Annotated in this window: 62 protein-coding genes, 1 tRNA gene and 2 pseudogenes; 29 read left to right on the forward strand and 36 right to left on the reverse strand. The window is 37.5% G+C overall.

The window, feature by feature from the left end; translation table 11 throughout:
- The 8 genes from HDT10_RS00575 to flgH all read right to left on the reverse strand — a co-directional run.
- Positions 1-719 (reverse strand): methylenetetrahydrofolate reductase (locus HDT10_RS00575; protein ID WP_290878850.1); only part of this gene is annotated, 719 nt, incomplete at its 3' end.
- A 124-nt stretch (positions 720-843) separates the two neighbouring features.
- Complete coding sequence (locus tag HDT10_RS00580; protein WP_290878852.1) at positions 844-1,689, reverse strand: RluA family pseudouridine synthase; 846 nt, start codon at positions 1,687-1,689, stop codon at positions 844-846.
- 11 nt (positions 1,690-1,700) lie between these two features.
- Positions 1,701-2,954, reverse strand: coding sequence for a lipid IV(A) 3-deoxy-D-manno-octulosonic acid transferase (gene waaA / locus HDT10_RS00585; protein WP_290878854.1), 1,254 nt, complete (start codon positions 2,952-2,954; stop codon positions 1,701-1,703).
- Positions 2,955-2,960: 6 nt separating this feature from the next.
- Complete coding sequence (locus HDT10_RS00590) at positions 2,961-3,674, reverse strand: zinc ribbon domain-containing protein (RefSeq protein ID WP_290878856.1); 714 nt, start codon at positions 3,672-3,674, stop codon at positions 2,961-2,963.
- Between the two features lie 24 nt (positions 3,675-3,698).
- Positions 3,699-4,481, reverse strand: a complete 783-nt coding sequence (locus HDT10_RS00595; RefSeq protein ID WP_290878858.1) for a Nif3-like dinuclear metal center hexameric protein — start codon at positions 4,479-4,481, stop codon at positions 3,699-3,701.
- Complete coding sequence (glyQ, locus tag HDT10_RS00600; protein WP_290878861.1) at positions 4,462-5,346, reverse strand: glycine--tRNA ligase subunit alpha; 885 nt, start codon at positions 5,344-5,346, stop codon at positions 4,462-4,464. Before glyQ ends, HDT10_RS00595 begins: the two co-directional genes overlap by 20 nt.
- A gap of 9 nt (positions 5,347-5,355) precedes the next feature.
- On the reverse strand, positions 5,356-6,825 hold the full coding sequence (gene thrC / locus HDT10_RS00605; RefSeq protein ID WP_290878864.1) for a threonine synthase: 1,470 nt from the start codon (positions 6,823-6,825) through the stop codon (positions 5,356-5,358).
- A gap of 55 nt (positions 6,826-6,880) precedes the next feature.
- Positions 6,881-7,618 carry a flagellar basal body L-ring protein FlgH gene (flgH, locus tag HDT10_RS00610; RefSeq protein ID WP_290878867.1) on the reverse strand — a complete coding sequence of 246 codons (738 nt, stop codon included), beginning with the start codon at positions 7,616-7,618 and terminating at the stop codon, positions 6,881-6,883.
- Between the two features lie 82 nt (positions 7,619-7,700).
- Here flgH and HDT10_RS00615 point away from each other — a divergent pair, with 82 nt between their 5' ends.
- The 3 genes from HDT10_RS00615 to HDT10_RS00625 all read left to right on the forward strand — a co-directional run bounded on the left by HDT10_RS00615 (position 7,701) and on the right by HDT10_RS00625 (position 10,670).
- Entirely contained in the window at positions 7,701-8,150 is a 450-nt protein-coding gene (locus HDT10_RS00615) for a GatB/YqeY domain-containing protein (RefSeq protein WP_290878869.1), read from the forward strand.
- Positions 8,151-8,341: 191 nt separating this feature from the next.
- A complete protein-coding gene (locus HDT10_RS00620; protein WP_290878871.1) occupies positions 8,342-9,931 on the forward strand; it encodes an inorganic phosphate transporter in 1,590 nt (529 codons plus the stop codon).
- A gap of 16 nt (positions 9,932-9,947) precedes the next feature.
- Positions 9,948-10,670 (forward strand): metallophosphoesterase family protein, encoded by a 723-nt coding sequence (locus tag HDT10_RS00625; protein ID WP_290878873.1) that lies wholly within the window; start codon positions 9,948-9,950, stop codon positions 10,668-10,670.
- Positions 10,671-10,698: 28 nt separating this feature from the next.
- On the opposite strand, the gene HDT10_RS00630 is transcribed toward HDT10_RS00625, so the two are convergent.
- Entirely contained in the window at positions 10,699-11,205 is a 507-nt protein-coding gene (locus tag HDT10_RS00630) for an ankyrin repeat domain-containing protein (protein ID WP_290878876.1), read from the reverse strand.
- A gap of 275 nt (positions 11,206-11,480) precedes the next feature.
- Between HDT10_RS00630 and napA the strand changes: the two genes are divergently transcribed.
- From napA to HDT10_RS00675, 9 genes are all read left to right on the forward strand, one after another.
- Entirely contained in the window at positions 11,481-14,297 is a 2,817-nt protein-coding gene (gene napA / locus HDT10_RS00635; protein ID WP_290878984.1) for a nitrate reductase catalytic subunit NapA, read from the forward strand.
- 1 nt (position 14,298) lies between these two features.
- A complete protein-coding gene (napG, locus tag HDT10_RS00640) occupies positions 14,299-15,072 on the forward strand; it encodes a ferredoxin-type protein NapG (RefSeq protein WP_290878879.1) in 774 nt (257 codons plus the stop codon).
- Positions 15,072-15,878 (forward strand): quinol dehydrogenase ferredoxin subunit NapH, encoded by an 807-nt coding sequence (gene napH / locus HDT10_RS00645; protein WP_290878881.1) that lies wholly within the window; start codon positions 15,072-15,074, stop codon positions 15,876-15,878. The genes napG and napH overlap by 1 nt, the downstream gene beginning before the upstream one ends.
- Positions 15,875-16,399, forward strand: coding sequence for a nitrate reductase cytochrome c-type subunit (locus HDT10_RS00650; RefSeq protein ID WP_290878883.1), 525 nt, complete (start codon positions 15,875-15,877; stop codon positions 16,397-16,399). Before napH ends, HDT10_RS00650 begins: the two co-directional genes overlap by 4 nt.
- Positions 16,399-16,953, forward strand: coding sequence for a 4Fe-4S binding protein (locus HDT10_RS00655; RefSeq protein WP_290878886.1), 555 nt, complete (start codon positions 16,399-16,401; stop codon positions 16,951-16,953). Before HDT10_RS00650 ends, HDT10_RS00655 begins: the two co-directional genes overlap by 1 nt.
- A 9-nt stretch (positions 16,954-16,962) precedes the next feature.
- A complete protein-coding gene (locus HDT10_RS00660) occupies positions 16,963-17,970 on the forward strand; it encodes a nitrate reductase (RefSeq protein WP_290878888.1) in 1,008 nt (335 codons plus the stop codon).
- A gap of 2 nt (positions 17,971-17,972) precedes the next feature.
- Entirely contained in the window at positions 17,973-18,365 is a 393-nt protein-coding gene (locus HDT10_RS00665) for a chaperone NapD (RefSeq protein ID WP_290878891.1), read from the forward strand.
- A gap of 163 nt (positions 18,366-18,528) precedes the next feature.
- Positions 18,529-18,615, forward strand: a tRNA-Leu gene (locus HDT10_RS00670).
- Between the two features lie 76 nt (positions 18,616-18,691).
- A complete protein-coding gene (locus HDT10_RS00675; RefSeq protein WP_290878893.1) occupies positions 18,692-19,132 on the forward strand; it encodes a GNAT family N-acetyltransferase in 441 nt (146 codons plus the stop codon).
- A 42-nt stretch (positions 19,133-19,174) separates the two neighbouring features.
- Here the strand turns inward: HDT10_RS00675 and lnt are convergent, their stop codons facing one another.
- Both lnt and HDT10_RS00685 read right to left on the reverse strand, forming a co-directional pair.
- Positions 19,175-20,443 carry an apolipoprotein N-acyltransferase gene (gene lnt / locus HDT10_RS00680; protein WP_290878895.1) on the reverse strand — a complete coding sequence of 423 codons (1,269 nt, stop codon included), beginning with the start codon at positions 20,441-20,443 and terminating at the stop codon, positions 19,175-19,177.
- Positions 20,440-20,943, reverse strand: a complete 504-nt coding sequence (locus tag HDT10_RS00685; RefSeq protein WP_290878897.1) for a YajQ family cyclic di-GMP-binding protein — start codon at positions 20,941-20,943, stop codon at positions 20,440-20,442. The genes lnt and HDT10_RS00685 overlap by 4 nt, the downstream gene beginning before the upstream one ends.
- 123 nt (positions 20,944-21,066) lie before the next feature.
- Here HDT10_RS00685 and HDT10_RS00690 point away from each other — a divergent pair, with 123 nt between their 5' ends.
- The 5 genes from HDT10_RS00690 to HDT10_RS00710 are packed head-to-tail and all read left to right on the forward strand — an operon-like array spanning position 21,067 to position 25,751.
- The gene (locus tag HDT10_RS00690) at positions 21,067-21,603 is read left to right on the forward strand and encodes a CvpA family protein (RefSeq protein ID WP_290878899.1); all 537 of its coding nucleotides are present in this window, start codon (positions 21,067-21,069) and stop codon (positions 21,601-21,603) included.
- 14 nt (positions 21,604-21,617) lie between these two features.
- Entirely contained in the window at positions 21,618-23,126 is a 1,509-nt protein-coding gene (gene lysS / locus HDT10_RS00695; RefSeq protein ID WP_290878901.1) for a lysine--tRNA ligase, read from the forward strand.
- Complete coding sequence (locus tag HDT10_RS00700; RefSeq protein ID WP_290878903.1) at positions 23,123-24,373, forward strand: serine hydroxymethyltransferase; 1,251 nt, start codon at positions 23,123-23,125, stop codon at positions 24,371-24,373. Before lysS ends, HDT10_RS00700 begins: the two co-directional genes overlap by 4 nt.
- 24 nt (positions 24,374-24,397) lie before the next feature.
- Positions 24,398-24,943, forward strand: a complete 546-nt coding sequence (locus HDT10_RS00705) for a DUF1882 domain-containing protein (protein ID WP_290878905.1) — start codon at positions 24,398-24,400, stop codon at positions 24,941-24,943.
- A 10-nt stretch (positions 24,944-24,953) separates the two neighbouring features.
- Positions 24,954-25,751 (forward strand): SPOR domain-containing protein, encoded by a 798-nt coding sequence (locus HDT10_RS00710; RefSeq protein WP_290878909.1) that lies wholly within the window; start codon positions 24,954-24,956, stop codon positions 25,749-25,751.
- Positions 25,752-25,866: 115 nt separating this feature from the next.
- On the opposite strand, the gene HDT10_RS00715 is transcribed toward HDT10_RS00710, so the two are convergent.
- Both HDT10_RS00715 and HDT10_RS00720 read right to left on the reverse strand, forming a co-directional pair.
- Complete coding sequence (locus HDT10_RS00715) at positions 25,867-26,151, reverse strand: 4Fe-4S binding protein (protein WP_290878912.1); 285 nt, start codon at positions 26,149-26,151, stop codon at positions 25,867-25,869.
- 125 nt (positions 26,152-26,276) lie between these two features.
- Positions 26,277-26,931: pseudogene (locus HDT10_RS00720) on the reverse strand (hypothetical protein).
- Between the two features lie 283 nt (positions 26,932-27,214).
- On the opposite strand from HDT10_RS00720, the gene HDT10_RS00725 reads away from it, so the two are divergent.
- Genes HDT10_RS00725 through HDT10_RS00735 form a run of 3 tightly spaced genes read left to right on the forward strand, consistent with a single transcriptional unit; the run spans position 27,215 to position 27,808 of the window.
- Positions 27,215-27,466 (forward strand): hypothetical protein, encoded by a 252-nt coding sequence (locus HDT10_RS00725; RefSeq protein ID WP_290878915.1) that lies wholly within the window; start codon positions 27,215-27,217, stop codon positions 27,464-27,466.
- 17 nt (positions 27,467-27,483) lie between these two features.
- Positions 27,484-27,660, forward strand: coding sequence for a hypothetical protein (locus HDT10_RS00730; RefSeq protein WP_290878916.1), 177 nt, complete (start codon positions 27,484-27,486; stop codon positions 27,658-27,660).
- On the forward strand, positions 27,653-27,808 hold the full coding sequence (locus HDT10_RS00735) for a hypothetical protein (RefSeq protein WP_290878919.1): 156 nt from the start codon (positions 27,653-27,655) through the stop codon (positions 27,806-27,808). The genes HDT10_RS00730 and HDT10_RS00735 overlap by 8 nt, the downstream gene beginning before the upstream one ends.
- A gap of 70 nt (positions 27,809-27,878) precedes the next feature.
- Here HDT10_RS00735 and HDT10_RS00740 read toward each other — a convergent pair whose 3' ends face one another.
- Genes HDT10_RS00740 through HDT10_RS00755 form a run of 4 tightly spaced genes read right to left on the reverse strand, consistent with a single transcriptional unit; the run spans position 27,879 to position 30,229 of the window.
- Positions 27,879-28,424: a hypothetical protein gene (locus HDT10_RS00740; protein ID WP_290878921.1), complete on the reverse strand. Its 546-nt coding sequence runs from the start codon at positions 28,422-28,424 to the stop codon at positions 27,879-27,881.
- On the reverse strand, positions 28,418-29,005 hold the full coding sequence (locus HDT10_RS00745; protein ID WP_290878922.1) for a hypothetical protein: 588 nt from the start codon (positions 29,003-29,005) through the stop codon (positions 28,418-28,420). Before HDT10_RS00745 ends, HDT10_RS00740 begins: the two co-directional genes overlap by 7 nt.
- A complete protein-coding gene (locus HDT10_RS00750; RefSeq protein ID WP_290878923.1) occupies positions 29,002-29,811 on the reverse strand; it encodes a hypothetical protein in 810 nt (269 codons plus the stop codon). Before HDT10_RS00750 ends, HDT10_RS00745 begins: the two co-directional genes overlap by 4 nt.
- A complete protein-coding gene (locus tag HDT10_RS00755; RefSeq protein WP_290878926.1) occupies positions 29,801-30,229 on the reverse strand; it encodes a hypothetical protein in 429 nt (142 codons plus the stop codon). The genes HDT10_RS00750 and HDT10_RS00755 overlap by 11 nt, the downstream gene beginning before the upstream one ends.
- Positions 30,230-30,326: 97 nt before the next feature.
- Between HDT10_RS00755 and HDT10_RS00760 the strand changes: the two genes are divergently transcribed.
- The gene (locus HDT10_RS00760; RefSeq protein WP_290878929.1) at positions 30,327-30,653 is read left to right on the forward strand and encodes a hypothetical protein; all 327 of its coding nucleotides are present in this window, start codon (positions 30,327-30,329) and stop codon (positions 30,651-30,653) included.
- Between the two features lie 165 nt (positions 30,654-30,818).
- On the opposite strand, the gene HDT10_RS00765 is transcribed toward HDT10_RS00760, so the two are convergent.
- The 5 genes from HDT10_RS00765 to HDT10_RS00785 form a co-directional block, all read right to left on the reverse strand.
- Complete coding sequence (locus tag HDT10_RS00765; protein ID WP_290878930.1) at positions 30,819-31,085, reverse strand: type II toxin-antitoxin system YafQ family toxin; 267 nt, start codon at positions 31,083-31,085, stop codon at positions 30,819-30,821.
- Positions 31,079-31,306: a hypothetical protein gene (locus HDT10_RS00770; RefSeq protein ID WP_290878932.1), complete on the reverse strand. Its 228-nt coding sequence runs from the start codon at positions 31,304-31,306 to the stop codon at positions 31,079-31,081. The genes HDT10_RS00765 and HDT10_RS00770 overlap by 7 nt, the downstream gene beginning before the upstream one ends.
- Before the next feature lie 104 nt (positions 31,307-31,410).
- Positions 31,411-31,905: a hypothetical protein gene (locus HDT10_RS00775; protein ID WP_290878935.1), complete on the reverse strand. Its 495-nt coding sequence runs from the start codon at positions 31,903-31,905 to the stop codon at positions 31,411-31,413.
- Between the two features lie 3 nt (positions 31,906-31,908).
- Positions 31,909-32,331, reverse strand: coding sequence for a YopX family protein (locus HDT10_RS00780; protein ID WP_290878939.1), 423 nt, complete (start codon positions 32,329-32,331; stop codon positions 31,909-31,911).
- A gap of 79 nt (positions 32,332-32,410) precedes the next feature.
- Positions 32,411-32,557 (reverse strand): hypothetical protein, encoded by a 147-nt coding sequence (locus HDT10_RS00785; protein ID WP_290878941.1) that lies wholly within the window; start codon positions 32,555-32,557, stop codon positions 32,411-32,413.
- Between the two features lie 600 nt (positions 32,558-33,157).
- On the opposite strand from HDT10_RS00785, the gene HDT10_RS00790 reads away from it, so the two are divergent.
- The 3 genes from HDT10_RS00790 to HDT10_RS00800 are packed head-to-tail and all read left to right on the forward strand — an operon-like array spanning position 33,158 to position 38,054.
- Positions 33,158-33,748, forward strand: coding sequence for a bacteriohemerythrin (locus tag HDT10_RS00790; RefSeq protein ID WP_290878944.1), 591 nt, complete (start codon positions 33,158-33,160; stop codon positions 33,746-33,748).
- Positions 33,749-33,757: 9 nt separating this feature from the next.
- A complete protein-coding gene (gene tkt / locus HDT10_RS00795; RefSeq protein WP_290878946.1) occupies positions 33,758-35,704 on the forward strand; it encodes a transketolase in 1,947 nt (648 codons plus the stop codon).
- A gap of 1 nt (position 35,705) precedes the next feature.
- Complete coding sequence (locus tag HDT10_RS00800) at positions 35,706-38,054, forward strand: PD-(D/E)XK nuclease family protein (RefSeq protein ID WP_290878948.1); 2,349 nt, start codon at positions 35,706-35,708, stop codon at positions 38,052-38,054.
- Here the strand turns inward: HDT10_RS00800 and HDT10_RS00805 are convergent.
- A complete protein-coding gene (locus HDT10_RS00805) occupies positions 38,029-38,532 on the reverse strand; it encodes a DUF4149 domain-containing protein (RefSeq protein ID WP_290878950.1) in 504 nt (167 codons plus the stop codon). The two genes, HDT10_RS00800 and HDT10_RS00805, sit on opposite strands and share 26 nt — an antisense overlap.
- A gap of 54 nt (positions 38,533-38,586) precedes the next feature.
- Positions 38,587-40,209 carry a phosphoethanolamine transferase gene (locus tag HDT10_RS00810; protein ID WP_367159053.1) on the reverse strand — a complete coding sequence of 541 codons (1,623 nt, stop codon included), beginning with the start codon at positions 40,207-40,209 and terminating at the stop codon, positions 38,587-38,589.
- 160 nt (positions 40,210-40,369) lie between these two features.
- On the opposite strand from HDT10_RS00810, the gene HDT10_RS00815 reads away from it, so the two are divergent.
- On the forward strand, positions 40,370-41,629 hold the full coding sequence (locus HDT10_RS00815) for a DUF2130 domain-containing protein (RefSeq protein ID WP_290878952.1): 1,260 nt from the start codon (positions 40,370-40,372) through the stop codon (positions 41,627-41,629).
- A gap of 4 nt (positions 41,630-41,633) precedes the next feature.
- Here HDT10_RS00815 and ung read toward each other — a convergent pair whose 3' ends face one another.
- From ung to HDT10_RS00850, 7 genes are read right to left on the reverse strand one after another with little or no spacing between them, the layout of a single operon-like run.
- Positions 41,634-42,329, reverse strand: a complete 696-nt coding sequence (ung, locus tag HDT10_RS00820) for a uracil-DNA glycosylase (RefSeq protein ID WP_290878987.1) — start codon at positions 42,327-42,329, stop codon at positions 41,634-41,636.
- Positions 42,330-42,334: 5 nt separating this feature from the next.
- Positions 42,335-43,315: a hypothetical protein gene (locus HDT10_RS00825; protein WP_290878953.1), complete on the reverse strand. Its 981-nt coding sequence runs from the start codon at positions 43,313-43,315 to the stop codon at positions 42,335-42,337.
- Positions 43,316-43,324: 9 nt separating this feature from the next.
- A complete protein-coding gene (folP, locus tag HDT10_RS00830) occupies positions 43,325-44,485 on the reverse strand; it encodes a dihydropteroate synthase (RefSeq protein WP_290878955.1) in 1,161 nt (386 codons plus the stop codon).
- A gap of 2 nt (positions 44,486-44,487) precedes the next feature.
- On the reverse strand, positions 44,488-45,177 hold the full coding sequence (locus tag HDT10_RS00835; RefSeq protein ID WP_290878958.1) for a DNA polymerase III subunit delta': 690 nt from the start codon (positions 45,175-45,177) through the stop codon (positions 44,488-44,490).
- A 6-nt stretch (positions 45,178-45,183) separates the two neighbouring features.
- Positions 45,184-45,729 (reverse strand): HobA family DNA replication regulator, encoded by a 546-nt coding sequence (locus tag HDT10_RS00840; protein ID WP_290878961.1) that lies wholly within the window; start codon positions 45,727-45,729, stop codon positions 45,184-45,186.
- Positions 45,730-45,734: 5 nt separating this feature from the next.
- Positions 45,735-46,943, reverse strand: coding sequence for an aspartate kinase (locus HDT10_RS00845; RefSeq protein WP_290878964.1), 1,209 nt, complete (start codon positions 46,941-46,943; stop codon positions 45,735-45,737).
- Positions 46,943-47,416 carry an RNA pyrophosphohydrolase gene (locus HDT10_RS00850; RefSeq protein ID WP_290878966.1) on the reverse strand — a complete coding sequence of 158 codons (474 nt, stop codon included), beginning with the start codon at positions 47,414-47,416 and terminating at the stop codon, positions 46,943-46,945. Before HDT10_RS00850 ends, HDT10_RS00845 begins: the two co-directional genes overlap by 1 nt.
- A 307-nt stretch (positions 47,417-47,723) precedes the next feature.
- Between HDT10_RS00850 and gatC the strand changes: the two genes are divergently transcribed.
- From gatC to HDT10_RS00865, 3 genes are read left to right on the forward strand one after another with little or no spacing between them, the layout of a single operon-like run.
- A complete protein-coding gene (gene gatC, locus HDT10_RS00855) occupies positions 47,724-48,014 on the forward strand; it encodes an Asp-tRNA(Asn)/Glu-tRNA(Gln) amidotransferase subunit GatC (protein WP_290878968.1) in 291 nt (96 codons plus the stop codon).
- Between the two features lie 23 nt (positions 48,015-48,037).
- On the forward strand, positions 48,038-48,493 hold the full coding sequence (locus HDT10_RS00860; protein ID WP_290878970.1) for an ankyrin repeat domain-containing protein: 456 nt from the start codon (positions 48,038-48,040) through the stop codon (positions 48,491-48,493).
- Positions 48,456-48,983 carry an ankyrin repeat domain-containing protein gene (locus HDT10_RS00865; protein WP_290878973.1) on the forward strand — a complete coding sequence of 176 codons (528 nt, stop codon included), beginning with the start codon at positions 48,456-48,458 and terminating at the stop codon, positions 48,981-48,983. Before HDT10_RS00860 ends, HDT10_RS00865 begins: the two co-directional genes overlap by 38 nt.
- A gap of 15 nt (positions 48,984-48,998) precedes the next feature.
- Here the strand turns inward: HDT10_RS00865 and HDT10_RS00870 are convergent, their stop codons facing one another.
- From HDT10_RS00870 to rplI, 5 genes are read right to left on the reverse strand one after another with little or no spacing between them, the layout of a single operon-like run.
- Positions 48,999-49,973 (reverse strand): L,D-transpeptidase family protein, encoded by a 975-nt coding sequence (locus tag HDT10_RS00870; protein ID WP_290878975.1) that lies wholly within the window; start codon positions 49,971-49,973, stop codon positions 48,999-49,001.
- A 22-nt stretch (positions 49,974-49,995) separates the two neighbouring features.
- Entirely contained in the window at positions 49,996-50,877 is an 882-nt protein-coding gene (era, locus tag HDT10_RS00875; protein WP_290878989.1) for a GTPase Era, read from the reverse strand.
- 59 nt (positions 50,878-50,936) lie between these two features.
- Complete coding sequence (hslU, locus tag HDT10_RS00880) at positions 50,937-52,259, reverse strand: HslU--HslV peptidase ATPase subunit (protein WP_290878992.1); 1,323 nt, start codon at positions 52,257-52,259, stop codon at positions 50,937-50,939.
- Positions 52,260-52,285: 26 nt separating this feature from the next.
- Entirely contained in the window at positions 52,286-52,819 is a 534-nt protein-coding gene (gene hslV / locus HDT10_RS00885; RefSeq protein WP_290878978.1) for an ATP-dependent protease subunit HslV, read from the reverse strand.
- Positions 52,819-53,265: a 50S ribosomal protein L9 gene (rplI, locus tag HDT10_RS00890; protein WP_290878981.1), complete on the reverse strand. Its 447-nt coding sequence runs from the start codon at positions 53,263-53,265 to the stop codon at positions 52,819-52,821. Before rplI ends, hslV begins: the two co-directional genes overlap by 1 nt.
- 680 nt (positions 53,266-53,945) lie before the next feature.
- Here rplI and HDT10_RS00895 point away from each other — a divergent pair.
- Positions 53,946-54,723, forward strand: a pseudogene (locus HDT10_RS00895) (hypothetical protein); the annotation flags it as partial.

Consider the following 54,723-nt stretch of genomic DNA (forward strand, 5'->3'; position numbering starts at 1 on the left):
AAGATGAGCACGCATTTTGTTTGGCATTGTGCATTGATTTGTTCGCACCATTCTAGCAACTCTTGCGCAATCTTTAAATCATAGATTGGTTGTGTGAAAAGAGCTTGCGCGCCATTTTGTATTTTTTCTTGCATTTTGTTATAGAGATTTTCTTTTTTGTTTGCATAAGAATTTAAGACGCAAAAGGGATAAATGGGCTTAGAATTTCCTTTGAGGATTTCACCATTGATGTCTTTTTGCTGGTTAAGTGCATAAATAATCTTAAGTAGCAAGAGACTATTTCCTTCAAAAACCCCTTTGGCTTGTGGCTGATTTCCGTGCCTTAAAGGGTCTCCCGTTAATGCCAAGACTAAACGCAAATCAAGACTATTCATTCCAAGAAGTTCGCTTTGCAAGGCAAGCGTATTTTTGTCTCGCATAGAAATTGTTGTAATGCTTGGGATTCCAAAGGTATTTTGGAGTTTTAAACTTGCTAGAATCGCACTATGCTTGAGCTTACCTAGAGGGGAATCCGTGCAGACAAATGCGTCTAGTTTGTCAAGTAAATGTCCTCTTTGGAGTTTGTCAAAGAAAGGTTCAAGGTCAAAACTATTAGGGGCAGAAAATTCATAAGTAAAGCAGGGATTCCCTGTTGCGAGTTTGTTGATGAATGCTTCTATTTGTGTGCTTTGTAGAGAACGATTCGTGCGTCCATTTTCTGATGTTTTGGGTGTTTCCATAAAGATTTCCATTGATAATAGTTGATAAATTTCAGAAAGGATTTTATCAAAAATTCATAAATACAAGTTGAATTTATAATTTATTTCATTTGGGAGATTCCAACTTATTCATTGCAATGAGAATTTATAGATTATCCTTAAAAATAAATTCTTTTGGTGGAGGACACATTAAATCGTATCCCAAAAGCGCAATGGATTGGGCGTGTAGCAAAATCCTAGAGCTTGGTTTCGCCCCATAGAGTGTATCGCCTACAATAGGGTGCTTAATGTGTGCTAAATGCACACGAATTTGATGTGTTTTGCCTGTTTTAATTTCTACTTCTAATTTTGTTTTTTTGCCTGAAATCTCTAGGGGACGGAGATGTGTAATAGCCGTTTGCCCCTCGCCATTTTTGCCAATGGTAACTTTAGCGAATCTGCCCTTTTTGATGAGCAGGGGCGCAGTGATTTCCTGTTCCTCTTCTATGATACCCTCTACAATGGCAACGTAATGCTTCTTGACTTGCATTTGCCTAAAAGCCTCTTTTGCTTTGAGATGAAATGCACTTTGGTCTTTTACTAATAATAAGATTCCGCTTGTTTCTTTATCTAACCTGTGAAGTAAAACCCATTCGGGATAAGATTTTGCAATTTCTTCACTTGTGAGAAATGCAGGTTTTGCAAGGGCTAAAATTTGCGAATCTCTGAAGATTTCAGTAATGCGACTTGGGGTTTGAATATGGAATTTTGTTTGCGGAGACAGAAGCGCGCGTGCGATTTGTAGTTTTTTGCCATTAATGCTAACTAATCCCCTATCAATAAGGCTTTTAGCTTCATTATGGGAGAGATTTTCTTGCAGGCTTAAGAGTTTATAGGCTTTTTGTGCGTTTTTTGGAATCCTAGATACTTCGTTTGTGTCATTGGAGGATTTGTTAGTATCAAAACGATGTTTGATTTTTTGGGATTTTTTTGGTGATGTTTGATGTTTCATTAAACCAATCCTTAATTTACGCGAATTGCTTGAATGATTTGTTCAAGATTTAGCTTTTTGGTAATTTTTGCATTTTTTAGAATCTCACGTTTTTGCAAGACTTGTGGCAGGTTTTGAATCTTGCATAAAGTATAGTTTTGTATGCTTGCAAAAAGTGCTTTTTGATTGAAAATATCCTCTCCGCTAATGAGTTTAGTGCGGAAAAATGCAGGCTCTATTGGATTGTGCCCCCCAATGTCCTTTAAGAAGCTCCCGCCCAAGATGACACCTTGCGCAATTTTGTAGAGATTATTAAGCTCTCCCAAAGAATCCAATAAAATAAAAGGTGCATTCAGGGCATTTTGCACTCCGACTTCGGAAGTTTTGACTAAACAAGGGAGGAAGTGAGAGGCTAAGATTTGATTTAATTGAGTTTCCACTTCTAAAAAACGTTCGGGGTGGCGAGGGGCAAATAAAAAACGTGGCATTAATTGCAAAGCCTCTTGCATAGAATCGTAATCCTCTAAAAACGCTTTTATAATGGCTTCTAAAATCAAGACTTCTTCGCTTTTGTGGTGTTTGTAGTGTGTGCTAGCAACCACCCACAAAGATTGCTTTGGACTAGTATAATGGGCATTAGTTTGTGGAATTTCAGCTAATTTGAGATTCCCTAGAATGCTAATGTTTTGAGCTCCTAATGCTGCAAGTCGTGCGGCATCAGAAGAAGTTTGACAGAAAATTTGCTCTATCAAGCTAAAAAGTCTGCAATAAAAGAAGCGAAATCTTTTATAACGTGGGAAGGAGTGTTGAGAGATTCTCGCATTAATGAGCAGAGTCTTAGCCCCTTTACTCTTGGCGCAAACTAAAGGCATAAGCCAAAGTTCGGCTTCCACTAATGTAAGGCTTGCAAGGGAGTGATTGTGTAGCCAAAAAGGAAGCAGGGTTTCAAAAGGCAAATAACGCACAATGCAATTTGGGTAAAGCTTGCAAGCAAGCTCGAAACCCGTTTGCGTTGTCGTTGTAAGTAAAATTCTCTCCTCATTGGAGAGCTGTTGCGCAAGAGAATCTATGACGCTTTGTAGGGATTTGACTTCTCCAAAGGAACAAGCGTGTAGCCAATGGAGTTTGAATCCCATAGCTTCTTGAGGCAGGGAGTTAGGGATAAAGAAACGTTTTTTGAGGGAGAAACGATATTTTGATTTGAAACTTAAAAAATAGAGAAAAGGCATAGCGCAAAAATGCGCCACCCAAAGCACAAGATAATAAATGCCGACAAAACATTTCATTCTAAACTATGAATTTTCTTCTTGGAAATAAAGGATTCTACCGCAGTGCGGGCATGTAATAATATCATCAGAGCGGATAACATCAGAGTAAATTTTGTCATTAATGCGAATAAAGCAACCCCCACAAGCTTGACGCGTAACAGGCACAACGCTTGTATTTTTTGCCCATTTGCGAATTTTTTCATAAAAGGAGATGATTTTTTGGTCCATTTTGCTCACAAGCTCTTCTTTTTGGGTAAAGACAACTTTTTGTTCTTCTTTGACTTTTTGGACTTCTACTTCTACTTTTTGTGCGACTTCTTTTTTCTCATCTTGCAAGGCATTAATTTTTTCTTTCAAGGAGTTAATGGAATCTTTTTTAGAATCTATCAGTGCGTTTAAGCGAGCAATTTCTTCATTAGCAAAAGTAATTTGCTCTTTGGCGAGTTCTTCTTCTAGGCTCAATGCTTTGCTTTCTTTTTCTGTTCTGATGAGTTTTGTTTTGTTGGAAATTTCTTCTAATTTTAACGATAAATCCTCCAAGTGATTTTCATTTTTTTGGATAGAAAGCGAAATGTCTCGCGCAGCACCCTCAAGCTCTTCTACTTCACGATTGAGAGAATCCTCTTCCTCTTCAATCCGATTGAGTTCCTTTTTGACTTCCTTGATACGAGGCTCAAAAGAATCAATTTCTTTATCAAGATTTGCAATTTCAATTAATTGGCTTAAATGCTTATTCATACATAGCTCCAAAGATTAAGATATTTAGACAAAATTAAAGGGATTTTGTGAATCTAAAATTATAGCTTTATAGCCTTGATTTGTCAAAAAAGGCAAGAGAATCTCACCGAAGTAATGTTCTAATTCGTAATGTCCGCAGTCAATGATATGGAGATTGCGCGCTATGGCTTCCATTGCTTCGTGATACTTCACATCACCTGTAATTAGGCAATCTACATTTTCAAGATGACGCACAAACCCCCCACCGCTTCCGGTAATGAGTGCAATGTTTTGACAATGTTGGTTAGGAGATGGAGTAATTTTGAGCTGCTTTAGGGCAAAACTTTCTTTAATATGCGCACAAAGGGATTCTAAAGTACCATTCCATTGGAAATGGACAACAAAATCGTTTTGTTCAAAGTCTGCAATTTTTAGAATCCTCTGCGCGACATATTTGCCCAAATGGGTTTTGTCAAAGTTCGTGTGCATAGCAATTAATTGGATATTTTTTGCCATTGCTATTTGCAGCAATTTCGCGGGATAATGTTCAAAAATTAGTGTTTTGAGCGGGCTAAAAATCAAAGGGTGGTGTGTAATGAGCAAGGAATCTTTCTCCATTTTCTCTAGGATTTTGCAAGTTACTTCTAGGCTTAGATAAATTGTTTTGAAATAGTGATTAGGTGAGCCTAGAAGCAAGCCTGAATTATCCCACGATTCTTGCAATTCAAAGGGGCTTAGAGTGTCTAAAAAGCTTAGAATCGTAGCAACTTTATGGTTTTGCGATTCCATATTAGAATCTTGTGAGGGTTTAGAGATTTTGTTTTGCATACTCTAATCGCTCTTGACGCATAGGTTCTTGCTCTTTATATAAGGTAGCGCAAGCTTTGGAGAGTTCGCGGATTTTTAAAATGTAATTTTGACGCTCCGTTGCGGAGATAGCTTTTCTAGCGTCTAGCACATTAAATAAATGGCTTGCAAGCATTGCGCAATCATAAGCTGGTAGAGGTAAGCCTGCCTTTAAGGCTTGGTGTCCTTCAGTTTGCATTTTGGCAAAAAATTCAAACAGCATTGCGGTATCGGCAACTTCAAAATTGTATTTTGAAAATTCATATTCTCCCTCTAAATGCACATCTGCATAGGTGTAATGCTCATTCCATTGGATAGCGAAAACATTTTCTACGCCTTGTAAATACATTGCCAATCTTTCTGTTCCATAAGTGATTTCAACTGCCACAGGGTCGCAAGGAATCCCTCCAACTTGTTGGAAATAAGTGAATTGCGTTACTTCCATACCATCTAGCCAAACTTCCCAACCCAAGCCCCAAGCCCCAAGTGTTGGAGATTCCCAATTATCTTCAACGAATCGGACATCGTGTTCTTTTAGATTTAGTCCCAAGTATTCTAAACTCTTTAAGTATAACTCTTGAATATTGCTTGGGCTAGGTTTAATTAAGACTTGAAATTGATAATAACTCCCTAAACGATTCGGATTTTCTCCATAGCGTCCGTCTGTTGGGCGGCGAGAAGGTGCAACATAAGCCACACTCCAGGGCTTGGAATCCAAACTTCTAAGCATTGTAGCGGGGTGAAAAGTGCCCGCACCCGCTGGAATATCATAAGGCTGGATAATGAGACAATTCTGCTCACGCCAAAATTGTTGCAGTTTTAAAAGTAAATCAGAAAAATACAGCATAAAGATTCCTTATAACCACTCTAAAATTTTTTGACCTAAATCTTCTTTATCAAAGACTTGATTATGAATTTCTGGCTGATTAAAGAGTGAGAAAATTTGCTTTGGAATCACGGTTTTGTAGGTTTTAGAGATTTGCTCTAACGCTTCTTTGTCTCCTAAATCTCCTAAACCAAGTGCTTTAGCCAAAGTAGGAGCAAATTTCGTCCATTCCGCAGTGGAGCAAAGCACGCAAGGGGTGTTAGGGAATTTGGCTTTGATTTCCTCAAAGGCTTTGAATCCGCAAGCCGTATGCGGGTCTAGGATATATCCTTTTTGTGCATAAGATTTGATGATATTAAGACAATAATCGTCATCGCAACTTGTCGCACTAAAATACATTTGAACCCAAGCAAGCTCTTCTTTGGTTAGGCTATATTGCTTTGTTTGTTCAAGGGATTCCATTAGCTCTCTTGTACGTTGTGCGTCAAACAAAGAAAATAGCACGCGCTCAATATTGGAGCTCTTTAAAATATCCATTGCGGGCGAGTAGGTTTTTTGCAAGGTTTTTTCGGAAATATCATAGACGCCTGTATTGATAAATTCTGTCAAAACATTGTTGGCATTAGAAGCAATCCAAATGCGCTCAATGGGGAATCCCATAAGTTTAGCATAAAATGCTCCTAAGGCATTACCGAAATTGCCACTTGGCACGATGATATGGATTTTGCGATGATGATTGATTTTAAAGATTTTCAAACTTGCGTAAGCGTGGTAGAGAATCTGGAATGCGATTCTACCGAAATTCACACTATTTGCCGCACTTAAGCAAATGTTTTTGGATTTTAAAATCGCATTGAATTTTGGGTCTTTCAAGAGGCTTTTTAGTAAGGCTTGCGCATCGTCAAAATCTCCCTTAATGCCAAAGACTTCAATATTATTCGCATTCATCGTTGTCATTTGCAGACGTTGGACATCACTTGTGCCACCTTCTGGATAAATACAAACGACTTTGATATGGGGTTTATTGGCAAAGCTTTGAAGTGTTGCAGGTCCTGTATCACCGCTTGTAGCGACTAAAATCAGATAATCTGTTTCTTTTTTGGATTCTCTTAAAAATCCACTAAACAAAGTGCCAAAAGGTTGTAATGCCATATCTTTAAAGGCACGCGTAGGTCCGCAATAAAGCTTTTGCACATTAAGATAAGGGTGGATAGAATAAAGAGGTGCGGGAGTTGTCGGGTCGTCAAAATTTTGGTAGAGTTTTAATGCTTCTTCTAATAGCTCTTTATGCACATTTAAACCCCACTGATGAAAAATCTCTTGGGCTAATTCCACATAATCTAGTTGGCTAAACTCTTTGATGGTATCATCATCAAATTTTGGCAGTTTTTTCGCTGCCCAAAGCCCCCCGAATGCTGCATTGGGATTTAAAACCACATCTTTAAAGGTTAAAGCAGTGTCCTGTCCCCCACGAGTGCCGATAAAATGTTGTGTATGCACGCAAATCCTTTCTAAATAAATTTGCGTATTTTATCAAAAGGAAGCCAAATTTTATTTAAAAGGGCCAAACAGATTCAATAAGTTTTGTTCCCCAACCTTTTTCTGTGCTTCTTTTTAATTCTCCTTGTGTGTCATACATAATTTTAGCGTCCGCAATATATTGGGATTCTATGGTGTTATTGCGCGCAATATCTGTGGGGCGCACGACACCGCTTAGATGAATGATTTGTTTTTCACCATTAATGAGCACTTCGCGACTTCCTTCAATGAAGTAATTTCCATTTTGCATTACTTTAATAATACGCGCTGCAATCGTTGTAGAGAAAGTTTCTTGACGATTCTGTGAGCCATTGCCTTGATAGGTTGAGGTGTTATTGCCACTCGTGATTCCAAATGCTGTAAGATTGCTTAATTTGCCTGTGAGTTTCGCAATGCTTTCGCTAGGACCTCCAAAGGTAATTCCCGGACCTGTGAGATTAGAGTTTGAAGTCTCGTTAAGATTCTTGTTTGCAGTAGAGCTTGCCTGCGCTGTTTGGTTAATAATGACGGTTACTAAATCATTGAGTTGCATTGCACGGCGGTCAGAAAAGAGCAGATTATCTCCTTGCCCAAAAATACTTCCGGGGTTGCCGAAGTTATCCTCATCTTCTTTGGGAGGTAGTTCTTCTACATAGGCTGGTGGGCGAAAAGAAATCTGTGGGTCTGTTGTCGCACAACCACTGAAATAAATCCCTAGTGCAAGAGGGGATACAAGGGCTAGCGTGGATTTTAGAAAGACACTTTTAAGTTTCATAGCATTTCCTTATGTCAATTTTAGGTATAATCCTAAATTTTTATAGAGCTAAGCAAAGCTCATTCCAAAATAAAGGATTATGATGTCAAGTGCTATCAAAGAGAGAATCTTAAATGATATTAAGAGTGCGATGAAAGAGAATCACAAGGAAAAGCGGGACGCGTTAAGAATGTTGAGCAGTGCGTTAAAGCAAATTGAAGTAGATGAACGCAAAGTGTTAGAAGATGAAGATGTTATTGCGATTCTTAAAAAAGCCTATAAACAACGTTCTGAAGCGGCAGAAGCCTACAAAAAAGCTGGACGAGAAGACCTCTATCAAAAAGAAGATTTTGAAATGCAAGTGATTATGGAATATTTGCCAAAACAATTAAATGACGAAGATTTAAAGAGCGCGCTAGAAAAAATCTTGAGCGAATTAGGGACAAAATCCAAAAAGGATATGGGGAAAATTATGGGAGTAGCAAGTAAAGCATTGGGAGATGTCGCAAATGGCAAACGTATCAGTGAGGCACTTAAAAATATGTTGGAATAGAATCGCAAGATAAAAATCATTTATTAGGAAGTGAGCAATTTGTATTCTTTATAGAATCTTAAATTGACACTAAATCATTAATGCGATTCCAACGCGGCATAAAATTAAAGTTTAGAAATTGAATGTAAAGTTGATTTTTCTAGTTTTTTTGATAAAATATAAATAAATCTTAAAAAAAGAGGGAGAGATTGATGGAGAATTTGTTGCAACCCGATAGAGGGTTTAAGATAAACAAAGAGAATTTACAAAAAGCAAGCGTTATCTTTTTGTTCGTGCTTGTGATTATTATAATGGTTGCTTTTGCAGAAAGTGTTACAAATCCGATTTTATTAGGCTTTGCAGCAATCGTTGGTGGCTATATGGCACTGAATATTGGTGCAAATGATGTGGCAAACAATATGGGTCCTGCCGTGGGTTCTAAAGCCTTGACGATGACGGGGGCAATCATTATTGCAGCAGTATGTGAGATTTTAGGGGCATTGGTTGCTGGAGGGGAAGTTGTGAGCACTGTGAGTTCAGGGATTATTTCTGTTGATGCGATTGGAGACCCCAAGCAGTTTGTTACTTTAATGCTTGCCGCCTTAGTTTCTGGTGCAATTTGGCTCAATATTGCAACCGTGATTGGTGCGCCTGTTTCTACAACGCACGCAATTGTAGGTGGGATTTTAGGTTCTGGAATCGCAGCGGGTGGATTTGGAGTAGCAAATTGGAGTGAATTAGGTGGAATCGTTGGAAGTTGGGTAATTTCGCCTGTTATGGGTGGAATCATTGCTGCGATTTTGTTATTTTTCATCAAGCATACTATTACTTATAAGAAGAACAAAAAAATATCAGCAGAAAACATCGTGCCTTACTTGATTGCTTTTATGACTTGGGCATTTAGTTTGTATTTGATTAACAAGGGCTTAAGACACATTATCACACTAGATAGCAAAATCGCATTTGGGCTTAGTTTAGCGATTGCGATTGTCGTGCTATTTGTTGTCAAGCCTATCATCAAAAAGGCTTTAGAAAAACTAGAAAACAAAAAAGAAGAAATCAATAAGCTCTTTACGATTCCATTGATTTTTGCGGTGGCACTTTTGAGTTTTGCACACGGTGCAAATGATGTGGCAAATGCTGTGGGACCTTTAGCAGCAATCAATAATTCCTTGAAAGTCGCTTTTGAATTTGGCAATATGAATGTGCCCTTTTGGATTATGCTCATTGGTGGGCTTGGAATCTCTATCGGGCTTGCGCTTTTTGGGCCAAGATTGATTCGCACAGTAGGGGGTGAGATTACAGAATTAGACCAAATGCGCGCTTATTGTATCGCAATGAGTGCTGCTCTAACGGTGCTTATCGCAAGCGAATTAGGAATGCCTGTAAGCTCTACGCACATTGCGATTGGTGCAATTTTTGGTGTGGGATTTTTGCGCGAGCATTTGAAGAGACAATACAAAGAAATGGAATTAAAGATTTTAGAATCTCGCAAGGGAGAGGATAGCGAAAAAGTCAAGGAGTTTTTGGATAAATTTCGTAATGCGTCTATCCGAAGAAAACGAGCGATTCTAAAAAGCATTGACAATAAAAAGGCAAAAAAGAAATCTAAAGTGCAGAAAAATATCAATATTCCAGAATTGAAAAAGAAAGAGCAAGAAGGGCTTAAAAAAGCCTATCAAGAGGAGCTTGTCAAACGTTCTGCAATTAATAAAATTATCGCTGCGTGGGTTATTACCGTGCCTGTATCTGCAATTTTTAGTGCGATTTGTTATTTTATTCTTTCTGCGATTGGATTTTAATTCATAGTTTGCAGAGATGGGAAGTTTGAGAGTAGGGGCAAAGGAGATTGATAGTTCGCAGCCTGTCTATGTGATTGGTGATGTGCATGGTTGCTTTGATACTTTATGTTTATTGATTGAGAAATTGCCGCAGAAATGGGAATCGCAAGTTATTTTGACGGGGGATTTGATTGATAGGGGGGATAAAAGTTGTGAAGTGATTGATTTAGCAATCTCAAAGGGCTTTGCTTGTGTGCTTGGGAATCACGAAGAGATAATGTTGGAATACTATCATAGGATTCCAAGCAGTGGTAGGGGAAGCGTGTGGATTAGCAATGGCGGCTATGAAACAATGGAGAGCTATCGGAGATATGGTGGTTTGCACAAGATTCACGAGCATTTAGAATGGCTTGCAGAGCTGCCGCGATTCTTGGAAGTTGATTTGTGCGATGAACACGGAAACCGCTTATTTGTTACGCACGGGTTTGGATTACCTTATTATAAAACGCGCAAGAAAGATTCCCAAGCAATCACTTGGAGCAGGCTTAGAATGCACAACATACAAAAAGAGGCAAAAAAGCAATATGGAGTCTTCAATGTTTTTGGACACGATGTGCAAAAAGAAGTCTTGATTGCAGAGAATTTTGCTGCAATTGACACAGGTTGTGTTTATCATAAAAGCAAGCCAAACGCAAGATTGAGTGCGTTTGAATGGCCCAGCAAACGCGTGTTTGAACAAGTTTTTGTTTCTAGCCATTGAGACAAGTTTCTGTGTAGAGCGCAAGCCTTTAGAATCTTGCGTAATGGTGAGGTAATTTAAAATGCAAATTTCCTTTCATTAAATACAAAATCATCAATGAGATTCTCTTAGATAAACTAGTATCAGAGTATTTTAGCAGCAGTTCTACAATCTGCCATTTTCCAGATAGAATCGCAAGTGTATAAAAAGCAATGCCTAAATCATTATGAATATTGGGATTCGCACCATAATCTAGTAGAAGTTTTACCATTTTCGGATTGCCTGTGTAATAAGCTTGCATTAGAGGTGTTATTCCTTTGGTATCGCACATATCTACGAATGCTCCTTTTTGTAAAAGCATTCTTGCGCAAGCCAAAGAATTGTGAAGCACAGCTAACATTAAAAGAGTCTGTCCCTCATATGTTTTGAAATTCACATTGAGCCCAGATTGGAGCATTGTTTTGAGATTTTTGCATTCATCTTTTTTTATAAAGTGAAGTGCCATTTGGTATAATGTGTGAAATTTTTGTTCCTCTTGAATCAATAGTGTTTGCATAGAATCTCCTAGTGCGTAAGATGAATATAGAAATAATAAAAATTTATTATTTAACGCAGAATTGTAATCTCTAAAAACAAACAAAAAATAAATCTTTAATAAACAAAAGATAAATGATTTCTAAAAATTTCTCCAGCTTAATTTGAAATATTTTAGTGAAATGGGTTAAAATAAAAGGCGATAAAGCCCTAAAATACGAAATATAAAAAAGTATATATTGATTTAAATCAATTCTTAGATTTTGCAAAATGGCTATAATCTTTTTGCATTCAAAAATGCTAAAAATCAAGCTTAAGGAGGCTTTTGTGGCATACAATAGACGCGAATTTTTGAAAACAGCGGCAGCAGCAAGTGCTGCAAGCGCAGTTGGAATCGCATTACCAAGCAATGCTCTAGCAGCAGCGAAAGAGGCAGAGGGCGGTTGGAAATGGGATAAATCAGTTTGTAGATTCTGTGGAACAGGCTGTGGAATTATGGTAGCAACTAAAGATGAACAAATTGTTGCAATCAAAGGAGACCCAGCAGCTCCTGTTAATCGTGGGCTCAATTGTATCAAAGGATATTTTAACGCCAAAATTATGTATGGTGCAGACCGACTCACTCAACCACTCTTGCGTGTTAATGGCAAGGGAGAGTTTGATAAAAAAGGGCGATTTCAGCCTGTGAGCTGGCAAAAAGCTTTTGATGTAATGGAAGAACAATTCAAAAAGGCATACAATGAGTTAGGACCAACAGGAATTGGTGTCTTTGGTTCTGGACAATACACTGTGCAAGAGGGCTATGCGGCTGTGAAGCTTATTAAAGGTGGATTTAGAAGCAATAACATTGACCCTAATGCACGTCATTGTATGGCAAGTGCTGTGGTTGGCTTTATGGAGACTTTTGGGATTGATGAGCCTGCGGGTTGCTATGATGATATTGAGCTAACAGATACGATTGTTACTTGGGGTGCGAATATGGCAGAAATGCACCCGATTCTTTGGGCAAGGGTTACAGATAGAAAACTTACGAATCCTAATAAAGTTAAAGTGATTAATTTAAGCCCTTATTCTAACAGAACTTCGGATTTGGCAGATATTGAGATTATCTTCGCTCCTCATACAGATTTAGCAATTTGGAACTACATTGCCCACGAGATTGTTTATAATAATCCAAAGGCGATTGATTGGAATTTTGTTAATAAAAATTGTATTTTTACAACTGGTTTTGTGGATATTGGATATGGTATGCGTGAAAATATCAAACACGCAAAATATGCAGCAGCAGAGCTAGATGTTGCAGCAAAACAAAAATCCAAAGTCATTAGTGAAGCTGAAGGCGTAACTCTTGCATACCTTGGTATGAAAGCAGGCGATGTGATGGAGAACAAACACGTTGCAGCAGCGGGGAATCATTGGGAAATTTCTTTTGAGGAATTTAAAAAAGCCCTAGAGCCCTATACACTTGATTTTGTTGCAAAAATTGCAAAAGGCGATGCAAATGAAAGCTTAGATTCCTTTAAGTCTAAACTCAAACAACTTGCAGAATATTATATTGAAAAGAATCGCAAAATCGTTAGTTTTTGGACAATGGGAATGAATCAGCACACAAGGGGAACTTGGGTGAATGAACAAAGCTATATGGTGCATATGTTGCTTGGCAAACAAGCAAAACCGGGCAGTGGAGCATTTTCTCTTACAGGACAGCCTAGTGCGTGTGGAACAGCAAGAGAGGTGGGGACATTCTCACACAGATTGCCTGCGGATATGGTAGTGGCGAATCCTAAACATAGAGAAATGACAGAAAAAATTTGGAAACTTCCAGAGGGCACACTTAATCCGCAGCCGGGAGCGACTTTTATGCAGATTATGCGTAATTTAGAAGATGGCAAGATTAAATGGATATGGGTGCATGTGAATAACCCATGGCAAAATACTGCCAATGCGAACCATTGGATTAAAGCCGCGAGAGAAATGGATAATTTCATCGTTGTTTCTGATGCGTATCCCGGAATCAGTGCAAAAGTAGCGGATTTGATTCTCCCTGTGGCAATGATTTATGAAAAATGGGGTGCTTATGGTAACGCAGAGCGCAGAACACAACATTGGAAACAACAAGTGCTTCCACAAGGCGAGGCAATGAGTGATACTTGGCAGATGATAGAATTTTCCAAACGATTCAAACTTAAAGAAGTTTGGGGCGATAAAAAAATCAACGACAAACTAACACTTCCAAATGTGTTAGAAAAAGCGAAAGCTATGGGATATAGCGAGGATTCTACACTCTATGATGTGCTTTATGCTAATGCCGAGGCATTGAAATTCAAAACAACAGACAAAGTGCTAAAAGATACAATCAACTCTGAAGTCTTTGGCGACAAACGCGAGGTTGTAGGAAGTGATGGTGAGGTATTTAAAGGATATGGATTCTTTATGCAAAAATATCTTTGGGAAGAATATCGTAAGTTTGGTGTAGGACACGCTCACGATTTAGCAGACTTTGATACTTACCATAGAGTGCGAGGGCTAAGATGGCCTGTTGTAGATGGTAAAGAAACTCAATGGCGTTTTAATGCAAAATATGACTATTATGCAAGAAAAGCCAATAATGGTGAATTTGCGTTTTATGGTGGTTTGGGCAAAGAATTGCCACGTGGTGATTTGGCAATGCCTAAAACACAAGAGAAATTCTCTCTCAAAAACAAAGCAAAAATTTTCTTCCGTCCTTATATGGATCCACCCGAAATGCCAAGCGCAGAATATCCATTCTGGTTGAGCACAGGACGCGTGTTAGAGCACTGGCATAGTGGAACGATGACAATGCGTGTGCCTGAACTCTATCGTGCTGTTCCTGAAGCTCTTGTGTATATGCATCCTGAAGATGGCAAAAAGCTTGGTGTGCAACAAAATGATACAGTTTGGGTAGAATCAAGACGTGGCAAAGTCAAAGCAAGAGTAGATATGCGTGGGCGCAACAGACCACCGCTTGGACTTGTGTATGTTCCTTGGTTTGATGAGAAAGTCTATATCAATAAAGTTTGTTTAGACGCAACTTGTCCGATTTCTGGGCAGACCGACTTTAAAAAATGCGCGGTAAAAATCTATAAGGCATAAAATGCATTCAAATACGAATCGGCGTAAATTCCTACTAAGTAGCGCACAGGCAGTTGCACTTGCGGGGCTTGGTGGCTTAGTTTGGGGTGCGTTTCTGCAAGAGAGTAGAGCGAATCCTATGATTTTAAGACCGCCGGGGGCTTTGAGTGAAAAGGAATTTTTGCAACATTGTATCAAATGTGGTTTATGTGTAGAGGCTTGCCCTTTTGACACATTAAAGCTTGCTGGTGCTGGAAGTGGGAAGCCAATGGGCACGCCTTACTTTGAGCCGCGCAAGATTCCATGTGAGATGTGTGAGGAGATTCCTTGCGTGCCTATATGCCCTACAAATGCGTTAGATTCTAAACTCGTTTCTAACGAAAAAGGTTTGGATATTAATCTTGCGAAAATGGGTGTAGCTATTGTGGATAAAGAGCATTGTGTTGCTTATTGGGGGATTCAGTGCGATGCGTGCTATCGTGCTTGTCCGCTTTTGGGTGAGGCAATTAAGCTAGAGTTAAAACGCAATGAGCGCACAGGCAAACATTCCTATCTTTTACCTGTGGTAGAGAGTGAAGTTTGCACAGGTTGTGGGAAATGCGAAAAGGCTTGCGTTACAGAAAAAGCCGCTATTATTGTATTACCCCGAGAAATTGCTCTTGGTAAAGTTGGAACAAACTATATCAAGGGTTGGGAAGCAGAAGACGAAATGCGCTTGCAAGAAGTTAAGAAAAGAACCCAAAAGCGAGATTCTGATTCTAAAGTGCAAGATTATCTAAATAGCGGAGATTTGTGATGAAAAAATACCACTATTTATTAACGCGTAGAATCGTTCAAATTGGGTTATTAGTCTTGTATGTCTTGGGCAATTATACAAGTTTTAAGATTCTGCAAGGCAATCTTAGCTCTTCGCTCGTGTTTGGCGTGATTCCATTAAGCGACCCTTATGCGTTGCTTCAGCTCTTTTTTGCTGGAGGAGTTTTAGCCGCCAATGCTATCATTGGTGCGCTGATAATTTTAGCATTGTATGGGGTGCTTTTGGGAAGAATGTATTGTTCTTTTGTTTGTCCGATGAATCTTGTAACAGATTTCGCTTCTTTTTTACGCCGTATTTTTGGTTTAGATGCACTTGGGAATTTGATTTATTTTAAAAATTCCTTGCGTTATGTGCTTCTAGCTTTAAGTTTGTTGTTGAGTTTAGTCTTTGGAATCGCAGCATTTGAAGCAATTAGCCCGATTTCTATGTTACATCGTGGAATTATTTTTGGTGCTGGATTTGGATTTTTATCTGTTGTTGTAGTGTTTTTGCTAGATTTATTCGTAGCAAAACACGCATTTTGTGGGTATATTTGCCCTTTAGGAGCGTTTTATTCCCTCATTAGTCGCTTTGCGATTCTAAAAGTCAAATATGATTTAGAATCTTGTACGCATTGCTTAGAGTGCAAAAAAATCTGTCCTCAAAAACAGGTTTTGGGAATCATTGGTAAAAAAAGTGGTGTGATAAAAAGCGGTGAATGCACGCGTTGTGGGCGTTGTATTGAGGTTTGTGCGGATAATGCGTTAGCATTTAACCTTTTGGATTTTATGAAGGAGAAAAGATGAGTTTTAATAAAGTTATGGTAGTTGTGAGTGCAGCAGTAGCTGGATTCATTTTTTTAGGATGTCAAAGTAGCGGTTATAGCGAAAACGAAATAGGTTTGCGTCAGAGCACATTGTTTAGTGAGAATGTGCAAATGACAAAGTTTGATTACGATGGTAAGGCAGCAGGAGAATCCGAATTGATTGATAGAGCGTTTGAAAATGCTCCACCAATGATTTCCCACTCCGTAGATGATATGCTACCCATTACAAAAGAAAACAACGCTTGTACTTCTTGCCATTTGCCTGAAGTTGCAGGAGCAGTTAATGCAACACCTATGCCAAAATCACACTTTTATAGTTTTCGTCGCAAAGTGGATTTAAAGGGTCAAATGGACGAGAATCGCTTTAATTGCGTAGCTTGTCATGCAACACAAGTTGATGTAGCACCTTTGGTTGTGAATAAATTTTCACCAGATTTTCGTCAAGAAAATGGTAGCGCGAAATCTAACTTGATTGATGTTGTCAATGAAGGCGTGAATTAATGGGTAATCGCAGGGAGTTTCTACAAACCTTGTTGAAACCAAAGTCAAAGGGCTTTATGCCCTTGCCTCCCTATAATTTGAATCGTTCTCTTTTTTCTAAATTTTGTATGGAATGTATCACAAGAGCGCAAACGCAAAATCTACAAGCTCCTTGTGTGCAAGCCTGTGATGAGATTTATAAACAAGAGAATAAAAGCGGAATCTTAAAAGTTTGCGATAATAAAGTGTATGTAGAGTTTGGGGAGGGGGGTTGTAAATTCTGTGGGGAATGTGCTAAAGCCTGTCCTAATGATGTATTAGAGGAGCAGCTTGTTAATGCGCAGAATCCTCATTGGAATTTTGTTGTTCAAATTGATAAAATTGCTTGTTTAGCGTATCAAAAGACTTTGTGTTGCACTTGTAAAGATGTTTGCCATAGTGTGCTAGGAAGAGACAATGCAATTACCTTTGTCGGCTTATTTTATCCCGAGATTCAAAGTCGTTGCATTGGCTGTGGAGAATGCACTTATGTGTGTCCTACAAAAGCCATTGTATTAGAATCTTGTGAGGATTAAAGGAAGTTTATGCTTAAGAGAATAATAAAAAGAATATGGATTGTGGCGGTGTTGCCGCTGATTGTCTTTAGTCAAGAAGTAGAATCTAGCAATATAGAAAAAGTGCTACTGCCACAAAGAATCATTACATTAGAAAACAATATTGTTGTTACAAATTTAGTAAAAGATTCTTTGCTTATTGGCACGGATTTCGGAGAAGTTTTGGAATGGAAGTGGGGCGAAAAATCCCCTAAATTACTCATTAAACTTCCTGATATTGCGAGCTTTTATGCGGAATCTTATGCACCTAAAGTGTATAGTGTGGATCAATGGGGCGAAAAGATATTAATCCATAGCGAGGGAGATTATGGCGCAAAGACTCTTTTTTTGTTCTCTTATGGGAAACTTGAGGCATTGCCAAATACAGAATCTTTGAATATTAAAAAGGCAGCCTTTGTTGATGAGGATAAGATTTTTCTAGGACTTACGAGCAATGAAATCGTGCTGTATGACTTAAAAAAGAAGCAGATTCTATATCGTAAGCAACTTTCCGAAGCTTCCTTTTCGGATTTTGCCTTAGATAATGGAAATTATGTCGTAGCGTGTGAGTCTGGAATTTTATACTTTGGTGCGATTAATGACGGAAATGTGCTAGTAGAGCTAGAGGGAGAGAACAAAGATAATGTCTATCAGGTTAAGAGCGCACGCGTGGGGGAGATGATGACTTTTATCACTGCTGGACAAGATAGAAATATGGGCTTATATCAATTAGATTTGCCAACCAATAAGAGCACTTCCTATGGAATCAAGGCGGATTTTTTGGTTTATAGTGTGGGAATGAGTGGGGATTCTACATTGGGGGCTTATATGCAAAATGAACAAAGTGAAATTATCGTTTTTGAAATTGCTAGCAAGACAAAAATCGCCCGATTGAAAGGGCACAAAAGTTTATTGAATAATATTATTTTTTATCATCAGACACAAATCATCAGTAGTGAGGATGGGAAAAACATTTTGATTTGGAATCTTAAGGAGTAAAAATGCAAGAAGATTTTAATGTGTCAAGTCTCGTAGTCTTGTGCGCACCGCAAAACATAGAATCCCTATGGGAGAAAATCAATAAAATTGAGGGGGCAGAGTGCCATTATAGAGACGAGAGTGGCAAGATTATCGTTACATTGGAATCCCGAAGTATAGAGGAAGAGATTAGATTATTGAAATCCATTGAGAGCATAGAGGGTGTATTATCAGCACAGATGATTTATGCGTATCATAGCACAGAACTAGAAGCAATGAGGAACGAAATACAAAAGCAAGACAGAATCCCAAAGGTGCTACAAGATGAGCAAGCAAATGCGAATGAAATTGCTTATAGTGGAGATGTGCAAGGCGCATTAGATGAGATTTTGGGTAAAGAAAAGTCAAAAAATTAATTCCTTAATTATTAGGAATTTAAGCGCAGATTTTTACAGATTCTTTAATCGCAAGTAAAGCAATCGTTATCTTAAGTCTCGCCTTTAGCTTTAAATTCTATTGGCTCACATTATTTAAGCTAAAATTTTGTTAGGGTTTTATATAATCCTGCGCTTCAAATGTGCCGGGGTGGTGAAATTGGTAGACGCGCCAGACTCAAAATCTGGTGGGGGCAACCCCGTGTCGGTTCGATTCCGACCCTCGGCACCATTGCTTGTTTTAACTTTCAAATAAATTTTTAAACCCTTAAATCAGTTTTGATATTTAGAATCAAAAGGAATCTAAAATGATGTCATTGATAGTAAAAAAGTTTGAAGAATTGACATTAGAAGAGCTGTATGAGATTCTTAAAGTGCGTGTAGAAGTGTTTGTCGTAGAGCAAAAATGTGCTTATCAAGAGATAGATGAAAAAGACAAGCAGAGCTTGCATTTGTATTTCAAAGATGAGAATCAAATCCAAGCTTATTTGCGTGTAGTGCCAGCAGGAATTTCCTATGAAGAAGTTTCACTTGGGCGCGTGATTGCATTAAAAAGAAATTGTGGTTTAGGCGCAGCGATTCTAAAGGAGGGCATAAGAATCGCCAAAGAAAGATTACAGGCTCATACCATAAGGATTGGCGCGCAGGTTTATGCGAAAGGCTTTTATGAGAAATTTGGTTTCCGACAAGTTTCATCGGAGTATTTAGAAGACGGGATTTTGCATATCCAAATGTTGCTTGAGCTATAATTTGCTTAAGGCTCACAAAACACTCTTGTGCATTTTAAGCCTCTAGGGCTCTAATGTGAAGTCCTCTGAAGCATTGCTAGAATGGTAGATAGTCGTGCCATAATTTTTGGCAAAATAGAGCATTAAAAGCTTTTGTAATGTCGGTTCAATGCTTGGAGAAAACCACGCATTATTGCTAATGGCGATGAGGTTTTTGGGGGAATCTTGATAAAATTCCTCACGCGTTGCTTCATAGCAAATCGCAATAGAGAAAGGCTCTTTGCCAATGAGTGCGGAATTTGGCTTTTTAAATTCTTCAAAGTCAAAATCACTTGTGCCTTCAAAAATAATTTGATTAATCCATTTTGCAAGAAAACGAGGCAAGGGAATCTTCTCCCCAAATGGCACTAAAATCAGCTTATGAAAGACTTGCATTTCTCCATTATAAAACAAATAAGCACTATTAAAAATATGTTGGTCGTCTTGATAAATACCTCCTGTGAGAATCGCAATTTCTTGACTTGCGATTTTTAGAGATTCTATGAGGCTTGGATAGAGGTTTAATGCAAGAGGGAAAGCAGTTTCGGGTAGAATCACCAAGTCATATTTTTGCGCCCTTGCCTCTGCGATTTGTTGGTAGTTTTGTGTGATGATTTGGTTTAAATGCGCAGAATCCCAACGTAGATTTTGTGGAATGTCAAGGCTTAAAGTTTTGATTTTGAGTTTGGAAGTATCTTGTGATTCTACTTTAGCAGGATTAGAATGTCCTGTTTGGTTGGGCAGAATCAATAAAGAGCAAAACAGCATAAGCCAAATTCCGCTTGTTTTGTAGAGTTTTTTATCTAACATTAGACTAAAGATGAGGACACTCATTAAAAGCAAAAAGAATATGAATTTAGAGGGAAAAAAGTAGCTTTTGGTTAGCATAGATTCTAAAATCAGCCAATTAAAGCCAAAAGGATGGACAAAAGAGGAGAGTGTGAGGGTGGCAATACGATAAATTGGGTTTTTGAAAAAACAAAAGAGATAAAAAAGCCCACCATAGACGAGAGAAAATACAATCCAAACTAACGGAATCAAAAAGGCTATATCATAGAATCTAAAGCTAAATCCCACCCAATAAAACCATAAAATCCCAATCCACGCACCACAGATAAACGCTCCCAAACGTGAGAGCCTGAAATATAAAAAGATTCCAAAGAGGGCACAAAGGGAAGAAAAAATTGGCACATTGGAATCTCTTAAAAAATGCTCTAAGTAAATAAATGCACTAAAACATAAGGCGCATAAAGCACCTAGCAAGGAAGCATAAAGTTTTGGATTTGCTCTCACACGAAATTTCCAAAGTGAAGAGAAACTTCCAATTCTATCTTGCGTAAATGCGCAATGACTTTTTGTAGCTCATCAATGTCCTTTGCCTTAACGCGAATCTCATTGCCTAAAGTCTGCGTGCTAACTTTGAATTTTTCATTTTTGATTGCTGCATTAAGCGTCTTTATGGTTTTGTCATCTAATACATCATTTAATTTGTAGATAACTTTTGTGTTGCCTCCACTTGCGGATTCTGTGCTTTGTTCTTTCAATACTTTCAAGGAAAGATTGCGTTTGATGAGTTTAGAATCCAAAACATCTTTGATTGCCTTTGCCTTATTGGTGCTTGTTGCTAAGATTGTCAAGGACTTGTCTTTTTCGTTGAAATTCAACTCCTTTGCCTTGTCGTCTTTGAAATCAAAACGATTTTCAATTTCTTTTTTTGCTTGCTCTAATGCGTTTTTAAACTCTTGAATCTCTACTTTTGCCGAAATATCAAAACTATGTTCTTTTGCCGCCATTGCGATTCCTTTTGCAAAAAATTTATTTAAAATTATTAAAATTTATTTTAACATAAAATGTTTTTAGGTTTCTTTTGTGTAAAATACGCATTTTTATTGAAGTTTTTGTTTATAAGGCAAAGAATGGAAAATCTTAATTGGTTTGATTTAGTCTTGGGTGCTTTGATTTTGATTTTGGCGATTCGGGGTGTTATTAACGGCTTTGTGCGTGAGTTTTTTAGTTTTGTTGGGATTGTCGGTGGTGTGTATGGTGCTTCAGTCTATGGAAGCCGTGCGGGGGAATGGATTAGCGCGAATGTTTATGCCTTTCAGAATCCTTCGGCTGTTTCATTGATTGGATTTTTGGTTTTATTGGCATTGATTTGGGGACTTGCATTAATCTTGGCGGAAGTCGTGCAAAGATTGGTTCATTTAAGTGCGTTAGGGGGATTGAATCGTCTTTTGGGATTCTGTTTTGGCGCATTAAAGATTTTTATGATTTTTGCGATTCTTATTGCTACGCTCGTGAATATCCAATTTGCGAAAAGTATCATTGAAAAATACACACAAGATAGCTATCTTTATCCAATGTTGCGTGATACAGGAGCGGCAATCATTAAACTAGATGTTGTGCAAAGCAATGCTCCAAAAATGGAAGAATTACAAAAAAATATATTCTAAATCAAAGGAAGAAAATGTTTGAAAACGATGCTTATGTGTTAGGTAGAATCACAAAAGCCAATACATTACGCGAAATGGGCATTAATCCTTATGGCAATGGGACACCCAAAGAATCCTCCACACAGGAATTTTTACAAACTTACGAATCCCTTAAGCAATTACCAGAGGGGGAACAAAAAGACGAAAACAAATCTGCACAAGTTGCAGGACGCATTAAGTTTATTAGGCTTATGGGCAAAGCAGCATTTATCAAGATTGAAGATGTCAGCGGAATCTTGCAAGTGTATTTGTCCAAAAATGAATTAGGCGATTGCTTTGATGTGTTTAAAAAATATGTAGAAGTGGGCGATATTGTAATGGCAAAAGGATTTCCTTTCGTAACAAAAACAGGAGAATTGAGTCTGCACGCCTTAGAATTTAAGCTCTTGACTAAAGCTATCAGCCCCCTACCAGAGAAATATCACGGATTGGTGGATATTGAATTGCGTTATCGTCAAAGATATTTAGATTTGATTATGAATAAAGAGGTGCGGGATAACTTCGTGTTGCGTTCCAAAATCGTTTCAAATGTCAGAAAGTTTTTTGAACAAAAGGGATTCTTGGAAGTTGAAACACCAATGATGCACCCAATTCCCGGTGGCGCAAATGCGAAACCTTTTGTTACCTATCATAATGCCTTAAATGTAGAGCGGTATTTGAGAATCGCACCAGAATTGTATCTTAAACGTTTGATTGTCGGGGGATTTGAGGCGATTTTTGAAATCAATCGTAATTTTCGTAATGAGGGAATGGACCATTCCCATAATCCAGAATTTACAATGATTGAATTTTATTGGGCATATAAAGATTATAAGGATTTGATTAAAATTACCCAAGAATTGTTTATCTATTTGTTGGAATCCTTGAATCTACCTAAGGTCTTGTCTTTTAATGATAAAGAAATTCATTTTGATAATTTTAAAGAAATCACTTATATTGATGCGTTAGTAGAAATTGGTGGGATTCCACGCGAAGTCGTCAAGGATACAGAGAAATTATATCGCTATCTAATAGAATATGGTGTAAAATTAGAATCCAAAATGGAATTAGGCAAATTACAGAGCGAAGCTTTTGATGCTTTTGTGGAGGAGAAATTGATTCACCCGACTTTCATCACAGATTTTCCAATTGCCATTAGCCCGCTTGCGAGACGCAATGATAAGAATCCTGAAATTGCCGACCGCTTTGAATTGTTTATCGGAGGAAGCGAAATTGCCAATGGTTTTAGTGAGTTAAACGACCCATTAGACCAACTAGAACGTTTTAAGGAGCAGGTGAAAGCCAAAGAAGCAGGAGACGAAGAGGCGCAATATATGGACGAGGATTATATCACAGCACTTTCTTATGGTATGCCGCCGACTGCAGGGGAGGGGATTGGGATTGACCGCTTGGTGATGCTATTAACAGGGAATGCAATCATTAAAGATGTGATTTTGTTTCCTGCATTAAAGCCACAAAAATTACAAAAAAAGGACGAAAAATGAGCTATATTTTAGAAGATAATGATCCTGAAGTCTTGAGTCTAATTAACCGAGAATTAGAGCGTCAAAACACGCATTTAGAGATGATTGCGAGTGAGAATTTTACCTTTCCAAGTGTAATGGAAGCAATGGGAAGCGTGCTAACCAATAAATATGCCGAAGGTTATCCCTATAAGCGATATTATGGAGGCTGTGAATTTGTGGATAAAATTGAGGAATTAGCCATTAATCGCGCCAAGAAGCTTTTTGGTTGTTCTTTTGTGAATGTCCAACCTCACGCAGGCTCTCAAGCAAATTGTGCAGTTTATACCGCACTTTTAAAGCCTTATGATAAAATTTTGGGTATGGATTTAAGTCATGGGGGGCATTTAACACACGGGGCAAAAGTTAGCATTACGGGGCAAATGTATCAAAGTTTTTCTTATGGGGTGGAGATTGATGGGAGAATCAATTATGATAAAGTTGCCGAGATTGCAAAGATTGTCAAGCCTAATATGATAGTTTGTGGCTTTAGTGCGTATTCAAGAGAGTTAGATTTCGCGCGTTTTAGGGAAATTGCCGATAGTGTGGGCGCGATTTTGATGGCGGATATTGCTCATATAGCGGGGCTTGTTGTCGCAGGAGAATATCCTAATCCTTTTCCTTATGCAGATGTGGTAACCACGACAACACATAAAACTTTGCGCGGACCGCGTGGAGGGTTGATTCTGACTAATAATGAAGAATATGCCAAAAAGATTGATAAGGCAGTGTTTCCCGGAATGCAAGGCGGACCTTTGATGCATGTCATTGCTGGGAAAGCAGTAGGATTTGGCGAAAATCTCAAGCCCTCTTGGAAAGATTATGCAAGACAAGTCAAATCAAATGCAAAAGTCTTGGCGAAAGTTCTAATGGAAAGAAATTTTAAGGTTGTGAGTGATGGAACGGATAATCATTTGATTTTATTATCTCTACTTGATAAAGAATATAGTGGAAAAGATGCGGATTTGGCATTGGGAAACGCTGGAATCACAGTCAATAAAAACACCGTTCCGGGCGAAACGCGTAGTCCATTTGTAACGAGCGGTGTGCGTATTGGTTCGCCGGCATTAACCGCAAGAGGATTTAAGGAGGCAGAATTTGAAATTGTGGCAAATAAAATCGCAGATGTGTTAGATGATATAACAAATACACAAAAACAAGAAAAAATCAAGTGTGAATTAAAAGAAATTGCGCTAAAATTTCCTATTTATAATAAGGCGATTTTCTAAAGATTAAAGATAAGGGAGCAAGCAATGGTATCAGATATGGATTTAAAACTTATCAAAATGATTACTTCGCATTACTGGCTAAAGTCGCCGGGAATCGGAGAAAAAATTCAGCAAAGTGGCAGAATCTTTTATGACAAGTTCAAAAAAGTTGAAGAGCCCATTACGCGTAATTTACTTCAAAGTCATTTCAAAAAAGAAATTATCATTGCACATTCTTTAATTAATGCACACGATAAAGTTGAAAATATTGTTTTTGACTATAATGGATTTAATGCAGAACGTTTTTGGCATCGTGCGCAGTTGCTTTTGCGTGAAGAGGGCTTTATTAACTTTACTGCATACGAAACTAAAACACCCGGACATTTACACTTATATGTGCATAAAGGACATACGACTTTCCAAGAAGCATGTCAAATATCTAAAATGCTTGGTGCGAAGCTTGCACAAAAAATGCCAACAGAATGGAAAATGTTTCCATCGCTTGATATACCTAAAAGCTTTAATATCTTGATTGTACCTTATAATGTTTATAAAAAAGAACGTGGTGCTTCATGGTCTAGGCATATGTAAAGGAGAGAGAATGACAGAGTTAGAATCATATAAAGATACAACAAAAGATTTAGAATTAGATGATTTATTGATTAGCAATGGCGAGAGTGATGAATTAAAGGGAGGAAGTAACAAAAAATTAATTTTATTGAGTGCCATTGGTGTTTTATTGTTTGCTATCGTGGTACTTGTTGTTTATTTGTTTCAAGGAGATTCTCAAGATTCTAATGCACAGAGTTTTGATACGCCAAAGCCACTAGAACGTGTAGAGCCGCAAATACCTCAAGCTTCGTCTGAAAAACCACAAAATACAGATTTTGGACAAGTTCCAATTCAAAACAATGCAAATAGTGATGACCAATTTCAAATGATTATCAATCAAATCAAGGCACAACAAAATCAAAATAATGCTTCTTCTCAAGCCTTACCGACAGCCCCTAGTTCGACGCCTAAAACAGAGTCTCCAAAGCCTGCACAACAACCAACACCACCAGCACAAGTTGCTTCAAAGCTAGCACCTCAACAAACAACATCCAAGCCAAGTGCAAAAGATAGCTTTAAAGATGTTCAAGTCAATGATCCCTCTTTGCAAGGAAGTGAAGCAGGGAGAGGATTTTATGTCCAAGTGGGTTCTTTTAGTAAATTTTCTCCCAATAAGCAATTATTGGGCACGATTAATGAGGGAAAATTTAGTTATCGTATGCAGAAATCAGGAGACAATAATCGTTTGTTAATCGGTCCCTATTCTACCAAACAAGAAGCGCAAAGTAGATTAAGTGAGATTCGCGCCAAAATCAATAAAGACGCATTTATAAAAGAAATTAAATAACTTTCTTTTGCCAATGTAACTTCTTCTGCATTGGCAATATCACAAATATCTTAACATATAATAAAGAAATATGAAAGAATATCAGTCCTCTAGGGACTGATATGGAAGCGAAAGGCTATTCTACAACAGGCGTATGAGCATTTCTTTTGTCATCGCCGACATCTTCTCTATGAGGCTGTGAAGCAACAACAGCGTCCCATACAATACACCCTTCTGTTGGGCAAGCAGAAGCACAGGCAGGTTCATCGTTATGTCCCACACATTCTACACATTTGTTGCTATGAACAAAATAGCAACCATCGTCATTTGGGTTATCATCATCATCTACAATTGCTTCTACTGGGCATTCATCAATGCACGCACCACAGGCGATACAGATGTCAGTAATTTTAACAGACATAATTTCTCCTTATTAAATTTATGTTGAGTTATAAGTATATATTAAACTTTATAAAATGGGGCTTTAAAAATGAAATTCATTGTATTAAAGTAGAAAAATTAAACAAATATAGAAGCAAAGGAATATCAAAATTCATCTATTTCTACACTTAGGTCTTTGTATTTGTTATAGAATCTTGGAGCTAGGATTTCATTAAAGTATTTTGTGCCTTTCTCTGTGCAAGCTACCCAGATATTATATTGAGACCAATATTTGGGATTATCCCAAGAAGTATGGCTAAACATTGTGCTATAACCATTGATTATAATATCATCATCTAAATCCCTATTAAATCTATTCGCATAGAAGTAATTATCCCTAAAATATTTCCAAGCTTGATATTTATCTTCTTTGTAATAAGATAAATTTTCAGGGTAATCTATCTTATCTCTATCTTCATCATCATAATATGAACCAAAGTCAATGTATCCCGCTAAAAAGAGTTGCCCTATAATATTAATGTATTCGCTAATGTAAGTAGGTTTAGGTGGATTAGGAGAGAGGGTATCGTCTAGGTGGTCTATGTGATAGGTGTCTATCAACATTAATGTATCAAATTCCCACCTTGATATTCCTATACTTTTACCGCAAATTAATAAAAAGTAATATTCAAAAAACTCTAAAACATTCACTTTATTTAACAAATTAGACGAAAGAATTGATATAGGATTGTAATTTTGTGTCTTGAAAAAATATGGCACAATTTTCATTTGAATCCCATTGTATATACCTATGTTGCATAATCTATCCTTATTTTTTTATGTGTATGCTTCTAAGATTTTCTCTTGGATTTTGAGAGTTTATCTCTATTGTCTCCGCCATTTGTTGAACCTTTACTTGATAACCTTTAAATCCAATTTTCCTAAAATTCCTAAAATCTGCATAATTTACCCTTTTTGCATATTTTAGATAATTCTGCTTTTGAACTTAAAGGCGTAAATTTTATTATACAAACTCGTGCAGTCAATTAATATTTGATAAAAGATTTGTAAGATACAACATTAGTCTTTAGAAAGGATTACAAATGGTAGATGTGCGCAAAATGTTAGGTTCATTTGCGTGTTTTTTGGCATTAAGTGGTGAAGCAAATATTGACTTAAGCACACAAAGCACACAATATATTAGTTGTAAGTGCATTGATATTGGGCAGCAACAATATATAAAATTATGTGAGAATATCCAAAAGGCTAATTTATTTTATTTTATTGTCCATAATGACGGAAGCTTAGACGAGCAAACAAGGCAAGGCTTTGTGCCTGTATTGAAAAAACTTTAAAGGTATCTAAGGAAAGAATGCAAAAGGGTGGAGTTGAGGATGAAAAAGTCTATTACTCTACTCTTGCATTACTATCTTTTTTTGAGAGTAAAGAGATAGTGGGTAGTATTGAGATACCAAGAGACTTTGATATTGTAGAATATGGCAAAGGAGTGCAAGAAGCAAGAGACGCGTTAAAGGGCATTAATGCGTAATATAGGCTACCTAGAGGAAGCATTAAATATTATTTTGACAGATGTAGCAAGGAGTCAAAAGGAGCATATACAAAAATATCTTTGTTGCGCTTTACTTGCGCGCTTTGATGATATACAAAAAGATTATAAATTTTTTAAAAGACTATAAAGATTTAAAAGATGTGGTAGCGTTTTTGGCTTTTGTGTTTGAGGTTGAATATAATACAATGAAAGAAATCTTAGACAAATTGCAAGACTACAAAAACCTTAATAATTTTTGCGTGAAATCCTGTAATCGCGCCTTTAAGCGTGGTAAAAAAACAACCCCCGCCATTGCTTAGGGTAAAAGCTTCGGTTTTGTCTTGCAAAAATATCGGTGTGAAATTAAAGACATTGCGGAAAAACTCGCTTTTAATGAGTGTTCGGACTTTGATACTAATCTCCTTGCACAAATCATCACTATAAGAAATATAGATGAATTTCCTTGTTGGGTCATTGCCTAAAGCCCAAGCAATGAAGCTTCTAGCAATCGTTTCTGTCTTGCCATAACTTGGTGGCATATTGATAATGACGCGTTTTTGTAGTGGGAATCCTTTTGGCTTCACATAGTTTGGAAGCGTGCAGCTAAGAATCTCGCTTAGATATTCAAAATGCCAATTGTGAAAGAATTTCGCATTATCATACCGCGCCCATTTAGTATAAAGAAAGGTTTTAAAGTCTTTTTTACACATTGCGCGGAGGGCAAGTTCCTTGTCTCTTTTAGTAGGGGTTTGCGCTTTTAACATTTAATGTTTCTAGTATAGTGGATTTTGCTAGTTTGGCTTTTATTGTTTAGCAAATAAAGCCTTGCAATTTCTTGATTATAGAGACTATTGTAGGGTGCTACCTTTTGCAGATTGTCCTCGCCTGTTTCAATGAGAATCATCTGCTTTAGCACTCCCAAAACAAGCGCATTGAAATAAAGCTCGTCTAAAAATAACTCGTCTTGTGTTTCCAAAATAGATTCGCCACAATTTGCAAACACTTTAAGTTCTCCAAAGCTCTCTTTGCTTAAGCGTGCTTCTTTGGCATTGGTAAGATAGAAAAAGTTTTCATTGGAGAGTAGGGCGAAGCTTTGCGGTTTGTTTGGGATTGGCTTCCCTTCTAAAAGCACTTTGTGGATTCCCAAAATGCGTTTATGGAATCTAAATGGCTGTTGTGCGGCATTGAATTTAAACTCTAAAATATTGCTATCAAATTCCAAAATGAGTGCATTTTGTGCGATTTCTAAATTTAACAAAATTTCAGAATCACTAAACCTTAAGCGATTCCTGTCTTCATCTCTTAACCTGCTTCTAACGCTCAAAATCACTTGCAAAGCAGTCATAGAATGCTACTCCACTCAAGCTTTTGTAGCTCTGTCTTGACAATAGAGATTTCTATGCTATCGCTCACCCATTCTCCTTGTTTGTTTTTCGCGCTAAAGGTTATTTTTTGACTTTCACTCTCCCCAGCAGTGAAATACATTGTCTTAGATTCTGTCTCAATGCCATTGACGATAAACTTACAAGGATTGTTTCCAAAACTAGAAAATCCCATTATCTTAATCGTCTCCCCTTGTTCCATTTGGAGTTTTGGAGCGTAAATCACAACTTCTTTATTTGCATTAAGCCCATTTCGCAGAATATCTATTTGCGCTTTAAGGGTTTTTAGCAAATCATCATAAGCACTCATTGGTTTATCGCTAATTGCGGAAATGGTCTTAATGACATTGTCTGCGTGCTTTTGAATCATATCGGTATTTTCACCATTGGCTACAATGTTTAAAAAGGCATTATAAGCATTTGCCTTATTGATACAAGCATTATCGCCGCTTGCTTTCGCGATAGAATCCGCTTGAATGATACCTTTTAATGCCTCAATGAGCGCGATTTGATTTTGCATTTGCGCATTCATTGTGGCAAGTTCTAGTTCTTGACGCGTCCTCTCCTCTGTAAGTGAAAGTGTGCGTTCCTTTTGCTCTAATTCCTCCAAACTCAAAGCAGCATTGATAGCAATTTGCGCAATTTGCGTCAGAAGCATTGCTAATTTCTCATCGCTAAAGGTTGCTAGATTCGTTTTAGTCAAAAACTCGCTTTTATAGAGGCTTGTTTGAATGCTCTCTAGGTTTTTAGTGAAATGTCTAACATTCATTTTGCACCTTTAGTTTTTCAAGCAGAGCAACTTTCACACCAACAAGGGCAAAATAAGCTTCGCTTTCCTCTAATCTCTGCTCTTGCTTAACGAAAATAGCGCGTCTTAATTGTTCTATTTGCTGTAAGATTTCTTGTAGCTTCGCGATTTCTATTTCCTGATTGAATCCTTGTTCGTTTTGCGATTCTAAATATTCCAACGCCTTTTTAAGTGTCGCGATTTGTTCGGCTATTTTGTTTTGGTTGTTTGATTCTTGCGGATTGTCCTCACTCTCGCTTTCTTGATTCTCTGTGCCTTGCTCTGTTTCTTGGTCTCCCTTTTTGCTTCCTGTGTCGCTTGTGCCTTGTGATTCGTCATTCTCGCCTTGTGTGGAATCCTCACTTTGATTTTCATTTAAACTCAAATTTTCATCGTTCATTCATCAATCCTTTGCTAAATTTGCAGGTATTTTATCCTCTATGAAAATCGTTTTAAAGGCGATAAAATAATAGGTTATAATTCCAAAAAGGCAAATTATGGATTATGATACGATAGCAAGTTTAAGCAATAAAGAGTTATTGGCATTTGTGTTTGGATTCATTCTTGGAATAACAACTAAGCTTGTCTCGCTAACCTTTTGGACGCTCTTAAAAGCCATTAAAAAAGCAAAGAAAAGACGCAAAAAGAGAATCAAAAAAGCACAAATAAGAGAAGCAGAAATACAAAAGGAGCGATATAGGAAACTAGCCTCTGATTATTATGAGAAAATGCCAACCAATGAGCTTTTGGAAATAATTGGTAAGGATTTGGAGGAGCAAAATACTAAGGATTCTAACAAAGACAAAATGAATAATCCTAATTAAAAATCAAACAAATAATCAGCGATAAAAAACCCAAAATATATACCAAACAATAGGCAAATCATCTCAAACATTCCGCAACCTTTGTAAATTTGCGGGTATTTTAGCTTGTAGTGGAAGTGTTTTAAAGGAGTGAAATTCTTGTCGTCATTGTGTCTTCAAAGCACACTAAAATAAATCACTATGAGAACCTAAACGAATAAGAAATAATTTACAATCTTTGATTTGATAAAGCAATAATATATCAGGCTTGATATGACACTCTTTAAAATCTTTGTATATTCCTTTTAATTGATGATTTTTGTATTTTTGAGGTAGGGGATTGTTTGTTTGTAAGCGGACGATAACTTCTTGAAGAGGTGTATCATCAAATCCATTTAAAAGCAATCTATCATAATCTTTTTGAAAAGACTTCTTAATAACAATTTCTAGCAATTCTTAATGCCCAAAGCTTTTTTTCTCTGTGCAGAATAAAGCCCAAAATCTTTAATAGTAATAAGGTTTTCGCTCTCATCATCACAGCATAGCAAAGCCTTTTTTGTCTCCTCATTTGGCGCATCATTGCATTGAAAAATATAGGGCTTTGGCAACTTTTTATTTAGCGATTCAATAATATGAATCAAGGCAGAATCCGCATTTGTTATCGTGATAGTCATTGCTTCCCCTTTGGCTTATTTTTATAATTCTATCATAAAAGCTTTAAATTTGCGCTAGAATCTTTATAGTTTTGGGGTGGGGCGGTTTGGGATTCCACAAAGAGTTACTTCGTCGGTAATTCCTCGTTTGCTGTTTGGAAAATCTCATCGGCTATTTCTTTGATTATGTCGTTAATGTATTCTGTTAAATAGCTAAATTGACTTTCTCTGTTGAAAGCTAAAGGGCGTGTTTGTTTAAATATAAATGGATATGCTCCATCAAAAACAACCTCTATATCCCCATAATATATTCCTGTAAAATCATTATATTTTGAAAGACGAATAAATACGAATAAGCTGCTCCCTTTCGCTTCTTCTACTTCCTTTATTTTTTTGGGATAAGAGGGAGTTGAAAAATAACGCAATAAAGCACTTTCAATCGCTTTTTTAATCTGTTGCTTTTCTTTTTTTGTGGTAGTGTCTTTATCTTTATCTGAAATTGCTCCAATAAGAGAATTATAGAATCTTTTTTCTGTCGCATTTACAATCTCTAAAAGCAGTGAAAATTCTTGTGGCTTTACAAAAGTGCTAAAAACACTCATAAGCTCGTCTTGTTGCATTGCTTATTCCTTATAGCCTACCACTTCTACTTCACATTTAAAGTCAAAAATATCCGCTAAAGCGTTGGATTCTACTTCAAAAGCTTTAGAATCCTTGCAAAATTTAACCACCCCGACAAAGCTAATATCTATTCCTTCGTTATTAACCTCTACTAAATCATTCTCATAAATGCGCTTTCCTGTGCTATCTGTATATCCACTCCACATTTCTATTTCATCTGTGGCAAAAAGTGCAAAAGAATTTTTTTGCATATTTAAAAACTCTGGCGGATTCAAATATTCCTCTATTAATTTTTCAAAGTTTCTAAGGATATATTCTTTGTTTTCTTTGTTTGCCTTTAGCTTCGTGCTAAAGCGAATCCTACGCCCTTTGCGCATCACTTGGATATGCCACATTTCACCTCTTGCGATTACATTTTTTTTCATTTTTGTTCCTTTATGTTACATTCTTGCAGAATCTACTCTGTGCCTCTGCTAGCTAGAATCGTATCTATGATTCCAATTCTTAGCAAATGCCCTCCATAGTCTGATTTTGCGCTTTAAATTCTCTATCGCAAATGTGATAGATTGATTCTTCGCGCAAAATCTCTAAGGATTCATTCGTAAATCCTCTTAGGTTTCTCCTTAGTATCTCTATCTCTTTGCGTTTCATTTACTCTCCTTTGAGGATTTGTTTATTGCCCTTGCATTCTCTCTGTTTCCGTCCTCACACTTTGCATTCTTTGATTTAGCCTTTCTCTGCAAATATTCCTTATGATTGTCGCAATCTAAGAAATAAATTGCCTCTGCGCTTAAACCTATCTTGCTAAGTTTGCTTAACATTTTTTAACCTCACTTTCCGCGCCTCACACGCGAATTTTTAGCCTCTAGCGTCTCTAAAATTCAAGATTTTTGGGATTGTATGTTTTTGCAGATATGCTGATACGATTCACCATAAGAGATTCAAACAAGAAAGGTTTGTTAAGTCTTTATTGTGATTTAAAGCGCAAATGGAGATGTAGCAAAGTCTTAAAATCTCATATTTTAAGCGCAATTTGCACTTTGAAAGATATTTTTAGCGATTTTTCCACGAGAGATTGAATGTCCCAGTGGGGATTCTACCCCCTACCAAATTCAAAAAAATTCCTACAATTTCCAAAAAAAGTTAAGTTTTTTCTCTTTCCAAAGATTGACACAAAAAGAATTAAGTAGATTTGTAGTAGAATTAACTAAGTCTTAGTGAATTTCTCACTATTGTTAGAAAGGGGTTATAATGTTACCAGCGTGGAGTAAAGAAATTAGTGTGCATAATGAAAAGATTGATGAGCAGCACAAGAAGCTATTTGAGATTGCAGGTCGTGCGTATATGATGACGGAGAAAAAATCAAGCAAGGAAGAAGTGATTGGAGTCTTGCGTGAATTGCTTGAATATACAAAAGAGCATTTTAAAGACGAGGAAGATTATATGCAATCTATTTCTTTTCCGCGCTTGGAGGCACATAGAGAGATTCATCAAGAAATCATTAGAGATATGGTAGGGGCAGTAACACGTGTGCAGAATCTCAATGATTTGAAAGATGAGATAGCAAAAATAGCGAAAAATTGGCTTTTGGTGCATATTATCAAAGAGGATATGCAAATTGAAAAATTCCGCCGCAACACTTGCCCGCTTCCTCAAGCAAAACCAGCAGAGCCAAAGCCTGAAGAACCAAAACCAGCAAAAACAGAAGAAAAGAAATTTGAATATTTTTGTGGTTGTCCGAACAAAGTGCATTATGTTCCAGCGGATATTGATAAAAAGATTCGCGCAGGTGGGGTATTTAACTGCAAAGTCTGCAAACAACCCATTCAGCCAAAACAATAAAGGATAAATATGCTTGATAAGAGTGAATTAAACGAATATGCTTTAATGGCAAATTCCTTACGCTTTCTTTGTGCGGATATGGTGCAAAATGCCAATAGCGGACACCCCGGTGCGCCAATGGGACTAGCTGATATTGCAGTGGTGCTTGGATTGCATATTAAGCTTAATCCAAAAAATCCGCAGTGGATTAATCGTGATAGATTGGTCTTTAGCGGGGGGCACGCAAGTGCGCTTGTGTATTCTTTGCTACATCTATGGGGCTTTGAAGTGAGTTTGGAGGACTTAAAGAGTTTTCGTAAATTAGGCTCTAAAACGCCCGGACACCCAGAATACCGACATACTCCCGGAGTGGAAATTACGACAGGACCGCTTGGACAAGGAATCGCTAATGCAGTGGGCTTTGCAATGGCAGGCAAACTTGCTTCCTCTATGCTGGGAGAGGATTTGATTCATCACAAAGTCTATTGTTTATGTGGTGATGGGGATTTAGAGGAGGGTATTTCTTATGAAGCGGCTTCTCTTGCGGGACATCATTGCCTTAACAATTTGATTTTGATTTACGATTCTAACAATATTACGATTGAGGGGGAATGTAATGTTGCGATGAGCGAAAATGTAAGGGCGCGGTTTGAATCGCAAAATTGGGAAGTCTTAACGATAGACGGACACGATTTCATAGAAATTGACGCTGCATTGGAGAGGGCAAAGATTGCAGATAAGCCTGTATTGATTATCGCGCAAACGCAAATCGCTAAAGGTTCTCAAAGTCTTTGTGGCTCACATAAGGCACACGGAGCACCTTTGGGAGTGGAGGAAATTTGCGCTTCAAAAGAGCGTTTGGGATTCAATCCTAAAGAGCAGTTTTTCGTCCCAGAATCTTCTAAGATTCGGTTTAAAAATACCGCAGAATTAGGAGAATTAGCGAATCTTGAATGGGAGAGAGCGTTTGCAAAAAGCGATAAAAAGGCACTTTTAGAAGAAATGCGAAAACCAAATTTTGACAAAATTACTTATCCGAACTTTGAAGAGCAAAAAGCAAGCGGCAAGGGAATCGCAACGCGTGCGAGTAATGGAATGATTCTCAATGCCATAGCGCAAGCCTTACAAGGATTTATCGGTGGGAGTGCGGATTTAGCTCCCTCAAACAATACCGAGTTAAAAGGCAAGGGCGACTTCCCAAAAGGAAGCAATTTTCACTTTGGAATCCGAGAGCACGCAATGGGTGCAATCAGCAATGCCCTTTCTAATTATGGATTATTCTTGCCTTTTTGTGCCACATTCTTTGTCTTTAGCGATTATTTGTCTCCTAGTGTGCGTGTGGCAAGCTTGATGAAGAGCAAGGTTTTTTATATTTGGACACACGATTCTATCGGAGTGGGAGAAGACGGAGCGACACACGAGCCTGTTGAGCAATTAAGTCATTTTCGCTCAATGCCAAATCTTAATGTTTTTCGCCCTTGTGATGCGCTTGAAAATGTCGCGTGTTGGCAGGTTGCTTTTGAGGTGGAAGGACCTTGTGCCTTTGTCTTAAGTCGTCAAAATTTACCAATTTTTGAAAATGTGCGTAAAGAAAATGTGCGTAAAGGCGCGTATTTGAAATTCGCTTCTACGCTCAATTCTCAAAATCCACAAATTACATTCATCGCAAGTGGTAGTGAAGTAGAACTTGCGCGCAAAAGTGCTAAAGAATTAGAGCAAGACGGAATCGCAACGCAAGTCGTGAGTGCGCCGTGCTATGATTTGTTTGCCCAAGAAAGCAAAGAATATCAAGATTCCTTGCTTAAGGGCAAAGTGATTGCCATTGAAGCAAGTCGCGGCTTGGAATGGTTTGCCTTTGCGGATAATGTCATAGGTATGTCTAGCTTTGGTGCAAGTGGCAAAGGAGAGGAATTATTCAAGCATTTCGGATTTAGTGTAGAAAATGTCGTTTCGATTGCCAAAAGCCATTTAGGATAGAATGAAACAGGTGGAGAAATTTCATCTTTTTTCAAATACACGTGCAATGAAGCATTTTTTTGCACAAAATTATGCAGAGGGTTTTTTGCCAAGCGCAAAGAGCATTGCGGAATTTTTAGACTTCATTCTAAGAGTAGAAAACAAGCGCAAGATTCCGCCTTTCTTGCGTCATTTTTATTTGTATCAAGCAATTCAAGCAAATTCTCAAAACACACAAAAACTAGGCAGTTTTGCTAAAAATTTCACACAATTTTTGCTCAATTCCCCCTTTTTCTTGAGATTCTATGATGAATTATGTACAGAATGCATTTTGATAGAATCTTTAGAGAAGCTTGATATTTACGCTTTTTATGATGACCATTTAGAGATTTTGAAAGCGGTTTTTAAGAATTATCAAGAAATCTTAACCAAGCATCAATTTTTTGATAAATATTTTTTGGAAGATTATCAAATCACTTTTGAATTACTTAAAGGATTTGATGCAATTATCATTCATTTAGAGGGATTTTTAAGTCAATTTGAAATGCAAGTGTTTCATAGAATCGCGGAGCATTTGCCCATCACTTTTAAGCTTACTTTGGATTCTTTTAATCAAGAATATTATACGAAGCTTTTCGGACTCTCTTTAGGGTTAGGAATCTATGAAATCGTGCTTTTTCGCGGCGAATTTAGTTTTAGCAAGACAGAATCGCGGGCAATCCATAATCCCCACAAACTCCAAGTATTGGAGTTTCAAGATAAAATTGCAGAAATCGGGGGGATTTTTACACAGATTGATTTGTGGTTGGAGCAGGGAATCACACCCGAGCAAATTTGTATTGTTTTGCCAAATGAGGAGTTTGCTCAATATTTGAAGCTTTTTGATAAGGCGAGAAACTTTAACTATGCAATGGGAAATGCTTTAAAGGAATGCGCATTGTATCGGAGTCTCAAAAACTCTTTGCAAGAAAAAAAAGAGCCAAATTCCCAAGATGAAGCCTCGCAAGAGGAATGCAGGGAGTCTCAAGATTCTATTGCGATTCCTAATTTTCAAAGCTTTGAGGAATTTAAGGAGTTTTTGCAGAATTTGGAAGCAAATTCTAAGGAATCCCAAACAATCAAGGAAAAGTTTTTAGAGGGTTTGGAGCAGTTTGGCTTTGCTTTGAAATATTTAATGCCTCTTAGTGTGCAAGAACAAATTTTGGTTTTTTTAAATATGCTAGGAGAAGTAACGCTTGATGATATTGGGGGCGGACGCATTAGTGTAATGGGAATTTTAGAAACACGAGGAATCAGTTTTGATTATTTGATTATCCCAGAATTTAATGCGGGAAATGTGCCAAGTTTTAATGATAAGGATTTGTTTTTAAATACTGTGATTCGTGAAAGAGTGGGATTGCCAACGAGAAAGAATCGTGAAAATTTGCAGAAACATTACTATGCACAAATCTTGCAAAAAAGCCGCGAAGCACGGATTATGTGCCTCAATAATGACGAGGATAAACCCTCTTTGTTTTTGCTAGAAAGTTCTATTTTTGGGCGCATACCTCATTTTAAGGCAAGCTTGAATTATGGCGAGTATTTTTTGAGTGGCAAGGCATTAAATTATCAGGAATGCGAGATTATTGCGCCCTTAGAGGCGGAATCTTTTAGTGCGACAAGTTTGCAATGTTTCTTGACTTGTCCGCGCAAATATTATTATCGTTATGTTTTGGGATTCAAGGAATTGGCAAAAGAGGGAGTGAATATCGGTAGCAAGATACATAATGCGTTAAAAGAAGTCTATTGTAATGCCCAACAATACGCAGTGGATTCTATGTATCAAGAAGTTTGCGCGAGAATGGAAGAAAGTCATTCCGCCAAAGAATCTTTTGAAAGCGCGCTAGCCAAGAAATACTTAAAAAATTTCTTTGAAGCCGAGAAAGCGCGTTTGGAAGATGGTTGGATTCCTTTTAGGTTTGAACAAGAGTTTCGCTTTAATTTATCAGGATTCCTCATTAAAGGGCGCATAGATAGGATTGATAAAAGAGGCGAGGAAGTCTGCGTGCTAGATTATAAATATAAGCGTAATTTAAAAGTGGAATCCAAAAATTACGAAAAAGCACTAGACTTTCAATTACCGCTTTACGCGCTAGCGGTGCAAAAGGGTGCAATAGAGTGTTTGGAGAATCCTAAACAAATCCAAGCGGGATTCTATGATTTATACAATGCCAAGATTCTACAAGAGCAAGACTTAAATGCCAAAATTGAAGCTTTACACCATAAGCTAGAGGAGATTTCTAAAAACTCCAAAGAAGTGAATTTCGCATTGACAAGCAAGCGCGAGACTTGTCAGTATTGCGATTTTATTTACCTTTGTAATCGCTATTAATTGCCTTGAGGGCTCGGACAATAAAAAGCAAGGCTAAACTCACCATTAATGCCTTGAAAACATAGACAGATTGCGTGTGCATACTATCAAATGTGAGGTTTGCGATTGCTTCCTCGCCTAGATTTTGAGCATATACGATATAAGGCGTGTAATAAAAAGTGAATAAAAAGATGAAAACAATGCTTAATAATCCCAAAAGTGGAGCGATTCTAGCATTACTCACGCGAAAAGAGAGAATCTCATAGCAAAGGATAAAAAGGGCTACAAGATTCAAAAGAAAGTTGAGCTTGACAAAAATGCTTGTCATCAAAAGCCCGGATTGGAATACAGTCATCTCCAAATTTGGCACGATTGCGGGAGCGCGAAAAATAGAGGGCGCACTGAAAGCCCCGCACGCAATGATTGCTCCAAGCGTTATGCCAATGAGGAGCAGATACAAGGCTAGGAAATAGGGTTGTAGTCTCAAAAGGTTTCGCATAAAAATCCTTAAAATTTTTGCAAGTTATAGCAAAAGATTTGGATTTGCTCCTCATTACTCGGGGTTGGTTGCAAAAATATCCAAATCTTGTGTATAGAGATTCCCCTCTGCCTCTGCATTAAAGAATCCAAGCAATGTATGGACAAGATTATCGTGGGAATATTTTTTGTTTTGATTAGCTCTTGCGAGGTTGTTTAGTAGGGAATCATTGCTCCAAAACATCATCGGGATATGGATTTGAGTTTTGGGAGCGAATGCGTAGGGCATTCCGTGCAGATAGATTCCATTTTCTCCTAGACTTTCGCCGTGGTCTGATAAATAGAGTAAAGCACTTTTATAATCCTTTAATTCTGATAATTCTTTGATGAGGTTATATAGGATATAGTCTGTATAAAGAATCGTGTTATCATAGGCGTTATAGATTTCCTTGCTAGAGCATAAAGAAAGGTTGTTAGTTTCGCAAGTGGGGAGGAATTTTTGAAACTCTTTAGGAACTCTTTTGTAATAAGCTGGTCCGTGAGAGCCTTGCAAGTGGAGAACAATCAAGCGATGATTATCGCTTAATGTTTCTAATCTTTTTTTGACTTCTTGGATTAAAAACCCATCATAATCTTGAGTGAAAAATAAAGAATCCTCTAATCTCTTGGCTATGCCATAATCTTTGCCGGAGTTGTTATCAAGCCAAGTAATTGTAACTCCCGCTTTGTTTAGAATATCCAAAATATTTTCTTGAAATTCATTCGTACTAAATTGGGATTGCGTAGAGAAAGAAAACATACAAGGTAAAGAAACTGCGGTAGAAGTCCCACAGGCATAAGTGTTGGGAAAGAAAACTATATCGGGAATAGAAGAAGTGTAAAGGTTGGTTGGGTTTTTTGCGTAAGAATTGAGCGAGAAATTTTGTGCCCTTGCAGTCTCTCCTATGACAAGCACAAGCAGATTCTTATCCATTGGGTTTTTGAGCGAAACATATTTTGAAAGCGGTGTTAGCTCTCTTTGGGAATTTAATTTAAGTTGAATTAGTTTTTGCGCACTATATATTTGATAAAAGGGCGCATTAAACACACGCATTTCTTTAAAATTTCGTGCAAATGGCATCAGTGTTTTAGAAAAGCAAGCAAAAATTATCATAGCAAGACTTAAGGAAACAAAAAGTGTCAGAAATTTAAGCATAAGATGCTTTTTGAGACTAAAAAATTCAATTTGTGCCTTAAAAACAAGAAGTAGGGGCAAACAAATCAAAAATAAACAATAGAGTAAAGAGGAGATAGAGAATAACTCTTTTATTTCTTTTGTGTCCGTTTTGAGGGCATTATCAAGCATTTGATAGTCAATGGGGATTCCATAAGTGTTCATAAAGTATTGGCTAATACAGGCGATGATAATTAAGCAACTTAATAAAATCTTGGTTGCATAAGGGACAAATAACAGCGCAAAAAAGCTAGTGATAAGGCAAAAATAAAGGAGAGGAAATATAATGAATAGAGAAATATCTCCTTGAGAGTTTAGGCTCTTATAAATATAAGAGAATAACTTAAAATTCATACAAGTCAAGAACAGAGAGGATAAGAGGACAAAGCTAAGCCAAGAGATTTTGAAAGTTTGCTTGGGGTTGAAAAAAGATAGAAGGAGGGAAAATGCACTATGAGATGTTAGGTTTGTCGGGGGGGGGGGGATTTTTGTAGATTGTCATATTTTTCCTTTTGAGTTTAGTTTGGAGTTGGAATTATAAACGAATTTTGTTAATTTAAGTGTAAATAGATTTAAATTTTAAAACCTAGTGTATCCTTGACAAAAACAATTCTTAGATATAATTCGCGTCCAAAGAGGAGAAAAAATGAATCAAGAAAATAGTATCAAATGTCCAAATTGTGGTGTAAAAATTGATGTGCAAGCAATGGTTTATCATCAGATTGAGCAAAGGATTCATCAAGAAAATTTGGAAGCGAAAAAACAATTTGAAATAGAGCTAGCGCAAAAACGTAATGAATACAAGCAAGCCTTTGACGCCTTAAAGGCAGAGCAAGAGTCTTTTGAAAAAAGAATTGAGCAAGCGACAAAGGAATCTTTAAGGCAAGAGCGAAAAAAGCTTGAGGAATATCTCAAACAAGAAATGACACAAGAATATCAAGAAGCAATGATGAAAATGAAAAAAGAGTTGGAGGAGAAATCCAATCAAGTCAAAGAATTGAATCTAAGCAAGGTAGAAATTGAGCAATTAAAACGAGAAAAAGAGGAGATAGAATCTAGGGTGAAAGCCCAAGAACAAGAGCGTTTGACAAAAGAAATGGCAAGATTTAAAGAAAAGGTGCATAAAGAAATAGAAGCGCAAAATGAGCTGCGATTCAAAGAAAAAGAACAGCAGCTAGAAATGCTCAAAAAACAACTCCAAGAGGCACAACGCAAAGCAGAGTTAGGCTCGCAGCAACTACAAGGCGAGGTGCAAGAATTGGCGATTGAGGAATATTTGCGCGCCCAATTTCCTTTGGACGATATTTCAGAAATCAAAAAGGGTGCGTATGGTGGAGATTGCGTGCAGGTTGTGCATACAAGGGAAATGCAAAATTGCGGGAAGATTTATTATGAAAGCAAGCGCACGAAAGAATTTCAGCGCGTATGGATTGAGAAGTTTAAAGCAGATATGCGCAAGGCAAACGCAGATATAGGCGTGATTGTCAGTGAGGCGATGCCAAGGGAGCTAGAGCGAATGGGGCTATTAGAGGGGATATGGATTTGCACTTTTGAGGAGTTTAAAGCCTTGTGTGCGGTTTTGAGAGAGGGGGTAATTCAAGTGAAAATTGCACAAAAATCCCAAGAAAACAAGCAAGATAAAATGAGCTTGCTCTATCATTATCTCACAAGTTCAGAATTTAAAATGCAAATGGAAGCCATTGTGGAGGGTTTCGTGCAAATGCAGAGTGATTTAGATTCCGAAAAACGCGCAATGCAAAGGCTATGGAAACAACGTGAGAAGCAAATCCAAAAGGTGCTTGAAAATACGATTGGTATGTATGGCTCTCTCAAAGGAATTGCGGGAAATGCGATTGGAGAGGTTAAAGCATTGGAACTTTCTCCTAGTGAGGCTTTGGAGGAGTGAAAGCTTAATTGAGATTCCAATTAATCGGCGTTTTGCCGCGTTGTTGCAGAATCGCATTGGTTTTTGAGAAATGACGACAGCCCAAAAACCCGCTACGCGCTAAAGGCGAAGGGTGTGCGGCTTCAAGGATAAAGTGTTTTTGAGGGTCAATCAAGGCTTTTTTGGCTTTGGCATAATTACCCCATAGCAAAAACACGATTCCCTCACAACGCGTATTGATTTGACGAATTACGGCATCCGTGAAATGTTGCCAGCCAAAATGTTGGTGTGAGGCGGGCTTCCCAGATTCTACACTCAAAATACTATTGAGCAGCAAAACTCCTTCCCTCGCCCAAGAGCTCAAATCTCCATTGGGGCTAGGAGGGATTCCTAAATCCATTTGCAACTCTTTATAAATATTTTGCAAAGAGGGGGGGATTTTGACTCCATTAGGCACAGAAAAAGACAATCCCATTGCCTGATGAGGTTGATGGTAGGGGTCTTGTCCCAAGAGCACGACTTTTAACTTGTCAAAGGGTGTGAGATTAAACGCATTGAAAATGAGTTTGGCGGGAGGATAGAGAATCGCGCCTTGTGCTTTGGCGTTAAGATAGTGTTGTTTGATTTCCGCAAAATAGGGCGATAAAAATTCGTCTTTTAAAACTTCTTTCCAGCTTGGCTCAATTTTAATGTTTTCAAGTTTGATTTGCGATTCCATTATTTTCCTTAAGTTCGGCGATTGTCGCGCATAATCGCATTAAAACGTTGCAACAAAATAGGGTTGCTTGAAATATCAAAATTTCCGATAATACGCGCTACATCTCGTTCATCTAGCACGCTAAGAGCTTCTTTTAACATCATCGCAAAGGCGAGTTCGTCTTCGCTTAAGATAATTTCACCAAATTTTTTGGTGTATTGTTTAATCAAGGCTTTTTCTTCTTTTTCTCTGTCCCTATCCTCAATCAAAACGCGTTCAATATGGGAGAGCACTTGAAATTTTTTCGCCTTGAGTGCAGGGCGAGTGTAGGCTTTGGTCAAAGCCATAATGCGCTCAATAATGTCATTTTTCTCTTCCTCATTTTCATAAAATTCTTCATAGTTTTCATACATAGAATCGGGGAAATAATCGCGGATAATATCGTATTTTGTCAGAGCGATTCTGCTTAGACGCTCTTGATTGTTTTGGGCACTCATACTCGCAATGCTTTCACGCAAGAAGTTAATATCCTCGCGTCTATCTCCATAGAATTTTAATTGCTCAAATCGTTCTTCTGCGGGATAAAATTCGCATAATTTTTCAATTCTGTCTAAAAGAATCTCTTGATAAGAACGATAGGCAACCTCTGTAATTTGCGTCATTTGTTTGTATTGTTTATCACTAGATTGAGAGAGCACAAGCTCTATGGCTTCGTTTAAATCATATTTTTCAAAAATCTTTTCTATTGCGTCATAAAGAATCGCAAAATTCACTTCCTCCACAGAGATTGCGTGATATACCAATTCCATTTCGCGTTCAATGTAATTGGTGTCATCTTCTGGAATGATTTCAGATTCTTTATCCGCACGTAAGGCGTTCATATAGTTCATAATGCGTTCTTTGCTCGCTTTTTTGAAAAGTTTAGCAAGGTCTGTCATTGTCATACTTTCAAGTCTTTCTTTTGAGTGTCCGTGTTGGCTTAATTGCCAAATAATCTCGCGTCTATTCATTCTATTGCCTTAAGAATAATTTAAAGTAGAATTGAGGCTTACTTCTTGCAAGGCACGCCAAACCTTGAGTGCTTGGAGGTGCTCTTTTGTATCGTGGCAGCGGATAATACTCGCGCCATTTTTGAGAGATTCCAAATGAATCGCAAGCGTGCCACTCAAACGTTCTTCAACTGCACAAGACGTGATTTTGTCAATCAGGCTTTTACGACTTGCCCCTACCAAAAGAGGATAGCCAAAATGCAAAAAATGCCCCAAATGCTTGATGAGTGCGCAATTATGTTCTAGGGTTTTTCCAAACCCTATCCCAATGTCCAAAATAATTTTTGAGATTCCAAATTTATTTAAAGATTCTATTCTTTCTTTGAAAAATGTGTCTATTTCTAAAAATAAATTTTGATAGTGCGGGTTTTCTTGCATTTCTTTTGGATTGCCTTGCATATGCATTACAACACATTCGCAATCATAGCCACGCACTGCTTGCAGCATTGCTTCTTTTGTAAATCCTGTAATGTCATTTATGATTCTAAAGCCATAATCCAAACACTTGCTTGCGACACTTGGTGTGTAAGTGTCAATGCTTAGGGTGATTTTTTCATCAATGCGTTCTTGTTTGATGAAATGCAAAAGTTCTGTCAAGCGTGCGTGTTCCTCCTCTTCACTTACCCAAGCACTGCCCGGTCGTGTGCTTGCTGCGCCAATATCTATGATAGAAACTCCCTCCCCAATCATTTCTAGGATTTTAGCTTCGGCTTCTTTCGTGCTTTTTCTGGAATCACGATAAAAACTATCGGGCGTTATATTGATAATACCCATAATTTTGGGCTCTAAATTATGGAATTGCAAATGCGATTCCAAATCTTGAGCGACTTTTTTGAGCCCAAAAGGCTGTAATTTGAGTTTTTTTAGCAGTGCCTTGCTCTGCGAGAGATTGAGCATTAAGATTCCGTCATAAAACTCTCTTGTATAAAGAATCGCGTCTTTGGGCAGGGCAAAGTCTGCACCAACGGCTAGAGATTCTTGCTTGAGAATATTGGCTGCAGGAGCTTTGAGAGATTGGATAGAGAAGCAGAATGTTTTATTTTTCTTGCGCAAGATTTGATAGCCTTTTGCATCACAATCAAGATTTTTAAGTTCTATTGCACAATTTTCTAAATACTGCACAAACGCCATATTTATCCTTGAGGATTCCAAAGGTTTTGCGCCGCAAACTTTTGTTTTTTCTTGCGCAAAATGAGCAACAATAAAACCAAAAGGATATGGTGTGATTTTTCGTATTGTTCTTCCCAAAAAAGCGCGCGTTCAAATGTCTTGGTTTCATTGGAATCAAAATATAGTCCCATTTTAATTGCGTCTAAATATAGACTTTGAATCTCTGTCTTTAGAGTGGGGCTATTGATTTCTTTTTGTTTTTCTTTTAAAAACAAATAAATATTTTCTAAATTTAAGTTGCGAATATCCAATGCAAAAGGAGGTAGCTTTTGCTTATTTGTATGATTTAAAATAGGCAGACGCGAGCGAATCGTTGGCAGGAGTAAAGATTTCATTTTTGCATAAAGGATAAAAATTACACCACTTGGAGGTTCTTCTAATACCTTTAAGAGTGCGTTTTGTGCATAAAGATTGAAAGAATTTGCCGCAATTAAAATCGTCTTTACATTTTCGTTTGCGATGTAGCTTTCATCAATGATAGCGCGTGAAATTTCAATGTTGAGCTCTTCTGCACAAAATAGGCGGTGATTTTGAGGATTCTGCTGTTCATAATACGCACTCGCTTCTTCAACGGGGTGATTGACAAGCAAAATATGCCCGATTTTAGAATTGGCTTTGGGGGCAGATTTGTGAGTATTTGGAGAATCTTGCATAAAACCTCATTCCAAAGCGATGTGTCCAAACATTACGGCTTCTAAAGTCAAATTAAAGATTCTATACATTTGCATTAGGCGAATATCCACAAGCGAATCCGTAGATTGCAGAGTAAAGCTGTTTTGCAAACGCGTATCAAATATCCACAAGAAGCAATCCTCGTGGCTTAAGGCTAACTTCGCTCGTGTCGTATCATTTCGTCCTACATACCAAAAAAAATATTTTTGCGAAAAGACATTGTCCAAATAATCATTAATTAGGGAAATTTCTGTTTCGTCTTTGTGCGTTTTGTCTATCTGTGGGAAAAGGGCATTAATGCTAAGGATTGGCACATAAGGACGATTATTTGTCTTATTAATAGAGCTAATCACATAGTCCATAAACCATTCTCTATCGTGGTCTGTAATGAGAATCATGCTTTCGCCATTAAAGATTCTTTGTAAGGCGCGTTTGATTAATGGAATCCACTCAAACTTGCGCTCCTCAAGCCAAGTAGGGTGGCTTGCGTCATAACGCAAAGCTTGTAATGTCCAGCTAGATAAATCTTGCATTGGTCTTATTGTTTTTCTAGTTCATACACGCTATGTAGGGTGCGAATCGCTAATTCCGCGTATTTTAAACGAATCACCATAGAGATTTTAATCTCACTTGTGCTAATCATCATAATATTAATGTTATCTTCTGCAAGGGCTTGGAATGCTCTTGCTGCTACGCCGCTATGGGATTTCATTCCTACGCCTACAATAGAGACTTTGGCAATATCACTATCATAATCAATGCTTTCTACACTACCCTCAAAAGATTTCAAAACACGTTTTGTGTTTTCTAACTCTACTTCAGGGATAGTGAAATCCACATCTGTTTTACCATCGCGTCCAATGGTTTGCACAATCATATCTACATTAATATTTGCTTCGCTTAATGCTCCAAAAATCTCCGCTGCGATTCCCGGTCTATCCTCTACATTGCAAATACTTACTCTTGCTTGGTTTTTATCTAATGCGATTCCGCTTACGATTGGGTGTTCCATAATTTCCTCTTCCTTTGTAATTAGTGTTCCTTCGTTGTGATTAAAGCTATTTCTTGTAACTAGATTAACATTGAGTTTTTTTGCCATTTCTACGGAGCGATTCAAAAGCACTTTTGCACCCATAGAAGCGAGTTCTAGCATTTCATCATAGCTAATCTTATCAATCTTCCTTGCTTTTGGTTCAATGCGTGGGTCAGTCGTATAAACCCCATCTACATCAGTGTAAATTTCACATAAATCTGCTTGTAATGCCCCTGCAAGCGCGACTGCTGATAAATCACTTCCTCCGCGCCCGAGTGTCGTTACCTCACCCTTGCGCGTAACGCCTTGAAATCCTGCAACTACGACAATATAATCTTTTGCTAGTAAGTCATTCAAGCGCGTAGTATCAATAAATTCTATCCTTGCCTTAGTGTGCGAATCGTCTGTTATCATTCCTGCACCTCTCCCGCTTAGGGAAATGGCTTTATAGCCTAATTCCTCTAATGCGATAGCCAAAAGCGCACTTGTGATACGTTCTCCAGCACTTAAAACCATATCCGTTTCACGGACATTTGGCAAACGAGAAAAGAATTTCGTATAGCCTAGCAGCTTGTCTGTTTCTCCACTCATCGCAGAGACGACTACAACGACACCATTGCCAGCTTGTTTTGCCTCAATGACACGTTTTGCAACATTTTGGATTCTTTCGCAATCCCCAACGCTCGTTCCTCCGTATTTTTGAACAATCAACATTATAAATAACCCTTTCGTTTAAAATATTCTAAAACCTGCTTATAAACAGGACGTTTAAAGTAGGTGATATGGTTAAACAAATCCTCCACACCTACAAACTTGTATGCGTCAAATTCAGGTTTTTCTGTGTCAATATCAATCTTTCCTTGCTCTTGTAGGCGCACCAAAAAATACTTTTGAATCTGTCCGTCATAAGGATACATTTTTTTGACAACTTGTGGTGGGAAATCATAGCTAATCCATTCTGGATATTCCGCGACAATATCTACTTTATTTGTTCCAATCTCTTCTTTTAGCTCCCGAAATAATGCTTCTTTGGGGGTTTCAGACTTATCAATACCTCCTTGTGGAAATTGCCAAGCATTTTTAATGTCTGTCCGACTTGCAATCAATAATTCACAAGTTAAGGGATACTTAGGAGAAAGGATAATAGCAGCGACATTAGGTCTGTAAGTTTTGATTTCTTTTTTCACTCGCCATTCCTCAAAAATTTTTAGGAATGATAGTTTAAAAGTTTTTAAATGCAGTTGATATTAAGTTCTTTTTTTATAAAATTATTACAATTTTTATTTTGTTTAAAGTAAATCGGCTACATTTTATTAGAGGGTTTTATAAACAATTAAGGTTAAGGTTGGGTTTGGGGTATAAAAAACAAAATAAAATGATGAATAAATCTGAAGAAATCATTTTAACCAAAGCCAAAATCCAAAGCCAGTAAAACGCAATTGAATGCGTGTCATCAGTTTTTATGCTTTATCTTAAAACTTACAAGGAAATCCAATGACGATTGATACTACTTTATTAAACCGATTGACTAAGTTAGGCGGCATTACACTAGACGAAGAGAAATTGGAGGAGACAAAAAGCCATTTGAGCGAAATCGTGAATTTTGTCGAAAACATTAATAAGCTAGATTTGGACGAGATTCCAGCTTCTTTTAATCCGCTAGATTCCAAATTGCCTATGCGTCAAGATGAGGTGGAATCCAAGCCCGAGATTGCTAAAGAGATTCTTAAGAATGCCCCAAGTGCAGAGGATAATTTCTTCATCGTTCCAAAGATTATTGAATAATAAAAGTCTTAAAGAGACTAACGATGCTCAAGCGAATCTTGACGATTGTATTTTTGGTTTTAATTTCTACTCATTCGTATTCTCTAACAAAAAATGAAGAGGATTTTTTCCAAGCTGCAAGAGATGATGATATTGTAACATTTAAAAAATTGCTAGATGCGGGAATTGATATTAATTTACAAAATAGAGACTATGGTTATACTTCTTTAATACTTGCCACATTGAATGGTCGCACAGGAATAGCTAAAGAGATCATAAACAATGGAGCAGATATTAATCTCCAAGATGAATGTGGTTTTACCGCTCTAATGTATGCTACACAATATAGCCATACAGATCTAAGTTATACTGCGGAATATTATTATACAGACATAGCTAAAGAGCTCATCAATAAGGGAGCAAAGATTAATATTCAAGACAAAGAAGGTCTTTACCGCTCTAATGTCTGCTGCAATGAATGGTCATACAGGAATAGTTAAAGAACTCATCAACAAGGGAGCAGGCATTGATTTCCGAAATAAAGAGGGTTACATTGCCTTAGATTATGCAAAAAAGGGAAAGCATAGTGAGATTATAAGGCTTTTGAATCAAGAATATTTCCTGCAAGCCTCAAAGAATGGAGATATTGCAACATTAAGAAAATTATTAGATTTTGGAGTTAATGTTAACTTCCGAGACAGAACCAATGGTTCTACTGCTTTAATGAATGCTGCAATGAATGGTCATACAGAAATAGTTAAAGAGCTCATAGACAAGGAGGCAGGTGTTAATATTCAAAAAGTAAATGGTCTTACTGCTTTGATGTATGCTGCAGCAAGTGGTCATACAGAAGTGGTTAAGGATCTCTTAAATAACGGAGCGGATATTAATCTCCACGATAAAGATGGTCGCACTGCTTTAGACTATGCAAAAGAAGAAAGACGCAAGGAGATTATAGAACTCTTAAGCAAAAGAGAAATTTTAAAGTAAGATTGCGCCCCCTAATTATTGTTCTACCAAAATTTGCATTTTAGAATCTTTTAATTCTACATAAAGTTCTTTTTTGCCGTGAAAGTTGTAACTTGGGGCTTTATAATCTTCAAAGAATGAAATCCTAAATAGATTTCTGTTCTGTTCATTAGGGTAGGGCGAAATATTGATTTTAGAAAACGCAATTTGTTTGGATTCTCGTTTTGCAAAGATGCGTCGTTTATTTTGTGTGAAGTCATTGTATTTCATTCCATCAAAACGCACGAAGTTTGGACTATAAAATCCCAAATAACTCTCTACATTATTGGTTTTCCAAGATTCTTTCCAAGTATATAAATTGCCAAGAAGCGTGCTTAAATCACTTGGATTGACTTCCTTTGCATTATTGTCATAAGTAATCAATAAAGAATCTCTGTAATGAATGATCTTATCCACCGAGCTTAATATATCATTCTCAATCGCAATGCAGCCACGCGTGTTTAATTCCTCGCGATTGCCATTAAGGGGCATTCCGTGAATCCAAATGCCGTGCCCTGTGCGTTTTTGAAGTTTATCAAAAAGATTCGGGTAGCTTGTGCTAAAGGCAAGAGGTCCATAATATTGGTCTAAATTCGTCAAACGAGCATTTAATGTATAGACACCAATGGGCGTTGCAAGGTCTCCTTCTTTTTCTTTATGTCCGCCCTTAGAGCCAACTAAACTATTGACATTTAATCTCTCATTCCATCGGTTATTTTCTAGTGAATAGAGTTTTAAGGTTGGCTTGTTTTTAGTTGCTATAAACAAATATTGTAAGTCTTCGTAATATCCAAACCGCGTATCTTGTGTCTTAAGAGCCTCTTCCCAATACGCGCGACTTTGCATAATTTGCTCTATTTTGTTTTCTATTGCTTTGACTCCACCTTCAGAATAGAGTTTTACCCATTCAAAGTCGCTAGCTTGCGCTACTGCCATTACTAAAAGTAACCCAAAAACTTTAAAAATTTTCATAAATACTTCCGCCTTTTGATAATTAATCTTCAAAATTATACCCCATTTTTTTAAGACTTTCACGTTCTTTGCACCAGCTTGGAATGACTTTTACAAAAATTTCCAAAAAAACCTTTTGTTGCACAAAGGATTCTAGCTTCAAACGCGCCTTATGTCCGATACGTTTGAGTGTCGCTCCACCTTTGCCAATCACCATACCCTTTTGGCTTTCTTTATGCACGATAATCGTCGCTTTGATATAATGAACTTTTGGTTTTTCTTTATAGAGTGTGATTTGCACATCACTCTCGTAGGGCAATTCCTCACTAAGGTTTTCAAAGACTTCTTCTCTGATGATTTCTTTTGCGATTTCTTTAGTTGTATTGGGGCTTAGAATCTCTGGGTCATAATAATAAGGATTTGGCGGCATTAGTTTGGCGACGACTTCCACTACGCGTTTGAGACTTCCCAAGTCTTTAATGGAGATAGGAATAAGCGCAAGATAATTGGTTTGATATTTTTCGTATGCCTTGATGGCGGCAAAAAGGGATTCTTTGGAAACAGAATCTGTTTTTGTCAGCAACAAAATATGAGGCTTTTTTGCATCTTTTAAAAAATCTTCATAAAAGCTAATTTTATCTGTAACGGGGGCTAAAAACAATAAAATATCGCAATCACTCATTGCTTTTAGGGCTTCTTTGAGCATATATTGGTTGAGTAATTTTTCTTGAATATGGATTCCGGGCGTATCTACGAAGACGATTTGCGTTTCTTTTTCCATAAGAATCAAATTCATTCGCTTACGCGTTGCATTGGCTTTGTGAGAAACGAGAGCGAGCCTCTCTCCTAGAAGTGTATTGAGAAAGCTGCTTTTCCCTGCATTTGGGCGTCCAAGCACTGCCACAAATCCCGCTTTTGTGGTAATGGCTTGAGATTCTTTTGTAGAGTCGTTTTGGGCTTTTTCCACTTTTGTTTATTCCAAATTTACAAAATATAACGCGCCACATCAGAATCTGCTACGAGTGATTCTAGCTTCTCTTTTACAAGGGATTCCGTAATTTCTACTTCCTGTCCTTTATAATTTTCTGCTTCAAAGCTAATTTCTTCAATGACTTGTTCCACCACCGTGTGCAAACGTCTTGCGCCAATATCTTCTGTTTTTTCATTTGCGATTTGAGAATAATGCGCCAAAGCCAAAATCGCAGAATCGCTGAATTTCAAAGTAACTCCCTCAACGCCCAAAAGTGCTTCATATTGACGCAAGATAGAATTTTTGGTTTGTGTCAGAATCTTATAGAGTGCCTCTTCATCTAAGCTATCTAACTCCACGCGCAAAGGAAAACGACCTTGTAATTCGGCAATTAAATCACTAGGTTTGCTTAAACTAAACGCACCTGCGGCAATAAATAGAATATGGTCTGTTTTAATGCTGCCATATTTCGTATTGACGACACTACCCTCTACAATCGGTAGTAAATCGCGTTGCACTCCCTCCTTGCTTGGGTCTTGACGACTTTGTCCATTGCCGCTGACTGCGACTTTATCAATCTCATCAATAAAAATAATTCCACTACTTTCTGCGCGTTTGAGTCCCTCGTGTTTAATGGCTTCTAGATCTAATAATGCTTCGCTTGCCTCTACTTTTAACAATTCTTTTGCTTCTTTAATCGTTACTTCTTTTTTGGGATTCTCTTTTGGGGAAGCAATAAAAACTCTTGCGATGGTTTCTTGCACCTTAGCAAATTCAGCCGGCATATTGCTATCTTCAATTTCAAACGAACGTTTAGGCACTTCAATCTCAATTTTTAAATGGTCCATTTCTCCATTTTGCACTTTAGCTCGCATTTTGGCACTTGCATTTTCGTATTCTTCAATCTTTTGTTCGCTCGCTCCTTTGGGCAATGGAGGGATAAGTTTTTCTACGATTTTGTCTAATACATATTTTTCAATATCTTGTGTGCTTTTATGGCGATGCTCTTCTTTGACGAGATTAATAGAGGCGACGACTAAATCACGCACCATAGATTCTACATCGCGTCCGACAAAACCCACTTCTGTGTATTTGCTTGCCTCCACTTTGACAAAAGGCAATCCCATTATTTTCGCCATTCTTCTTGCGATTTCTGTTTTACCTACACCGGTAGAGCCTATCATTAGAATATTTTTAGGCATAACCTCTTCTTGAATTTCTTTTGGGAGTTGCAGTCTGCGGTAACGATTCCTTAGCGCAATGGCTACGATTTTCTTGGCGTCTTTTTGTCCAATGATATATTCATCTAAATATTCTACGATGGCTTTAGGTGTCATTGCTATCACATTTTCCACGATTATTCCTAGAGTTCTAAAATTTTGATATTTGTATTTGTATAAATACAAAGTTCGCCCGCAATTTTAAGGGATTCCAATACAAGTTCTTTGGGTTGCAGTGTGCTATTAAATCTATCAAGTGCGCGTGCAGCACTCAAAGCATAATTTCCTCCACTTCCAATTGCTGCAATTTTGCCATCTTCTGGCTCTACGACATCACCCGTTCCGCTAAGGATAAAGATGCGTTCTCTGTCTAATACAATCATCATTGCTTCTAGTCGCCTTAGATCTCTGTCCTTGCGCCATTCTTTAGAAAATTCCATAACAGATTTGAGCAAATCTCCCTTTTTGTTTTCTAAGATTCTTTCAAACATATCAAAGAGCGTAAAAGCGTCCGCAGTGCTTCCAGCAAATCCACTAAGAATCTTACCATTATAGAGTGTGCGGATTTTGGTTGCATTTCCTTTCAAGACACAATTACCAAAGGTTACTTGTCCGTCTCCACCAATCACCGCACCCTTTTCGCTTTTGTAAGCTAAAATCGTTGTTGCGTGAAACATTATTGTGCCTCTACATCAACTTTTAAAGTAGCAGAAATTCCGTGTCCTAATTTCACTTCTACCTCGTAAATCCCAGTAGATTTAATGGGGTTTTTTAATTCAATTGTCTTTTTGTCTATTTCTAAACGATGCTCTTTGGCGAGTGCTTCTGCAATGTCTTCTTTGGTGATTGCCCCATAAAGTGAGCCATTTGCGCCGACTTTTTGAGTGATTTTTACCACGATTTCAGAGATTTTTTTCGCGGTCATTTCCATAAGAGATTTTTCTTCTGCTGCAAGTTCTGCCGCCCTTTTTTGTGCAGCTTTGTAACGATTGATGACTTCATTTGTAGCAAAATCTGCCAATCCTTTGCCGACTAAAAAATTTCTTCCATAGCCATCTTTGACTTCACAGATTTCACCTTTTTTGCCTAAGCCTTTTACATCTTGTAATAATAAAACTTTCATTATATCTCCTTAAATGTTTTTAAATTGAGTGGTATTTTAGCAGATTTTTATCAAGTTTTGGAAATAAATTAAAAGATTCTTGTAGGGATATAGTAAGGCTTTTGTTTGTATGGTCGGCAATCTAGTAATTTTGCTATAATAGTAAAATACAAAACTATTTAATAAAGGCTCGTAAATGAAAAAACATTTATCTATTGTTTTGCTTGGGGGCAGTAATTCTGTTATGTTAAATGGCTTACAAAAAGGTTTAAGGGGAGAGAATATCAAATTAACAAATTTGGCTTTGGGTTCTTCTATTGCTCTGCAAAATCTCTATGAATTAAAACGCAAGAGGAATCAAGAATCACTACACGAAGCAGATTTAATTATTACAGAAAGCAATATTAATGAAATCGTAAATCATCACGGATATTCTTGTGTTCCACTTTCTATAATTATTGCGGGCATTTATTGGTTGTATGAAGAATTGTATCGTTTAGGGAAAAAAGTGCTCATTTTGCTTTTGCCTCTGAATCCAAGTCGCTATCCATTCGCCACTGCAATTGATAACGCGCATAGAATCTGTGCGAATAAATACGGCTTTAACTGCATAGATATGCAAGAATATTATACAAGAGAGAGTGTTTTTGGATTCTATGATTGTTTTGGGGCGCATCAAATGGCGAGATTAATGAGTTATTTTGGGCAAAATATCATCAAAAATATCCATTGGTTCAAAACTCCAAAAGAAAATATCCCTTGCAATCAAAACCCAGACTTTAAAATACTCAAACCTAGAGAAATGCACACTTCTGCGGGGGGGGGGGATTAACCTTATAAGATTACAAAATTCTGCATTTAGCGAAGAATCTTATCCATTGCAAGAGGGTGCAAGGCTTCAATTTCCTAAGAGTTGTGCAGGTTGGACGCTCATAGGAATCCAAGCTTGGAATTATGAAAAGCCTCGCAAGCCTTGTAGTATTTATAATGTTTATTCAAGTATCCGCGTAATAACGCAGAGTGGTTTCATCGCAAAAAGCAGTTCCTTGATTCGGCTTTTTAATACCCTAAATACTCAAATTATTTTAGATGATGAGAGTTTTTGTGAATTGGATACGACCAATAGTTGCACAGAACGGAGTGAAGCCGTCATAATGACGCCTGATTCCTACACGATTCCTTATTTCAATTTGATTGATTTTTTTCTAGCAAAAGGTGGTCAATGGGAATATGAGATTCCATTTAACCAAGCGAATATTATCGTAGAACCAGAATACGACTTTAAATCTTTAATCCCTGATGTGAAGTTTCTCAAAGAAATTATTGAGGAATATTGCGCGGCAAGAAAGCTAACAAAAGCTGTAAGCCAACCCACCCCTATTATCAAAGAAAAGCCCATTCCCAGCATTTATCTTGTAGCCAAAGACAGAATCCACAATCATCTAGCCTATAAGCTAGGGCAAGCATTGATTCTAAACT

It is taken from the genome of Helicobacter sp., from assembly GCF_014799995.1.
GTDB lineage: Bacteria > Campylobacterota > Campylobacteria > Campylobacterales > Helicobacteraceae > Helicobacter_D.

Excerpts from the sequence above, each read along its gene's own strand:
- HDT10_RS00690 (WP_290878899.1), top strand. The coding sequence starts at position 21,067 with ATGGAAAATCTTAATTGGTTTGATTTAGTCTTGGGTGCTTTGATTTTG.
- HDT10_RS00745 (WP_290878922.1), bottom strand. The coding sequence starts at position 29,005 with ATGACTGCTTTGCAAGTGATTTTGAGCGTTAGAAGCAGGTTAAGAGAT.
- HDT10_RS00760 (WP_290878929.1), top strand. The coding sequence starts at position 30,327 with ATGGATTATGATACGATAGCAAGTTTAAGCAATAAAGAGTTATTGGCA.
- HDT10_RS00705 (WP_290878905.1), top strand. The coding sequence starts at position 24,398 with ATGGTATCAGATATGGATTTAAAACTTATCAAAATGATTACTTCGCAT.
- HDT10_RS00625 (WP_290878873.1), top strand. The coding sequence starts at position 9,948 with ATGGGAAGTTTGAGAGTAGGGGCAAAGGAGATTGATAGTTCGCAGCCT.
- HDT10_RS00770 (WP_290878932.1), bottom strand. The coding sequence starts at position 31,306 with ATGACTATCACGATAACAAATGCGGATTCTGCCTTGATTCATATTATT.
- napG (WP_290878879.1), top strand. The coding sequence starts at position 14,299 with ATGCATTCAAATACGAATCGGCGTAAATTCCTACTAAGTAGCGCACAG.
- HDT10_RS00620 (WP_290878871.1), top strand. The coding sequence starts at position 8,342 with ATGGAGAATTTGTTGCAACCCGATAGAGGGTTTAAGATAAACAAAGAG.
- HDT10_RS00675 (WP_290878893.1), top strand. The coding sequence starts at position 18,692 with ATGATGTCATTGATAGTAAAAAAGTTTGAAGAATTGACATTAGAAGAG.
- HDT10_RS00750 (WP_290878923.1), bottom strand. The coding sequence starts at position 29,811 with ATGAATGTTAGACATTTCACTAAAAACCTAGAGAGCATTCAAACAAGC.
- HDT10_RS00595 (WP_290878858.1), bottom strand. The coding sequence starts at position 4,481 with ATGCAAAACAAAATCTCTAAACCCTCACAAGATTCTAATATGGAATCG.
- rplI (WP_290878981.1), bottom strand. The coding sequence starts at position 53,265 with ATGAAAGTTTTATTATTACAAGATGTAAAAGGCTTAGGCAAAAAAGGT.
- HDT10_RS00860 (WP_290878970.1), top strand. The coding sequence starts at position 48,038 with ATGCTCAAGCGAATCTTGACGATTGTATTTTTGGTTTTAATTTCTACT.
- HDT10_RS00650 (WP_290878883.1), top strand. The coding sequence starts at position 15,875 with ATGAGTTTTAATAAAGTTATGGTAGTTGTGAGTGCAGCAGTAGCTGGA.
- napH (WP_290878881.1), top strand. The coding sequence starts at position 15,072 with ATGAAAAAATACCACTATTTATTAACGCGTAGAATCGTTCAAATTGGG.
- HDT10_RS00755 (WP_290878926.1), bottom strand. The coding sequence starts at position 30,229 with ATGAACGATGAAAATTTGAGTTTAAATGAAAATCAAAGTGAGGATTCC.
- HDT10_RS00735 (WP_290878919.1), top strand. The coding sequence starts at position 27,653 with ATGCGTAATATAGGCTACCTAGAGGAAGCATTAAATATTATTTTGACA.
- HDT10_RS00800 (WP_290878948.1), top strand. The coding sequence starts at position 35,706 with ATGAAACAGGTGGAGAAATTTCATCTTTTTTCAAATACACGTGCAATG.
- HDT10_RS00785 (WP_290878941.1), bottom strand. The coding sequence starts at position 32,557 with ATGAAACGCAAAGAGATAGAGATACTAAGGAGAAACCTAAGAGGATTT.
- HDT10_RS00580 (WP_290878852.1), bottom strand. The coding sequence starts at position 1,689 with ATGAAACATCAAACATCACCAAAAAAATCCCAAAAAATCAAACATCGT.
- glyQ (WP_290878861.1), bottom strand. The coding sequence starts at position 5,346 with ATGCTGTATTTTTCTGATTTACTTTTAAAACTGCAACAATTTTGGCGT.
- HDT10_RS00775 (WP_290878935.1), bottom strand. The coding sequence starts at position 31,905 with ATGCAACAAGACGAGCTTATGAGTGTTTTTAGCACTTTTGTAAAGCCA.
- HDT10_RS00865 (WP_290878973.1), top strand. The coding sequence starts at position 48,456 with ATGTCTGCTGCAATGAATGGTCATACAGGAATAGTTAAAGAACTCATC.
- HDT10_RS00870 (WP_290878975.1), bottom strand. The coding sequence starts at position 49,973 with ATGAAAATTTTTAAAGTTTTTGGGTTACTTTTAGTAATGGCAGTAGCG.
- HDT10_RS00710 (WP_290878909.1), top strand. The coding sequence starts at position 24,954 with ATGACAGAGTTAGAATCATATAAAGATACAACAAAAGATTTAGAATTA.
- HDT10_RS00590 (WP_290878856.1), bottom strand. The coding sequence starts at position 3,674 with ATGAATAAGCATTTAAGCCAATTAATTGAAATTGCAAATCTTGATAAA.
- HDT10_RS00780 (WP_290878939.1), bottom strand. The coding sequence starts at position 32,331 with ATGAAAAAAAATGTAATCGCAAGAGGTGAAATGTGGCATATCCAAGTG.
- HDT10_RS00715 (WP_290878912.1), bottom strand. The coding sequence starts at position 26,151 with ATGTCTGTTAAAATTACTGACATCTGTATCGCCTGTGGTGCGTGCATT.
- lysS (WP_290878901.1), top strand. The coding sequence starts at position 21,618 with ATGTTTGAAAACGATGCTTATGTGTTAGGTAGAATCACAAAAGCCAAT.
- HDT10_RS00815 (WP_290878952.1), top strand. The coding sequence starts at position 40,370 with ATGAATCAAGAAAATAGTATCAAATGTCCAAATTGTGGTGTAAAAATT.
- HDT10_RS00655 (WP_290878886.1), top strand. The coding sequence starts at position 16,399 with ATGGGTAATCGCAGGGAGTTTCTACAAACCTTGTTGAAACCAAAGTCA.
- HDT10_RS00725 (WP_290878915.1), top strand. The coding sequence starts at position 27,215 with ATGGTAGATGTGCGCAAAATGTTAGGTTCATTTGCGTGTTTTTTGGCA.
- HDT10_RS00805 (WP_290878950.1), bottom strand. The coding sequence starts at position 38,532 with ATGCGAAACCTTTTGAGACTACAACCCTATTTCCTAGCCTTGTATCTG.
- HDT10_RS00685 (WP_290878897.1), bottom strand. The coding sequence starts at position 20,943 with ATGGCGGCAAAAGAACATAGTTTTGATATTTCGGCAAAAGTAGAGATT.
- HDT10_RS00790 (WP_290878944.1), top strand. The coding sequence starts at position 33,158 with ATGTTACCAGCGTGGAGTAAAGAAATTAGTGTGCATAATGAAAAGATT.
- HDT10_RS00825 (WP_290878953.1), bottom strand. The coding sequence starts at position 43,315 with ATGAATAGACGCGAGATTATTTGGCAATTAAGCCAACACGGACACTCA.
- HDT10_RS00630 (WP_290878876.1), bottom strand. The coding sequence starts at position 11,205 with ATGCAAACACTATTGATTCAAGAGGAACAAAAATTTCACACATTATAC.
- flgH (WP_290878867.1), bottom strand. The coding sequence starts at position 7,618 with ATGAAACTTAAAAGTGTCTTTCTAAAATCCACGCTAGCCCTTGTATCC.
- hslU (WP_290878992.1), bottom strand. The coding sequence starts at position 52,259 with ATGACACCTAAAGCCATCGTAGAATATTTAGATGAATATATCATTGGA.
- HDT10_RS00740 (WP_290878921.1), bottom strand. The coding sequence starts at position 28,424 with ATGTTAAAAGCGCAAACCCCTACTAAAAGAGACAAGGAACTTGCCCTC.
- HDT10_RS00835 (WP_290878958.1), bottom strand. The coding sequence starts at position 45,177 with ATGCAAGATTCTCCAAATACTCACAAATCTGCCCCCAAAGCCAATTCT.
- HDT10_RS00615 (WP_290878869.1), top strand. The coding sequence starts at position 7,701 with ATGTCAAGTGCTATCAAAGAGAGAATCTTAAATGATATTAAGAGTGCG.
- HDT10_RS00730 (WP_290878916.1), top strand. The coding sequence starts at position 27,484 with ATGCAAAAGGGTGGAGTTGAGGATGAAAAAGTCTATTACTCTACTCTT.
- tkt (WP_290878946.1), top strand. The coding sequence starts at position 33,758 with ATGCTTGATAAGAGTGAATTAAACGAATATGCTTTAATGGCAAATTCC.
- gatC (WP_290878968.1), top strand. The coding sequence starts at position 47,724 with ATGACGATTGATACTACTTTATTAAACCGATTGACTAAGTTAGGCGGC.
- waaA (WP_290878854.1), bottom strand. The coding sequence starts at position 2,954 with ATGAAATGTTTTGTCGGCATTTATTATCTTGTGCTTTGGGTGGCGCAT.
- HDT10_RS00665 (WP_290878891.1), top strand. The coding sequence starts at position 17,973 with ATGCAAGAAGATTTTAATGTGTCAAGTCTCGTAGTCTTGTGCGCACCG.
- folP (WP_290878955.1), bottom strand. The coding sequence starts at position 44,485 with ATGGCGTTTGTGCAGTATTTAGAAAATTGTGCAATAGAACTTAAAAAT.
- HDT10_RS00660 (WP_290878888.1), top strand. The coding sequence starts at position 16,963 with ATGCTTAAGAGAATAATAAAAAGAATATGGATTGTGGCGGTGTTGCCG.
- HDT10_RS00700 (WP_290878903.1), top strand. The coding sequence starts at position 23,123 with ATGAGCTATATTTTAGAAGATAATGATCCTGAAGTCTTGAGTCTAATT.
- HDT10_RS00845 (WP_290878964.1), bottom strand. The coding sequence starts at position 46,943 with ATGTTGATTGTTCAAAAATACGGAGGAACGAGCGTTGGGGATTGCGAA.
- hslV (WP_290878978.1), bottom strand. The coding sequence starts at position 52,819 with ATGTTTCACGCAACAACGATTTTAGCTTACAAAAGCGAAAAGGGTGCG.
- napA (WP_290878984.1), top strand. The coding sequence starts at position 11,481 with ATGCTAAAAATCAAGCTTAAGGAGGCTTTTGTGGCATACAATAGACGC.
- HDT10_RS00840 (WP_290878961.1), bottom strand. The coding sequence starts at position 45,729 with ATGCAAGATTTATCTAGCTGGACATTACAAGCTTTGCGTTATGACGCA.